The sequence below is a fragment of the Sphingomonas lycopersici genome (assembly GCF_026130605.1).
Lineage (GTDB): Bacteria > Pseudomonadota > Alphaproteobacteria > Sphingomonadales > Sphingomonadaceae > Sphingomonas > Sphingomonas lycopersici.
The window spans coordinates 164,403-219,280 of record NZ_JANFAU010000007.1 but is presented as its reverse complement, the minus strand read 5'-3'; the positions used below and the strand labels follow the sequence as shown (position 1 = coordinate 219,280).

The 54,878-nt window shown below is 68.4% G+C and carries 60 protein-coding genes (2 of these 60 cut by a window edge); 31 read left to right on the top strand and 29 right to left on the bottom strand.

Annotated elements, in window-relative coordinates; genetic code table 11:
• Positions 1 to 304: the 3' portion of a CBS domain-containing protein gene (locus NED98_RS15530; protein ID WP_179513120.1), read on the top strand. 125 nt of this gene lie to the left of the window's left edge; the window shows 304 of its 429 coding nt (coding positions 126–429); its start codon lies off the left edge, out of view; its stop codon occupies positions 302 to 304.
• Positions 305 to 402: 98 nt separating this feature from the next.
• On the opposite strand, the gene NED98_RS15525 is transcribed toward NED98_RS15530, so the two are convergent.
• From NED98_RS15525 to NED98_RS15490, 8 genes are all read right to left on the bottom strand, one after another.
• On the bottom strand, positions 403 to 1,521 hold the full coding sequence (locus NED98_RS15525; protein WP_265313584.1) for a PepSY-associated TM helix domain-containing protein: 1,119 nt from the start codon (positions 1,519 to 1,521) through the stop codon (positions 403 to 405).
• Positions 1,522 to 1,706: 185 nt separating this feature from the next.
• The gene (locus NED98_RS15520) at positions 1,707 to 2,390 is read right to left on the bottom strand and encodes a Fe2+-dependent dioxygenase (protein WP_265268745.1); all 684 of its coding nucleotides are present in this window, start codon (positions 2,388 to 2,390) and stop codon (positions 1,707 to 1,709) included.
• Entirely contained in the window at positions 2,384 to 3,112 is a 729-nt protein-coding gene (locus NED98_RS15515) for a tetratricopeptide repeat protein (RefSeq protein ID WP_265268746.1), read from the bottom strand. The genes NED98_RS15520 and NED98_RS15515 overlap by 7 nt, the downstream gene beginning before the upstream one ends.
• Positions 3,113 to 3,122: 10 nt before the next feature.
• Complete coding sequence (locus tag NED98_RS15510; protein WP_265313583.1) at positions 3,123 to 5,600, bottom strand: TonB-dependent receptor; 2,478 nt, start codon at positions 5,598 to 5,600, stop codon at positions 3,123 to 3,125.
• Positions 5,601 to 5,655: 55 nt separating this feature from the next.
• On the bottom strand, positions 5,656 to 5,922 hold the full coding sequence (locus NED98_RS15505; RefSeq protein ID WP_179513115.1) for a ribbon-helix-helix domain-containing protein: 267 nt from the start codon (positions 5,920 to 5,922) through the stop codon (positions 5,656 to 5,658).
• Positions 5,919 to 7,745: a cobaltochelatase subunit CobT gene (gene cobT / locus NED98_RS15500; RefSeq protein ID WP_265313582.1), complete on the bottom strand. Its 1,827-nt coding sequence runs from the start codon at positions 7,743 to 7,745 to the stop codon at positions 5,919 to 5,921. The genes NED98_RS15505 and cobT overlap by 4 nt, the downstream gene beginning before the upstream one ends.
• Before the next feature lie 12 nt (positions 7,746 to 7,757).
• A complete protein-coding gene (gene cobS, locus NED98_RS15495; RefSeq protein WP_179513113.1) occupies positions 7,758 to 8,762 on the bottom strand; it encodes a cobaltochelatase subunit CobS in 1,005 nt (334 codons plus the stop codon).
• 47 nt (positions 8,763 to 8,809) lie between these two features.
• The gene (locus NED98_RS15490; protein WP_265313581.1) at positions 8,810 to 9,508 is read right to left on the bottom strand and encodes a winged helix-turn-helix transcriptional regulator; all 699 of its coding nucleotides are present in this window, start codon (positions 9,506 to 9,508) and stop codon (positions 8,810 to 8,812) included.
• Positions 9,509 to 9,574: 66 nt separating this feature from the next.
• Here NED98_RS15490 and NED98_RS15485 point away from each other — a divergent pair, with 66 nt between their 5' ends.
• The 7 genes from NED98_RS15485 to NED98_RS15450 are packed head-to-tail and all read left to right on the top strand — an operon-like array spanning position 9,575 to position 13,863.
• Complete coding sequence (locus NED98_RS15485; protein ID WP_179513111.1) at positions 9,575 to 10,015, top strand: VOC family protein; 441 nt, start codon at positions 9,575 to 9,577, stop codon at positions 10,013 to 10,015.
• 28 nt (positions 10,016 to 10,043) lie between these two features.
• Entirely contained in the window at positions 10,044 to 10,697 is a 654-nt protein-coding gene (locus NED98_RS15480) for a glutathione S-transferase family protein (RefSeq protein ID WP_179513110.1), read from the top strand.
• An 11-nt stretch (positions 10,698 to 10,708) separates the two neighbouring features.
• Positions 10,709 to 11,425 carry a DUF1428 domain-containing protein gene (locus NED98_RS23425; protein WP_179513109.1) on the top strand — a complete coding sequence of 239 codons (717 nt, stop codon included), beginning with the start codon at positions 10,709 to 10,711 and terminating at the stop codon, positions 11,423 to 11,425.
• 11 nt (positions 11,426 to 11,436) lie between these two features.
• Positions 11,437 to 12,213, top strand: a complete 777-nt coding sequence (locus NED98_RS15465; protein ID WP_265313580.1) for a VOC family protein — start codon at positions 11,437 to 11,439, stop codon at positions 12,211 to 12,213.
• Positions 12,214 to 12,234: 21 nt separating this feature from the next.
• Positions 12,235 to 12,732: a VOC family protein gene (locus tag NED98_RS15460; protein WP_265313579.1), complete on the top strand. Its 498-nt coding sequence runs from the start codon at positions 12,235 to 12,237 to the stop codon at positions 12,730 to 12,732.
• Complete coding sequence (locus NED98_RS15455) at positions 12,729 to 13,211, top strand: SRPBCC domain-containing protein (RefSeq protein ID WP_265313578.1); 483 nt, start codon at positions 12,729 to 12,731, stop codon at positions 13,209 to 13,211. Before NED98_RS15460 ends, NED98_RS15455 begins: the two co-directional genes overlap by 4 nt.
• On the top strand, positions 13,204 to 13,863 hold the full coding sequence (locus NED98_RS15450; protein ID WP_265313577.1) for a dihydrofolate reductase family protein: 660 nt from the start codon (positions 13,204 to 13,206) through the stop codon (positions 13,861 to 13,863). Before NED98_RS15455 ends, NED98_RS15450 begins: the two co-directional genes overlap by 8 nt.
• 155 nt (positions 13,864 to 14,018) lie before the next feature.
• Here NED98_RS15450 and NED98_RS15445 read toward each other — a convergent pair whose 3' ends face one another.
• Entirely contained in the window at positions 14,019 to 14,618 is a 600-nt protein-coding gene (locus tag NED98_RS15445; RefSeq protein WP_265313576.1) for a J domain-containing protein, read from the bottom strand.
• A gap of 43 nt (positions 14,619 to 14,661) precedes the next feature.
• On the opposite strand from NED98_RS15445, the gene NED98_RS15440 reads away from it, so the two are divergent.
• A complete protein-coding gene (locus tag NED98_RS15440) occupies positions 14,662 to 14,952 on the top strand; it encodes a BolA family protein (protein ID WP_265313575.1) in 291 nt (96 codons plus the stop codon).
• The gene (locus tag NED98_RS15435) at positions 14,949 to 15,395 is read left to right on the top strand and encodes an NUDIX hydrolase (RefSeq protein WP_179513102.1); all 447 of its coding nucleotides are present in this window, start codon (positions 14,949 to 14,951) and stop codon (positions 15,393 to 15,395) included. Before NED98_RS15440 ends, NED98_RS15435 begins: the two co-directional genes overlap by 4 nt.
• A 106-nt stretch (positions 15,396 to 15,501) precedes the next feature.
• On the opposite strand, the gene NED98_RS15430 is transcribed toward NED98_RS15435, so the two are convergent.
• From NED98_RS15430 to gluQRS, 12 genes are all read right to left on the bottom strand, one after another.
• Positions 15,502 to 16,374 carry a class I SAM-dependent methyltransferase gene (locus NED98_RS15430; RefSeq protein ID WP_265313574.1) on the bottom strand — a complete coding sequence of 291 codons (873 nt, stop codon included), beginning with the start codon at positions 16,372 to 16,374 and terminating at the stop codon, positions 15,502 to 15,504.
• A gap of 4 nt (positions 16,375 to 16,378) precedes the next feature.
• A complete protein-coding gene (gene thrC, locus NED98_RS15425; protein ID WP_179513100.1) occupies positions 16,379 to 17,773 on the bottom strand; it encodes a threonine synthase in 1,395 nt (464 codons plus the stop codon).
• A gap of 11 nt (positions 17,774 to 17,784) precedes the next feature.
• Positions 17,785 to 18,402: an SURF1 family cytochrome oxidase biogenesis protein gene (locus NED98_RS15420; RefSeq protein ID WP_265313573.1), complete on the bottom strand. Its 618-nt coding sequence runs from the start codon at positions 18,400 to 18,402 to the stop codon at positions 17,785 to 17,787.
• A complete protein-coding gene (locus NED98_RS15415; protein WP_265268842.1) occupies positions 18,399 to 18,752 on the bottom strand; it encodes a DUF983 domain-containing protein in 354 nt (117 codons plus the stop codon). The genes NED98_RS15420 and NED98_RS15415 overlap by 4 nt, the downstream gene beginning before the upstream one ends.
• Before the next feature lie 91 nt (positions 18,753 to 18,843).
• Positions 18,844 to 19,770 (bottom strand): cytochrome c oxidase subunit 3, encoded by a 927-nt coding sequence (locus tag NED98_RS15410; RefSeq protein ID WP_265313572.1) that lies wholly within the window; start codon positions 19,768 to 19,770, stop codon positions 18,844 to 18,846.
• 33 nt (positions 19,771 to 19,803) lie between these two features.
• On the bottom strand, positions 19,804 to 20,343 hold the full coding sequence (locus NED98_RS15405) for a cytochrome c oxidase assembly protein (RefSeq protein WP_179513096.1): 540 nt from the start codon (positions 20,341 to 20,343) through the stop codon (positions 19,804 to 19,806).
• Positions 20,340 to 20,492 (bottom strand): cytochrome c oxidase system small membrane protein, encoded by a 153-nt coding sequence (locus NED98_RS15400; RefSeq protein ID WP_265313571.1) that lies wholly within the window; start codon positions 20,490 to 20,492, stop codon positions 20,340 to 20,342. The genes NED98_RS15405 and NED98_RS15400 overlap by 4 nt, the downstream gene beginning before the upstream one ends.
• A complete protein-coding gene (locus NED98_RS15395) occupies positions 20,489 to 21,388 on the bottom strand; it encodes a heme o synthase (protein ID WP_265313570.1) in 900 nt (299 codons plus the stop codon). The genes NED98_RS15400 and NED98_RS15395 overlap by 4 nt, the downstream gene beginning before the upstream one ends.
• 110 nt (positions 21,389 to 21,498) lie before the next feature.
• A complete protein-coding gene (locus NED98_RS15390) occupies positions 21,499 to 22,041 on the bottom strand; it encodes a DUF1993 domain-containing protein (protein WP_265313569.1) in 543 nt (180 codons plus the stop codon).
• Positions 22,042 to 22,063: 22 nt separating this feature from the next.
• On the bottom strand, positions 22,064 to 22,633 hold the full coding sequence (locus NED98_RS15385) for a cob(I)yrinic acid a,c-diamide adenosyltransferase (protein ID WP_265313568.1): 570 nt from the start codon (positions 22,631 to 22,633) through the stop codon (positions 22,064 to 22,066).
• Positions 22,634 to 22,772: 139 nt separating this feature from the next.
• Positions 22,773 to 23,009, bottom strand: a complete 237-nt coding sequence (locus NED98_RS15380; RefSeq protein ID WP_179513091.1) for a twin transmembrane helix small protein — start codon at positions 23,007 to 23,009, stop codon at positions 22,773 to 22,775.
• A 10-nt stretch (positions 23,010 to 23,019) separates the two neighbouring features.
• Entirely contained in the window at positions 23,020 to 23,862 is an 843-nt protein-coding gene (gene gluQRS / locus NED98_RS15375; RefSeq protein ID WP_265313567.1) for a tRNA glutamyl-Q(34) synthetase GluQRS, read from the bottom strand.
• A gap of 147 nt (positions 23,863 to 24,009) precedes the next feature.
• Between gluQRS and NED98_RS15370 the strand changes: the two genes are divergently transcribed.
• The 5 genes from NED98_RS15370 to NED98_RS15350 all read left to right on the top strand — a co-directional run bounded on the left by NED98_RS15370 (position 24,010) and on the right by NED98_RS15350 (position 30,025).
• Entirely contained in the window at positions 24,010 to 25,380 is a 1,371-nt protein-coding gene (locus tag NED98_RS15370) for a glycosyl transferase family protein (RefSeq protein WP_265313566.1), read from the top strand.
• Between the two features lie 473 nt (positions 25,381 to 25,853).
• A complete protein-coding gene (locus NED98_RS15365) occupies positions 25,854 to 26,423 on the top strand; it encodes a hypothetical protein (protein WP_265313565.1) in 570 nt (189 codons plus the stop codon).
• A 60-nt stretch (positions 26,424 to 26,483) separates the two neighbouring features.
• Complete coding sequence (locus NED98_RS15360) at positions 26,484 to 27,398, top strand: sulfite exporter TauE/SafE family protein (protein WP_179513088.1); 915 nt, start codon at positions 26,484 to 26,486, stop codon at positions 27,396 to 27,398.
• 64 nt (positions 27,399 to 27,462) lie between these two features.
• The gene (locus NED98_RS15355) at positions 27,463 to 28,278 is read left to right on the top strand and encodes a TIGR02186 family protein (protein ID WP_265268756.1); all 816 of its coding nucleotides are present in this window, start codon (positions 27,463 to 27,465) and stop codon (positions 28,276 to 28,278) included.
• Positions 28,279 to 28,360: 82 nt separating this feature from the next.
• Positions 28,361 to 30,025: an ATP-binding protein gene (locus tag NED98_RS15350; protein ID WP_179513086.1), complete on the top strand. Its 1,665-nt coding sequence runs from the start codon at positions 28,361 to 28,363 to the stop codon at positions 30,023 to 30,025.
• Positions 30,026 to 30,063: 38 nt separating this feature from the next.
• Here the strand turns inward: NED98_RS15350 and NED98_RS15345 are convergent, their stop codons facing one another.
• Positions 30,064 to 31,536 carry a M23 family metallopeptidase gene (locus NED98_RS15345; RefSeq protein ID WP_265313564.1) on the bottom strand — a complete coding sequence of 491 codons (1,473 nt, stop codon included), beginning with the start codon at positions 31,534 to 31,536 and terminating at the stop codon, positions 30,064 to 30,066.
• 304 nt (positions 31,537 to 31,840) lie between these two features.
• Here NED98_RS15345 and NED98_RS15340 point away from each other — a divergent pair, with 304 nt between their 5' ends.
• From NED98_RS15340 to NED98_RS15310, 7 genes are all read left to right on the top strand, one after another.
• Entirely contained in the window at positions 31,841 to 34,309 is a 2,469-nt protein-coding gene (locus NED98_RS15340) for a helicase-related protein (protein ID WP_265313563.1), read from the top strand.
• A 19-nt stretch (positions 34,310 to 34,328) separates the two neighbouring features.
• Entirely contained in the window at positions 34,329 to 34,610 is a 282-nt protein-coding gene (locus NED98_RS15335) for a S4 domain-containing protein (protein WP_179513798.1), read from the top strand.
• A gap of 58 nt (positions 34,611 to 34,668) precedes the next feature.
• On the top strand, positions 34,669 to 35,010 hold the full coding sequence (gene fdxA, locus NED98_RS15330) for a ferredoxin FdxA (RefSeq protein ID WP_179513083.1): 342 nt from the start codon (positions 34,669 to 34,671) through the stop codon (positions 35,008 to 35,010).
• 313 nt (positions 35,011 to 35,323) lie between these two features.
• Entirely contained in the window at positions 35,324 to 35,857 is a 534-nt protein-coding gene (locus NED98_RS15325; protein WP_179513082.1) for a CarD family transcriptional regulator, read from the top strand.
• A gap of 279 nt (positions 35,858 to 36,136) precedes the next feature.
• On the top strand, positions 36,137 to 36,877 hold the full coding sequence (locus NED98_RS15320; protein ID WP_265313562.1) for a head GIN domain-containing protein: 741 nt from the start codon (positions 36,137 to 36,139) through the stop codon (positions 36,875 to 36,877).
• Between the two features lie 129 nt (positions 36,878 to 37,006).
• Positions 37,007 to 37,735: a head GIN domain-containing protein gene (locus tag NED98_RS15315; RefSeq protein ID WP_179513080.1), complete on the top strand. Its 729-nt coding sequence runs from the start codon at positions 37,007 to 37,009 to the stop codon at positions 37,733 to 37,735.
• 41 nt (positions 37,736 to 37,776) lie between these two features.
• Positions 37,777 to 38,496, top strand: coding sequence for a DUF2807 domain-containing protein (locus NED98_RS15310; RefSeq protein ID WP_265313561.1), 720 nt, complete (start codon positions 37,777 to 37,779; stop codon positions 38,494 to 38,496).
• 88 nt (positions 38,497 to 38,584) lie between these two features.
• Here NED98_RS15310 and NED98_RS15305 read toward each other — a convergent pair whose 3' ends face one another.
• On the bottom strand, positions 38,585 to 39,841 hold the full coding sequence (locus NED98_RS15305) for an aspartate kinase (RefSeq protein ID WP_179513078.1): 1,257 nt from the start codon (positions 39,839 to 39,841) through the stop codon (positions 38,585 to 38,587).
• A gap of 57 nt (positions 39,842 to 39,898) precedes the next feature.
• On the opposite strand from NED98_RS15305, the gene ubiG reads away from it, so the two are divergent.
• Positions 39,899 to 40,654: a bifunctional 2-polyprenyl-6-hydroxyphenol methylase/3-demethylubiquinol 3-O-methyltransferase UbiG gene (gene ubiG / locus NED98_RS15300; protein WP_432423332.1), complete on the top strand. Its 756-nt coding sequence runs from the start codon at positions 39,899 to 39,901 to the stop codon at positions 40,652 to 40,654.
• 209 nt (positions 40,655 to 40,863) lie between these two features.
• The gene (locus tag NED98_RS15295; protein ID WP_265268760.1) at positions 40,864 to 42,684 is read left to right on the top strand and encodes an ABCB family ABC transporter ATP-binding protein/permease; all 1,821 of its coding nucleotides are present in this window, start codon (positions 40,864 to 40,866) and stop codon (positions 42,682 to 42,684) included.
• Between the two features lie 135 nt (positions 42,685 to 42,819).
• Here the strand turns inward: NED98_RS15295 and NED98_RS15290 are convergent, their stop codons facing one another.
• Entirely contained in the window at positions 42,820 to 43,092 is a 273-nt protein-coding gene (locus NED98_RS15290) for a GNAT family N-acetyltransferase (RefSeq protein WP_179513075.1), read from the bottom strand.
• A 49-nt stretch (positions 43,093 to 43,141) separates the two neighbouring features.
• On the opposite strand from NED98_RS15290, the gene recQ reads away from it, so the two are divergent.
• The 4 genes from recQ (at position 43,142) to NED98_RS15270 (ending at position 46,820) form a co-directional block, all read left to right on the top strand.
• Complete coding sequence (recQ, locus tag NED98_RS15285; RefSeq protein WP_265313560.1) at positions 43,142 to 44,902, top strand: DNA helicase RecQ; 1,761 nt, start codon at positions 43,142 to 43,144, stop codon at positions 44,900 to 44,902.
• Positions 44,903 to 44,980: 78 nt separating this feature from the next.
• A complete protein-coding gene (locus NED98_RS15280) occupies positions 44,981 to 45,415 on the top strand; it encodes a protein tyrosine phosphatase family protein (protein WP_179513073.1) in 435 nt (144 codons plus the stop codon).
• 5 nt (positions 45,416 to 45,420) lie between these two features.
• Positions 45,421 to 45,825, top strand: coding sequence for a hypothetical protein (locus NED98_RS15275; RefSeq protein ID WP_179513072.1), 405 nt, complete (start codon positions 45,421 to 45,423; stop codon positions 45,823 to 45,825).
• An 80-nt stretch (positions 45,826 to 45,905) separates the two neighbouring features.
• Positions 45,906 to 46,820: a sterol desaturase family protein gene (locus tag NED98_RS15270; protein ID WP_265313608.1), complete on the top strand. Its 915-nt coding sequence runs from the start codon at positions 45,906 to 45,908 to the stop codon at positions 46,818 to 46,820.
• Here NED98_RS15270 and NED98_RS15265 read toward each other — a convergent pair.
• Both NED98_RS15265 and mgtE read right to left on the bottom strand, forming a co-directional pair.
• Positions 46,715 to 47,116: a DUF1489 family protein gene (locus tag NED98_RS15265; protein ID WP_179513071.1), complete on the bottom strand. Its 402-nt coding sequence runs from the start codon at positions 47,114 to 47,116 to the stop codon at positions 46,715 to 46,717. The two genes, NED98_RS15270 and NED98_RS15265, sit on opposite strands and share 106 nt — an antisense overlap.
• Before the next feature lie 14 nt (positions 47,117 to 47,130).
• A complete protein-coding gene (gene mgtE / locus NED98_RS15260) occupies positions 47,131 to 48,528 on the bottom strand; it encodes a magnesium transporter (protein ID WP_179513070.1) in 1,398 nt (465 codons plus the stop codon).
• Positions 48,529 to 48,866: 338 nt separating this feature from the next.
• Here mgtE and NED98_RS15255 point away from each other — a divergent pair, with 338 nt between their 5' ends.
• Positions 48,867 to 49,322 (top strand): peptidylprolyl isomerase, encoded by a 456-nt coding sequence (locus NED98_RS15255; RefSeq protein WP_179513069.1) that lies wholly within the window; start codon positions 48,867 to 48,869, stop codon positions 49,320 to 49,322.
• 66 nt (positions 49,323 to 49,388) lie between these two features.
• Here NED98_RS15255 and NED98_RS15250 read toward each other — a convergent pair whose 3' ends face one another.
• Entirely contained in the window at positions 49,389 to 50,282 is an 894-nt protein-coding gene (locus NED98_RS15250) for a LysR substrate-binding domain-containing protein (RefSeq protein ID WP_265313559.1), read from the bottom strand.
• A gap of 316 nt (positions 50,283 to 50,598) precedes the next feature.
• Between NED98_RS15250 and NED98_RS15245 the strand changes: the two genes are divergently transcribed.
• The gene (locus NED98_RS15245; protein WP_179513067.1) at positions 50,599 to 52,887 is read left to right on the top strand and encodes a CDC48 family AAA ATPase; all 2,289 of its coding nucleotides are present in this window, start codon (positions 50,599 to 50,601) and stop codon (positions 52,885 to 52,887) included.
• Positions 52,888 to 52,919: 32 nt separating this feature from the next.
• Here NED98_RS15245 and NED98_RS15240 read toward each other — a convergent pair whose 3' ends face one another.
• Both NED98_RS15240 and NED98_RS15235 read right to left on the bottom strand, forming a co-directional pair.
• Positions 52,920 to 54,170, bottom strand: coding sequence for an MFS transporter (locus NED98_RS15240; RefSeq protein WP_265268844.1), 1,251 nt, complete (start codon positions 54,168 to 54,170; stop codon positions 52,920 to 52,922).
• Between the two features lie 41 nt (positions 54,171 to 54,211).
• A complete protein-coding gene (locus NED98_RS15235; protein WP_265313558.1) occupies positions 54,212 to 54,550 on the bottom strand; it encodes an antibiotic biosynthesis monooxygenase family protein in 339 nt (112 codons plus the stop codon).
• A 144-nt stretch (positions 54,551 to 54,694) separates the two neighbouring features.
• Between NED98_RS15235 and NED98_RS15230 the strand changes: the two genes are divergently transcribed.
• Positions 54,695 to 54,878, top strand: the start of a protein-coding gene (locus tag NED98_RS15230) for a class I SAM-dependent methyltransferase (protein WP_179513065.1). 437 nt of this gene lie beyond the right edge of the window; the window shows 184 of its 621 coding nt (coding positions 1–184); its start codon is at positions 54,695 to 54,697; its stop codon lies off the right edge, out of view.

Sequence of the window (54,878 nt, the reverse complement as noted above, 5' to 3'; positions counted from 1 at the left end):
AAGCGGCAAGGTGGTCGGCGTGTTCTCCGAACGCGACGTGATCGCCGGGCTCGCCAGCGGCGACACCGCGGCATTGCGACGCGCGGTTTCCGAGGTGATGACCGCGCCGGCGGTGACCGTCGACCCGAGCGATTCGGTGCTCGGCGCGCTCTCGCTGATGACCCGTCGCCGCATCCGCCATCTGCCGGTGGTGCAGGACGGCCGGGTGATCGGGATCGTCTCGATCGGCGATCTGGTGAAATATCGCATCGAGCGGATCGAGGCCGACGCCGCGGCGATGCGGGATTATATCCAGCAGGCGTAGGCCCTTCTCCTTCCGTTCGCCCTGAGCTCGTCGAAGGGCTGCCCTTCTTCCTTGCGAAGAAAAGTGCAGGGCTTCGACAAGCTCAGCCCGAACGGAGATTATTTCGCCGCGAACGCCGTCTCGCGCGCCACCTGCTGGCGGCGCTTGAGCTCGGCCTTCCAGCCGCGGGCGCGCCACCACATGATCACCCCGGTCACCCCAAGCAATGCGGGGGTCACCCCGCCGAGGAAGATGATCACCTGCCACAGCGCGCCCATATCGGTGCCGTCGTGAATCCGTCGCATCCACCGCGCGACATTGTTCTGCGGCCCGCGTTGCGGCGCGGCGGCGGCGATGCCGCTGTCGTCGCCCACCGTCACATTGGCGGTGCGCTCGCCCTGCGCGAAGGCGAGTGTCCAGTCGGCGCGCTTGTTGGTCGGCCAGGTGATGCTTCTCAGCTCGCCCTTGCCGACGCTCACCGCGCGCTCGATCACCGTGCCGAGCGCCAGCGCGGGTGCGGCAAGCGGCTTGGCCGAGCGATCCACCGGCGGACGGCGCGGCGCCTCGCCCACCAGCCCGCCGAAGAACGCCGGGAAGCTGATCCACGCGCCGGTCAGCGACAGCATGAACAGCGGCAGCGCGACCCAGAAGCCGGTGAGATAATGGAGGTTGGTGTCGGTGTTATTGTGCCGCCGCCAGCGCAGGCCGCGCGCCCAGCGCCCGACGGTCGGCCACCACAGCCACAGACCGGTGAAGCACGAGAAGGCCATCGCCACCCCGATCCAGCCGACGATCGTGCGGCCGACCCCGGGGAGCAACAGGCTGCCGTGGAGCACATGCAGCGTGCGGACCAGCCCGTTGCGGCTGTCCGCCACGTCGAGCACGCGCGCAGTCGCCGGATCGAGATAGACCATCGTCCGCGCCGGCGGCCCGGCCTGCGTCTTGCCGGGGCGGGCAGCAGCGACCACCACCGGCATGCCATGTTCCGCCGGCAGGGTGAGCTGCGCGATCGCCTCGCCGGCAGTCAGTCGCGGGCGCGCGGCCGCGACATAAGCTTCGGGGGCAAGCAGATTGTCGCCGCTGACCGCGTAACGCTGCGGATTGACCGCCTGATCGAGCGCATCGTGCCACACCAGCGCCGCGCCGGAGAGCGACAGCGGGATGATCGCCACCGCCAACAGCAGCCCGATCCACTTATGGACCTGGAACCACATGCGCCGCATCGCCAGCTTGTTCACAGAGAATCCCCCGTCCGCATGGACTTGGCGCTGGCAGGTTGGCTATTGCAAGTCAATCGCATATTGCGGTTGGATCGGGGGAACACTCAGTTGAGCGAGCGCTCCAACCGCTCTTCAGCCGTCATGCCGGGCTTGACGGAGTAACAGGTGGGAACCACGTGTTCCGCTAAATCCCGATAGCCGTATCAAGCGTCGGCCCAGCGGCGCAGCAGATTGTGATAGATGCCGGTGAGCCGGATCACCTCGGCATCGTCCTGCCCGCGGTCGGTAGCAAGCGCTTGCACCGAGCGATCGAGATCGAACAGGATGCGCCGCTCCCCCTCGTCGCGCACCATCGACTGGATCCAGAAGAAGGAGGCGACCCGCGCACCGCGCGTCACCGCGGTCACGCGGTGCAGGCTGGAGGCGGGATAGACCACCATATGCCCGGCGGGGAGCTTGACCGTCTGCGCGCCGAACTGCCCCTCGATCACCAGCTCGCCGCCGTCGTAATCGCGCGGATCGGACAGGAACAGGGTCGCGGAAAGATCGCTCCTGAGCCGGAAATCGCTGCCGCGCCTGATGCGCACCGCATTGTCGACATGCAGGCCGAATGCCTCGCCACCCTCGTAGCGGTTGAACAAGGGCGGAAATACCTTGAGCGGCAGCGCGGCGGCGACGAACAGCGGCGAGCGGCCGAGCGCATCGAGCACCAGCGTCCCCGCCTCGCGCGCGGCGGCGCTGTCTTCCGGCAATTGCCGGTTGCGCTTGACGAGCGCCGATTGCGCGCCCGAGGTGGCGTTGCCGTCGATCCATTCGGCCGCGTCGATCAGCCCGCGCAGCCGCGCCACCTCGCCCGCATCGAGCACATCGGGAATCGCGATCAGCACCCTGCCCCCTCCTTCAGCGCCGCGACGCCGCGGTCGCGGAACCCCGGGATGTCGCTCGCGGCGAGCCAGTCGAGCGCCTTGTCGACGAAGCGCGCATTGCCCCATTCGCCCGCGCGGCGCAGCCACAGCAAAGCCTCGTCGATCTCGCCCGCCGCGCCGAGCAGCCGCGCGTGGTTGAAACAACCGCGAAAATCGCCGCCCGCCGCCGCGCGGGCGTAGCAATCGGCGGCCTTGGCCATATCGCGCGGACCGCCCCAGCCGTCTTCGGCGAAGCTCCCGACATGGTTGATCGCCTTGGCATAGCCCGTCGCCGCGGCCTGTTCGAACAAAGCGAGCGCGGCCGCTTTGTCCTCCGCGACGCCCTCGCCCAAAGTCAGCGCGGTCGCATAATTATATTGCGCCTCGGGCAGACCGCGCGCCGCGGCGACGCGGAAGCATGCCGCCGCGCGCGGCTTGTCCACCTGAACACCCCAACCGAGATCGTAGCAGCGCCCGACCATATTGAGCGCCATCACATGCTGCTGCGCGGCGGCGCGGTTGAACCACGCAAAGGCGGCGCGCTCGTCGCGCGCCACGCCATTGCCGTCGAGCAGCAACTGGCCGAGCAGCGCTTGCGCCTCGGGCTCCCCCGCCTCGGCGAGCTCACGCACGAACGCCGCACGCTCCTCCGGTGGGGCGGAGAGGCGCGCGGCGATTTGGTCGCTGGTCGGCGCGGTCGTCACGCCCGCGAGGTTAGTAACGCACCGACAAGGTGGCAAATGCCGTCCGCCCCGGGGCGATCGTCGCATAATGCGAGGCATAGGCCTGGGTGAAATAGGTCTTGTCGGTGAGGTTCTGGACGTTGACGCTGAGGTTCACCCGCTCGGTGATGTCATAGCCGATGCGTGCGTCGAACCTTGTGTAACCGGGCACCGAGCGCGCCAGCACCTTGGTCGCGGGGGTGACGGTGACCTTGCCCGTGGCATCCTGCGTGGCGGCGCGATTGTCGGCATAGCCGCCATAGACCCGGCTGACATAGAATATCCCGCCGCCGATCTGCAGCCGCTTGGTCACCGCGAGGTTGCTCCATAGCGACACGCTGTCGCGCGCGGTCTGCGGCGCCTGCTTGCCGTTGCTGACCGAGGGGACGTAGACCGTCCGTGCGGGCTGGAGAGTATTGCCGGCGTTATCCTTCAGCGCGGGCGCGGTCAGCGCGGAGAAGCCCGCCTCAATGATCTTGGGATCGAGATGGGTATAGCCGCCGAACACCGTCCAGCCCGGCAGGATCTCGCCGTTGATGCCCAGTTCGATGCCGCGGATACGGCGCTTGCCGATAAACTGGACGGTATCGGCATCGATCTGGACGCGGGCGTTGTCGGTGTCGGTCTGGAACGCCGCGAGCGACAGGTTGAGCCGCCCGCCGAACAGCGCCGCCTTGGCGCCGACCTCATAGGATTTGGTCTTTTCCGGCTTGAGCGACGCGAGCAGCCCGCCGGTGGCGACGGTGGTCGGCAGCGCATTGCCCTCCGATCCCTCGCCGAGCAGGCTGTTGGGCGGGGTCGCCGCGGTGGCGTAGCTTGCATAGAGGCTCACGTCGCGCATCGGCTTGAAGACGAGGCCCGCCTGCCAGTTGAACAATTCGTCGGTGCGCTCGAACTGGATCACCTGCGTCGCCGCGACCGGCTGACCGGGGCGCACCCGCGAGTGGAAGCGATCGTAGCGCAAGCCGATGTTGAGGATCAGCGGCTCGGCCAGCTCGATCGAATCGAAGCCGTAGAGACCGATCGTATTGGCGTCGTTCTGCGTCTCGGCGATCGGCAGGTTGCGCGAGATCGCCGCCGGGGTCGACGAGGTATCGCTGGCGTAATTGACCCAGGGATCGTTGGGATTGGGGTTGAACAGGCTGGTGCAATTGTACCGCGACACCGCCGCCGCGGTGCAGCGCGGGGTGATCGTCGAGCCGTTCGACAGCAATTCGTTGCCCGCCGCATTGACGAAGCCGCGCGTAACATAAGTGCCGCGCCGCGCCTTCTCCCACGCGAACTCCGCGCCGATCGCGAAGCTGTGCTTGATGCCGCCGGTCCTGAACTTGCCGTAGAGGTCGGTCTGGTTGACGATCGAATCGGCATAGCCGTAGCGCGTGTTGGACCGGCGCCACACCTGCCCGCTGTTATAGACATTGCCCTGCGAATCGTCCGGCTGGGTCATGATGTACGACTGCCAGTTGTGCGTGAAGCGCGAGGTGTTGCGCAGCGTGATGCCGCCGAAATCATGCTCGGCGCGCAGCGTCGCCTGATCGATCGAGGTATCGCGGAAATCGCGATCCTTGAGGCCGTAGAAGGTCGAGCGATCGACAATGCCCGTCTGCCCGGTGGCGGTGGTGATCCGCCCGATCGCGGGCTGCGACTGGATTGTCCCCGTCCCCGGCGCATTGCCGATCGTATAGAGATAGGGGATGCCGGCATCCGGCAGCTCGTTGCTCTCCATATGATAATAAGAGGCGGTCAGCCGGGTCGGCGAGTCGATGCCGACCGTGATCGACGGCGCGACGCCCCAGCGGCGCTGCCAGATCGCGTCGCGCCCGGCGACGTCCTGATCGTGGAACATCCCCTCGACGCGCACCGCGACCAGATCGGAGACGCGCTGGTTCACATCGGCGGTGACGCGGGTGTAATCGGCATTGCCGTAGCTCACCGCCGCGCTGGCGAAGCTTTCCTTCTGCGGGGTCTTGGAGATGATGTTGATCGTCCCCCCGGCATTGCCGCGCCCGCCGAGCGTCGTATCCGATCCGCGGACGATCTGGATCGAATCGACCGCGAAAACCTCGCGGCTCTGCGCCGCGAAATCGCGCACCCCGTCGACATAGGTCGAGCCCTGGCTGTCGAAGCCGCGGATGAACGGGCGGTCACCGACCGGGTTGCCGCCCTCCGCCGCGCCGAAGGTGATGCCGGGGATCGTGCGCAACGCATCGGCGAGGCTGGCCGATCCGGTCTGCTGGATCGTCTCCGCCGGCAGCACCATGATCGAGCGCGGGGTATCGATCGGCGGGGCGATGAACTTGGGGTTGGCGTCGCGCCGGTCGCGCCCGGTGACGATCACGTCATTGTGGCGCGCGGCATCGCTATCGGCCTCGGGCGCATCGGCGACGGCGGTAGCGGGCGCCTCGGCCAGCGCCGGCGCGCTCGCAATGAACCCGACGCACGACAAGGCAATGAACGAACTGGATGACATGAGAACCCCTTCCCTTGGAGGGGCTCGCTATTGAGACTAGTTCGCAGAGTCAACGCTATTGCGAAATATTCTCAGTTTTGTCGCAAATTGTCGCAAACAGCCAGCTGCGCAGTGCGCTGGCGAGGTTGGGCGGATCGGGCTGGGCGATGCGCAACGCGTCGATCTCCGCGACGAGCGCGCTGAGCGGCAGCCTGCGCGCCGCCGCCGCGGCTTCCAGCGCCTGCCAGAACAGGGGTTCGAGGCTGACCGAAGTCTGATGCCCGGCGATCGTGATCGAGCGCTTGACCGGCCCGACGAAGCCGTCGGCGGGCGCCGCGATCACGGCGTGTCGAACAAGGCGGCGAGCTGCTCGATGATCGTCCCGCCGAGCTGATCGACGTCCATGATCGTCACCGCGCGGCTGTAATAGCGCGTCACGTCATGCCCGATGCCGATCGCCGCCAGCTCGACCGGCGAGCGCTTCTCGATCCAGTCGATCACCTGCCGCAGATGGCGTTCGAGATACGAGCCCGAATTGATGCTGAGCGTCGAATCGTCGACCGGCGCGCCGTCCGAGATGACCATCAGGATGCGCCGCTCCTCGGGTCGCGCGACGAGCCGCGCATGTGCCCAGAGCAACGCCTCGCCGTCGATATTCTCCTTGAGCAGCCCTTCGCGCATCATCAGCCCGAGCGAGGTGCGCGCGCGCCGCCACGGCTCGTCGGCCTTTTTGTAGACGATGTGACGGATGTCGTTGAGCCGCCCCGGCTGCGGCGGGCGCCCCGCGGCGAGCCATGTCTCGCGGCTCTGCCCGCCCTTCCACGCACGGGTGGTGAAGCCGAGGATCTCGGTCTTGACCCCGCACCGCTCGAGCGTCCGTGCGAGGATATCGGCGGAGATCGCCGCGATCGAGATCGGCCGCCCGCGCATCGACCCCGAATTGTCGATCAGCAAGGTCACCACGGTATCGCGGAATTCGGTGTCGCGCTCGATCTTGTAGGAGAGCGACATATCGGGGCTGACCACGACGCGCGCGAGCCGCGCGGCATCGAGCAGCCCTTCTTCCTGATCGAAATCCCACGAGCGCGATTGCTGCGCCATCAGCCGGCGCTGGAGCCGGTTGGCGAGCTTCGACACCACCGATTGCAGATGGACGAGCTGCTGATCGAGATAGGCGCGCAGCCGGACGAGCTCGTCGGCGTCGCACAGATCGGTCGCGGCGATCACCTCGTCGAACTCGGTGGTCCAGACGCGATAGTCGAAATGCGGGGTGAGGTCGGCGAACGGCCGGTTGGGGCGCACCGGCTGCATCCCCTCCTCGCCCTCGTCGCCCGGCTCGCCGTCCATATCCTGGACGTCGTCGCTCATTTCCTGGCCTTCGCCGTCCTGGTCCTCGGCCTCGCGCTGGTCGCCGCGCGCCTCGATCTGCGCCTCGCCCTCGCCGCCCTCGCCCTCTTCCTGGCCTTCGTCGCTATTCTGCTCGTCGTCGGCGCCCTGCTCCTCGCTCTCGCCGTCGTCGGTGTCCTCGGGCAGCTCGTCGCCCTGCACCAGTTCGAGGTCCTCGAGCAATTTGCGCGCGAGGCTCTGGAAGGCGCGCTGGTCGTCGAGCGCGAGCGCGAGCGAATCGAGATCGGCCCCGGCCTTGTCGTCGATCCATTCGCGCACCAGTGCGAGGCCCGGCGCGGCGAGCGCGGGTGATTCGCGCCCGGTCAGCCGCTCGCGCACCATCAGCGCCAAGGCGGTGGAAAGCGGCACTTCCTCGCGGGTACGCGCACGGGTGATCGGATCGGCGCGCAATCTGACGTCGAGCGCGGTCGCGAGATTGTCCGCGATCCCGGCATAGCCGCGGCTTCCCAGCGCCTCGACACGCGCCGTCTCGACCGCGTCGAACACCGCCCGCGCCACCGCCTCGTGCGGCGCGGCGCGCAGGTGAAGCGCGGCGTCGTGGTGCTTGAGCCGAAGCGCGAAGCCGTCGGCGAAACCGCGCGCCTCCGCCACTTGCTCCGCCGGCAATGCGCGCGCCGGCATCGGCACCTTGAGGTGCTTGCCCGACTGGCTCGGCGCATCGGCGGTGAACGCCAGCTCGATCTCCGGCTCGTCGGACAGCGCACGCGCCGCGCCGCCGAGCACGTCCTTGAACAGATCGAGCGGGGTGCGTTCAGCCATCGCCGCCGCCGCTCAGGCTTTCCCCACCACGCTTTCGGGCAGGTCCTTGCCGAACACGCGCTGGTAATATTCCGCCACCAGCGGCCGTTCCGCCTCGTCGCATTTGTTGAGGAACGACAGGCGGAAGGCGAAGCCGACATCGCCGAAGATCAGCGCATTCTGCGCCCAGGTGATCACCGTGCGCGGGCTCATCACGGTGGAGATATCGCCGTTGATGAAGCCCTTGCGGGTCAGATCCGCGACGCGGACCATATCGTCGACCAGCTTCTTGCCGTCAGGCTTGTCATATTCGCCCGATTTGGCGAGCACGATCTGCGCCTCGGTCGCCGCGGGCAGATAGTTCAAGGTCACGACGATGTTCCAGCGGTCCATCTGGCCCTGGTTGATCTGCTGCGTGCCGTGATAGAGCCCGCTCGTATCGCCGAGCCCGACCGTATTGGCGGTCGAGAACAGCCGGAACCACGGGTTGGGGCGAATCACGCGATTCTGGTCGAGCAGGGTCAGCTTGCCCTCGGTCTCCAGCACGCGCTGGATCACGAACATCACGTCGGGGCGCCCGGCGTCATATTCGTCGAACACCAAAGCGGTCGGGGTCTGCAGCGCCCAGGGCAACAGCCCTTCGCGGAATTCGGTGACCTGCTGGCCGTCGCGCAGCACGATCGCGTCGCGCCCGACGAGGTCGATGCGGCTGATATGCGCATCGAGGTTGATGCGGATGCACGGCCATTTCAACCGCGCCGCGACCTGCTCGATATGGCTCGACTTGCCGGTGCCGTGATAGCCCTGCACCATCACGCGGCGGTTGTGCGCAAAGCCCGCGATGATCGCCAGCGTCGTATCGGGATCGAAGACATAAGCCGGATCGAGATCGGGCACCCGCTCGTCCGCCTCGCTGAACGCGGGGCATTCCATGTCGCTGTCGATGCCGAACATCTCGCGCACGCTCACCATCCGGTCGGGCGCGTCGAGAATCGTCGTCTCGCGGCTGTCGGGTTGGGTGTTCGGAATATCGGTCATGCGCGCCTCGCGAAGTAACTCGAACGCCTTAGGCTCGCTTGCCGCGATTATTCAACCTTTGCCTTGGGCGGAAGCGCGAACAGATCGATAAACGCGCGCGCCTTGGCGCGATCGCCGGTGAACACCAGCGCGCCTTCCGCCTCCGCCTCCTCGATCGGCCATTTGCCGTAGACGATATTGGCCATCAACCGCGCGGTGGTCGCGAAATGGACCTCCGCCGCGCCTTCACCGCGCACGATCGGCAGGTCGCCGTCGGCGAGCCGGCCGACGAACGATTCGGGGCCGAAGGTGAAGCCGATCGTCATCGCCGGCAGCGCGCGCGCTTTTTCCCGGTCGATCATCGTGCGCAGCGAGAGCATCATCGACGCCGACGACAGCGGCAGCGTCGGATCGTGATCGGGCGAGCGCGCCGCCCAGGCGCCGAGCGCCTTGATCGCCTCTTCCGCCTCATAGCCCCATGACGTCAGCTCATAGACCTGGACGCTGGCCGGCGGCGGCAATTTGCGGCGCTTGAGGACGTGCGCACGCTCCAGCCCCTCGAGCCGCTGGGTCAGCACATTGGCGCTGATCCCGGTCAGCGAGGCCTTCAATTCCCCGAAACGGCGCGGGCCGAACATCAGCTCGCGCACGATCAGCAGCGCCCAGCGCTCGCCGACCAGCTCCATTGCCAGCGCGGTGCCGCAGGCGTCGTCATACCAGCGTTTCGTCGTGGCCTCGCTCTGGTTAGTCACTTTTTCTAACTTCATGGTTGCTTTTTATAACTCACAGGTGCACGAATCGCAAGCACCGATTCGAGAAAAGGAGCGTTTCCAATGGCCAAGATGATCTTCGTGAACCTCCCCGTCGCCAATGTCGCGAAGGCCACCGCCTTCTACGAAGCGATCGGGATGAAGAAGAATCCGATGTTCTCCAACGAGCAGGCGTCGGCGATGGAATGGTCGGACACGATCATGTTCATGCTGCTCGACCACGCTTTCTACGCCACTTTCACCGACAAGAAGATCATCGACGCCAAGACGACGAGCGGCGTGCTGCTCGCCCTGTCGCGCGACAGCCGGGCAGCGGTGGACGAGATCGTCGAGGCGGCGATCGCCGCCGGTGGACGCGAACCGCGCGAGAAGCAGGACTTGGGCTTCATGTACGGCCGCGCGTTCGAGGATCTCGACGGCCATGTCTTCGAGCCGTCCTACATGGATATGGCCGCCGCCGCGCAGGCGCTGGCGCCGACCCACGGCGACGCGGTCAGCGCCTGAAAACCAACGATAAGAGAGGAATAGAGAGATGCCTGAGACACCCCAGATCGTCACCTTCGGCTGGGTGCCGGAGTTCGCCCGCGGCTTCGTCCGCGATATCCGCCCGCGCTGGGCGTGCGAGGAAGTCGGCCAGCCTTATGAGGCGGTGCTGATCCGCGACGCCAAGACGCCCGAGCACCGCCGGCTCCAGCCGTTCGGCCAGGTCCCGGCGTGGCGCGACGGCGAGGTCGAGATGTTCGAATCCGGCGCGATCGTGCTTCATATCTGCGAGAAAGCGGGGAAACTCATCCCCGCCGACCCCGCCGCGCGGTCGCGCGCGATCCAGTGGCTCGTCGCCGCGCTCAATTCGGTCGAGCCGTTCGTCATGGCGCTCGCGGTCAACGATCTGTTCGAAGCCGATCGCCCGTGGTCGGCGACGCGCCACGACAAGGTGGTCGAGGACCTCAACGGGCGCCTCGCCGATCTCGAGAATGCGCTCGGCGACAAGCAATGGCTCGACGGCGACGAATTCACCGTCGGGGACCTGATGATGGTCTCGGTGCTCGGCGGATTGCGCGGCACCGGCACGCTCGATCGCTTCCCGCGGCTCGCGGCTTATGTCGCGCGCGGCGAAGGACGCCCGGCGCATCGCAAAGCGATGGCCGATCATCTCGCGACGTTCGATACCCCGGTCGCAGCCTGAGGAGAGTGACGATGCGTTATTTTCAAGGGTTCGTCATCCCGGTGAAAAACGGCGACCGCGACGCCTATCGCGAGATGGCGGCCAAGGCCGCGCCGGTCTTCGCCGATCATGGCGCGACGCGGATCGTGGAATGCTGGGGCGACGAGGTGATGAACGGTACGCGCACCGATTTCCGCAAGGCGGTCGCCGCGACCGAGGACGAGAATGTCGTCTTCTCCTGGGTCGAATGGCCCGACAAGGCGACCTGCGACAAGGCCGCCGCGGCGATGATGCAGGATGAGCGGATGAAGCCACCCGAACATGTCCCGTTCGACATGCAGCGGATGATCTACGCCGGCTATGACCTCGATTATCAGGCGGGTCCGGCGGGGCCGATCGGCTATGTCGACGGCATCGTCGCCTCGGTGCCCGACGCCAAGCGCGCCGCCTTCGTCGACAATGCCGCGGCGATCGGCGCGATCTTCCGCGAAAAGGGCGCGACGCGCGTCGTCGACGGCTGGGGCGCCGACGTGCCCGACGGCAAGGTCACCGACTTCCGCCGCGCGGTGCAGGCGCCAGAGGGCGAGACGGTGGTGTTCGGCTGGGTCGAATGGCCCGACAAGCCGACCCGCGACGCCGGGATGGCCGCGATGATGCAGGACGGGCGGATGCGCGAGAACGCCCCGCCGTGGAACGGCCAGCTCGCGATCTTCGGCGGGTTCGCGCCGATCCTCGATACCGCCGAGTGAAGGAGGCAAGGATGAGCAGCGCAGAAGGCACGCCCGTCTGGTTCGAGCTGATCACGCCCGATCAGGACGCAGCGCGGGATTTCTACACCAAGGTCGCCGGCTGGACGATCGCCGAATCGGCGATGCCCGAACATGGCGGCTATCGCCTCGCCAGCGCGCCCGACGGTGCGCAGGTCGCCGGGCTGATGAAGCCGCCGCCCGGCCTCACCACCTTCGGCTGGACGCTCTATTTCGCCACCGCCGATGTCGACGCAGCGGCGGGGCGGGTCAAGGAACTCGGCGGCGCGGTGCTTTTCGGGCCGATGGACATCCCGCATGTCGGGCGCTTCGCGACCGTCGCCGATCCGCAGGGCATCGTCTTCAACCTGCTGACCGGCTCCAGCCCCGAAGGTTCGCAGGCCTTCGCCGCCGCCCCCGGCGCGCTCGGCCACGGCGTGTGGATCGAGCTCGCCACGCCGGACCCCGACGGCGCCTTTGCCTTTTACGGCAAGATGTTCGGCTGGGAGAAGGCCGGCGCGATGCCGATGGGCGAAGCGGGTGATTATGCCTTCATCGGCAAGGGCGCGGATTTCCGCCCCGGCGCGGTGATGTCGAGCACCACCACCGGCGCCCCGGCGCGGTGGAACTGGTACGTCCATGTCGCCGATATCGACGCGGCGATCGCCGCCGCCAAGGCGCATGGCGGCGCGCTGCTGCAGGGGCCGGACCAGATTCCGGGCGGCGATTATTCGGCCAATGTCGCCGATGCGCAGGGATGCCAGCTCGGGCTGGTCGGCCCGCGCAAATGATGCGCGAATGACGGGAGAGCGATGATGATCAAGATGCGTACCTGCCTGTGGTTCGACCACGGCAAAGCCCGCGAGGCGGCCGAATTCTACGCCCGCACCTTCCCCGACAGCCATGTCGAGACGGTCGACAACGCGCCATCGGACTATCCCGGCGGCAGCGCGGGCAACGAGCTGACGGTGCTGTTCACCGTGCTCGGCCAGCCCTTCATGGGGCTCAACGGCGGCCCCAATTTCACGCCCAATGAGGCGGTCAGCTTCCAGGTCTATACCGAGACGCAGGAGGAGACCGATCGCTATTGGAATGCGATCGTCGCCAACGGCGGCGCGGAGAGCGCATGCGGCTGGTGCAGGGATCGCTGGGGCTTTTCGTGGCAGATCACCCCGCGCGCGCTGATGGAGGCGATGAGCAGCCCCGATCCGGCGACGTCGAAGCGCGTGTTCGAGGCGATGATGACGATGAAGAAGATCGACATCGCCACGATCGAACGCGCCCGCGACGGCGCGACGGTGACGGCATGAGCGCGGTCGACAGCGAGCTGGCGATCGAGCGCACCCTCGATGCGCCGCGCGACGCGGTATGGCGCGCGATGACCGATCATATCGCCGAATGGTGGTGCCCGCGCCCGTGGACGACCGAGGTCATCGCGCTCGACTGGCGCTCGGGCGGCCGCTTCAACCTCGCGATGCACGGCCCCGACGGCGAGGTCCACGGCGGCGACGGGATGCTGCTGGAGGTGGCGCCGGGCGAGCGGATCGTCTTCACCAATGCGCTGGGCAAGGACTGGCAGCCGCAGGCCGCGCAGCCGATGGCGATCGTCGGGATGTTCACGCTCGCCGACGCGCCGGGCGGACGCACGCTCTATCGCGCCAGCGCACGACATTGGAACGAGGCCGACGCCATGAAGCATGACGAGATGGGGTTCGCCCAAGGCTGGGGGATCTGCGCCGATCAGCTCGAACAGGTCGCGCGCCGGCTGAAGGAGACCGCCGATGCGTAAGATCACCGGCGGCGTCTTCCAGTCGCTCGACGGCGTGATTCAGGCGCCGGGCGGCCCGACCGAGGACTGGACCGGCGGGTTCACGCTCGGCGGCTGGTCCGCGACCTTCTGGGACGATGCGATGGGCGCGGCGATGGGCGGGCTGTTCAGCGGCGCGTTCGATCTGCTGCTGGGGCGCAAGACATGGGAAATCTTCGCCGCGCATTGGCCCTATGTCGGCGCCGACAACCCGATGGGCGCGCTGTTCGACGGCGTGAACAAATATGTCGTGACCCGCGGCAACGATCCGCTCGAATGGCAGAACAGCCACCGTGTCGGCAGCATCGACGAGATCGCACGGCTCAAGCAGGGCGACGGCCCCGAATTGCTCATCCAGGGCAGCAGCACGCTCTATCCTGCGCTGTTCGCCGCCGGGCTGGTCGACCGGCTGTTCGTGATGACCTTCCCGGTGGTGCTGGGATCGGGCAAAAAATTGTTCGGCGCGGGCACCCCGCCCTTCGCGCTCAAGCTGATCGGGCAAAGCGTCTCGACCACCGGGGTGACGATCGCCACCTATGAGCCCGACGGCGCGGTGCCGATCGGCGACTTCCAGCTCGACGCGCCGAGCCCGCGCGAAAAGGCGCGGCAGGAGCGGATGAAGCGGGAGGGATAGGGTTCCCCCCATTGGATCGGGCAGGCAAAGTTCACGAAGTTCACACGAGCGAACGACAGGGCAATAGCGTCGCACAAGCAAGATTGCCCTGATATCGCAAGATGTTACCCTAGCCCCGTCACCCCGGCTCAGGCCAGGTGACGGGAAGGATCCACTCAGGCAAACGCCGGCGCGAGGCGCAGCTGCTGATAGGCCGCGATCACCTTCGCCAGCGTGCCTTCGTGGCTGCGGTCGCCGCCGTTGCGATCGGGGTGATAGCGGCGCACCAGCTCCGAATAGCGCCGCCGCAACGCCGAGCGATCGGCATCCGGCTCCAGCCCCAGCACCTTGAGGCTGGCGCGATCCTGCCCCGACAAGGGCTTGCCGTCCTTGCGCTCCGACGCCGCCCCCGGCGCGCGCGCATAACGCGCACCGATCGCATCGAGCGGGTCGGCGAAATCGGCCCAGCGCGGCCCCGGATCGGTGCCGCCACGCGCAAAGGGTCGCGATTCGCGTTCCCACCCCGCGGTCGGGCGCTGCGCGGCGTGGATTTCGTCGGCGGTCATCCCGTCGAAATAATTATAGCCCGCGTTGAACGCGCGGACGTGATCGAGGCAGAACCAGCGAAACGCCGGCGGCCCCTCGCCGCGGTCGCCTGGCCCCTCGAGCGGCGGCGCGCGAAATTCTCCCGCCTCGCCGCAGCCCGGCGCCGCGCACGGGCGGTCGCCGGCAATACGCCCGTGGAAGCGCGTGTTCGGCCGATCCTTTCGCTCCACCCTTTCCACCACCTTTCCGGCAAAAGCCCGTTATATAGGCGCGATGAACCAGATCGCCACCGGCTCCGTCGAACGGGAAATCACCACTCGCCTGACCGAAACGCTCAGCCCGACGCGGCTCGAGGTGATCAACGAGAGCGCGCAGCATCGCGGGCATCTCGGCGATGACGGATCAGGCGAAAGCCACTTCCGCGTCGTGGTGGAAAGCGCCGCTTTCGCGGGCAAGTCGCGGGTCGAGCGGCAGCGGCTGGTCAATCGCGCGCTTGACGAATTGCTGCGCGAGAAGATCCACGCGCTTGCGATCCGCGCCACGGCGCCCGGCGAGCCGGCGTGAGGGCACAGCGCCCCGCCGCGCGCATACTGCTGGTCGATGCCGCAGGGCGCGCCTTGCTGTTCCGATTCGACACCGGCGACGAGCGCCCGCCCTTCTGGTGCACGCCCGGCGGGGCGGTCGATCCCGGCGAAAGCTATGCCGCGGCGGCGCGCCGCGAATTGCTTGAGGAAACCGGGATCGATCGCGATCCGGGGCCCGAAGTCGCGCAACGCACCGTCGAATTCCTCACGATCGAGCGGGTCGAGGTGGTGGCGGACGAACGCTGGTTCCGCATCGATATCGCCGGTGCCGAGGTCGATTCGTCGCGCCACACCGCGCTCGAACGCCGGGTGATGACCGAGTGGCGCTGGTTCGCGCGCGACGAAATCGCCGGCTGGCCGGAGAAAATATATCCCGAGGATCTGGTCGCGATGCTCGACGCGACCGATCCGGTCACCTCGTAAACCCCCGTCATCCCCGCGAAGGCGGGGATCCATTCGCGCAGGTCGGGGAAAGAGCCGCACCGCCAGCCAGAGTGGATTCCCGCCTGCGCGGGAATGACGAGGGACTCTACCCCCGCGACCAGCGTGCCCAGATCGCGGTCGGCAAGGTGAGCCCCCGCGCTTCCTCGCGCACGCCGAGCTCGCCCGCCTCGACCACCCCGGGCAGGTCGACGAACGCCTGGCGCAGCATCTCGCCGATCGCCAGCGCCGACATGCGCACCGCGTAAACCGTGAGGAACAGATAGCGCGAATCGGCATCGAGCAACTGCCGGCAATCGGCGATCAGCCCGGGAAGCTGCTCTTCCAGCCGCCACACCTCGCCCGCCGGGCCGCGGCCATATTTGGGCGGATCGAGCAGGATGCCGTCATAGCGCCGCCCGCGCCGCACCTCGCGCGCGACGAACTTCGCCGCATCGTCGACGATCCAGCGCACCGGCGCATCGGCCAATCCCGACAGCATCGCATTGCCGCGCGCCGCCTCGACCGATTTCTTCGAGGCATCGACATGCACCATCCGCGCGCCGATCGAGGACAGGGCCAAAGTGCCGACGCCGGTGTAGCCGAACAGGTTAAGGCACTCCGGGTCCTTCGCCCCGGCGAGCTGCTCGCGCATCCAGCCCCATACCGGGGCCATATCGGGGAAGAAGCCGAGGTGGCGGAACGGGGTGGTTTGCGCGGTGAAGCGCACCTGCTGCCAGCTTAGCGGCCAGCCGTCATGCGGCACCGGCTCGGCGAAGCGCCACTGGCCGCCGCCGTCCTCGTCGCTGCCGGGGACGAATTCGCCGTGCGCGCGCCAGTCCGCCGTCGCCGGCGCCCATAATGCCTGCGGCTCGGGGCGGATGAAGCGGAAGCGGCCGTAGCGCTCGAGCTTGCGGCCATTGCCCGAATCGACCAGCCCGTAATCGGCCCAGGGCTCTCCGATCAGCGTATCGAGCTTCACGCCGTCACCCGCGCGGGGTCGCCAGCCCGGCGATATAGTCGCTCACCGCGGCGAAGGTCGCATCGAGCGTGACGTAGCGCTCCTCGCGCTCGAACAGATCGCCGACCCGCGCGGGGAGCGCCGGGCGCACGCCAGTCGCGCGCTCCACGGCGTCGCGGAACTTGGCGGGATGCGCGGTCGCCAGCGTGACCATCGGGACATGATCGGCCTGGCGCCGCGCGGCGCACAGGCCGATCGCGCTGTGCGGATCGATCACCTGCCCAGCATGCTCGCTCGCCCAACGCATCGCCAGCGCCATATCGTCGACATCGACCCGCTCGCTGGCGAACAGCCCCGCCGCGCCCTCGCGTTGCGCGTTGCTGAGCTGCATCGCCCGCGCGCGCTCGAAGCCGTGCATCTGCGCCGCCAGCGCGGCGCCGTCGCGCCCGCCGAGATCGAACAGCAATCGCTCGAAATTGGACGAGACCTGGATATCCATCGACGGCGTCGGGGTGGGGACGACGGTGCCGGTCGAATAATCGCCGCTGGAAAGCGCGCGGTGGAGGATATCGTTGACGTTGGTCGCGACGACCAATTTGGCGACCGGCAGCCCCATCTTCGCCGCGACATAGCCCGCGAAGACGTCGCCGAAATTGCCGGTCGGCACGCTGAACGCCACCGCGCGGCCCGGCGCGCCGAGCCGCACCGCGGCGTAGAAATAATAGACCACCTGCGCCATCAGCCGCGCCCAGTTGATCGAATTGACCGCGGAGAGGTTGAAGCGCCCGGCGAAGGCAGGGTCGTTGAACATCGCCTTGACCAGCGCTTGCGCCTGATCGAAATCGCCGCGGATCGCGATGTTATGGACGTTGGGCGCGCCGACCGTGGTCATCTGGCGGCGCTGGACGTCGCTCACCCGCCCTTCGGGGTGGAGCATGAAGATATCGATCCCGGCGCGCCCGGCGACCGCATCGATCGCCGCCGACCCGGTATCGCCCGAGGTCGCGCCGACGATCGTGACATGCTTGTCGGACCCGGAGAGAAATTTCTCGAACAGCAATCCGAGCAATTGCAGCGCGACATCCTTGAACGCGAGCGTCGGGCCGTGGAACAGTTCGAGCAGCCACTGATCGTGATCGAGCTGGACCAACGGCGTCACCGCGGCATGCGCGAACCGGCCGTAAGCGGCGGTGCACAAGGCCTTGAGCTCGTCCGGCGTCAGGCTGTCGCCGACGAACGGGGTCATCACCGCGACCGCGGTATCGACATAGCTCAGCCCGGCGAGCGCGGCGATCTCGTCGCGCGAGAAGCTCGGCCAGGTCTCGGGAACGTAAAGGCCGCCGTCGGCCGCGAGGCCGGCGAGCGTCACGTCGCGGAAATCGAGCGCGGGCGCGGCGCCGCGGGTGGAGATATAGCGCATGAAGCGCGCGCCTAACGCCCCTCGCCCGCGCGGGCAATCCTTCGCCGAACCGCGAGGACATAGATCACCGCCGCGACCGCGGCGAAGAAGAACCATTGCATCGCATAAGCGAAGTGATTGTTGGGGACGATGCCGATGTCGGGCCGGCTGTTCGCCGCGAGCCCCGGCGCGGGCGTATCGGCGACGAGCACCAATTCGCGCGGGACATGGTTGAACAGCCCGGCGATCAGCGGGCGCGAATCGGGGGCGTGGCTGATCCAGCCCGAAACCCTGCCTCCGGTCCATTGCACTTTGGCATCGGGATCGTGGCTGGTGCCGAGCTGGACCTTCATCCCCGGCCCTTCCGCCCCGGTGCGGCAATTGGCGATCAGGCGATAGCCGGCATTGCCCGCCCCCGCGCGTTCGATCGACGCGACCGACAGACAGAAACCGCTCGTGCGGCGGAACAGCAGCGAATCATCGGGAAAGCGCGGGAAGGTGATCGCCGGCCGCGTCGGATTGGCGGCAAGCTGCGCGAGCTGCGCCTCTTTTTCAGGCAGCCGGATCAGCAATTGCCATAGCCCGAGCGCGATCATCGCCGCCACCGCGAGCGCGACGACGATCGTCGGGACGACCGGCCAGCGCTTCATTGCTTCAACCGGCCTTCGCGCGCGGCGTTGCGATATTCGAGCGCGATCAGCCAGCCCTTGGCGAGCCTGAGGCTCAGCACCACCCCGGCGAGCGTCACCGGCGCCCAGATCAGCAATTGCACCCAGAGCGGCGGGCCGAGCGTCAGCTCCAGCGTCACCGCGCCGACCACCACCAGCGCGCCGAGGATCAGGGTGAGGAATGCCGCCGGCCCGTCGCCGACGTTGAACGCGGCATAATCGAGCCCGCAGGCGTGGCAGCGCTCGGCGAATCGCGTCCAGCCGGCGAACAGGGTTTTCGCGCCGCAGCGCGGGCACAATCCCTTGAGCCCACAATCGAGCGGGCGCGGCAGGCCGGCTTCGGCCCCCGCGCCCGTCGCAACCTTATCGGTCGGGGCGTCGGGGCCGGCGGACGTGTCCGCCCGGCCCGAACCCCGATCCGGCTCAGCCACCGTGGACCGGCGCGCCCCAGCCGCCCCACACATAGATGGCGACGAACAGGAACAGCCACACCACGTCGACGAAATGCCAGTACCACGCCGCCGCTTCGAAGCCGAAATGCTGCCGCGGGGTGAAATCGCCCTTATAGGCGCGGATCAGGCAGACGATCAGGAAGATCGTGCCGATGATCACGTGGAAACCGTGGAAACCGGTCGCCATGAAGAAGGCCGCGCCATAGTTCAGCCCCTTGAAGGGGAAAGGCGCATGAATGTATTCATAGACCTGGATCGAGGTGAAGATCATGCCGAGCACGATCGTCAGCCACAGCCCCTTGAGCACGCTGTCGCGGTTGCCGACGCCGATCAGCCCCCACAGCCCGGTCTTCTCGCCGCCGCGCTGATTGTGGATCAGCGCGTGGTGCGCCCAGGTCACCGTGGTGCCGCTGGTGAGCAGGATGAGGGTGTTGAGCAGCGGGAATTCGAAGGCGTCGATCACCTCGAGCCCCTTGGGCGGCCATTGCGCCGCGATCGCCGCGCCGCCCTCGACCGCATGTTCGACCTGCCCGTTGACGAAGCTGATCGCCGCCGGGAAGAGCGCGAAATCGAAATAGGCCCAGAACCAGCCGACGAAGAACATCACCTCCGAGGCGATGAACAGGATCATCCCGTAGCGGAAATGGAGCTGCACCACCGGGGTGTGATCGCCGGCATGCGCTTCCTTGATCACGTTGCGCCACCAGCAGAACATCGTGAACAGCACCGCCACGAGCCCGGCGAAGAACAGGAAGCCGCCACCGTTCGGCTTGCCGACATGCCCGCCGTGCATCCACATGATGCCGCCGGCCGCCATCGCGAGCGCCGAGAACGATCCGATCAACGGCCACGGATCGGGGGGCAGGATATGATAATCGTGGTTCTTGGCGCCGGCCATTCGTCGCTTCCCTGTTCCTAAATTGGCTTTGCTCTAGCTCGTGGGCTTGTCGGAATCCACCGGGTAAAATGTGTAGCTCAGCGTGATCGTCTCGACATCCTTGGTATCGGGATCGTCGAGGATCTTCGGATCGACGAAGAAGATCACCGGCATACGCACCGTCTCGCCCGGCTTCAGCGTCTGCTGGGTGAAGCAGAAGCACTGGATCTTGGTGAAATATTTGCCCGCCTGCGCCGGGGTGACATTATAGGTCGCGGTGCCGGTGACCGGCACGGCGGCGCGGTTGGTGGCGGTGAAGAAGGCCATGTCGCGCGCGCCGACGTCGACCGTCTCGTCCTCCTTTTCCGGCGTGAAGCGCCACGGCAGCTTCGGGCTGGTATTGGCGTCGAAATTGATGCGGATCGCATGATGCACCCCGCCGGGCGCCGCCGTCCCGCGATTGGTGGTGCCGTTGAGCCCGGTCGCCTGGCAGAACAATCGGTAAAGCGGCACGCTGGCGAAGGCGAGCCCGGTCATGAAGCAGATACCGAGCACCGCGAACAGCGCCGTGCGCGTGGTGCGGGTGACCTTCATCGCGCGGCGATCCCCGCCTTGATCTTGACGATGGTGATCGCGAACACGAGCAGCACGAAGGCGCCCAGCAGCACCGCCATCACGATCGCGCGGCCCTTCTGCCGCTGGCGGATCAGGTTTTCCCCCTGCTTGTTATCGTCTCGCTTCATGCCACCCACCGGTCGATCACCAGCGCGCCGAACACGACGAACAGGTAGAGGATCGAATATTTGAACAACGCCTTTTCGGGCTTCATCGCATCGTCTGGCTGGCTCGTGCGGGTCGCGACGCGCAGCGCGAGCAATGCGAACCACGCCGTCGTCACCAGCGACACCACGCCATAGATCGTGCCGGTCAGCCCGAGCGGCCAGGGCAGCACCGCCGCCGCCGCCATCGGGATCGTATAGAGCCCGATCTGGTGGCGCGTGGTGCGCTCGCCCGCGACCACCGGCAGCATCGGGATGCCGGCATTGGCGTAATCGGTCTTAACGAACAGCGCGAGCGCCCAGAAATGCGGCGGGGTCCACAGGAACACCAGCATGAACAGCAGCAAGGGCAGCAGCGCGACCTGCCCGGTCGCGGCGGCCCAGCCGATCAGCGGCGGAAACGCCCCGGCGGCGCCGCCAATGACGATATTCTGCGGGGTGCGCGGCTTGAGCCACACGGTGTAGACGAGGACATAGAACAGGATCGAGATCGCCAGGATCGCCGCCGCCGCGAGATTGAGCGCCAGCCCCATCAGGATCACCGAGAAGGCGGCGAGCCCGACGCCGAAATGCAGCGCCGCCTGCCGCTCCATCCGCCCCGCGGGGAGCGGGCGTTCGGCGGTGCGTCGCATCACCGCGTCGATATCAGCCTCATACCATTGGTTGAGCGCCCCCGCCGCACCCGCGCCGAGCGCGATGCACAGGATCGCGGTGAACCCCAGCACCGGGTTGATATGCCCCGGCGCGGCGAGCATCCCGCACAATCCGGTGAACACGACGAGCGTCATCACCCGGGGCTTGGTCAGCGCCAGGAAATCGCGCCAGTGGGCTGGCGGCAGAAGAGGGGATGCAGTGCTCATGGCCGGCTCGCGTCGCGCCATAGCCCGTCGCGTCGGCCGGGGAAAGGGGTGGGTTGCGCCCGAAACGCGCGGTGGCCGCCTGGCATCACCGCCGGGCGTTTACGCCCCCGCTATGCCGGCACGCTTTGCCGCACATAGCTGCGCATATGCGGCACATAATCGGGCTTGCCGAGATCGACGCCGTTGTTCCGCAAAATGGCGTAGGCGGTCATCAGGTGGAAATAGAATTGGGGGACCGACCAGTCGCGCGCATAATCCGCGCCGGTCAGATCGAACGCCATGCCGTTGGGCATTGCGAGCGCCAGCGGCTGCTGCGCGGCGCCGTCCAGCGCGTCTGCGGGCACCGCGTCGAGCGCCGCGATCGCCGCGGCGATCTGCGCCTTGGCCTCGGCGATCGTGCCGGGAAAAGCCTCGGCATCGCGCGCGTCGAGCGTCGCCGGGACCGGCTCGCCGCGCAACCGGAAGATCGGCTCCTGCGCCTGGACGCAAACGAACCGTATCTGCACCGCGAGCGGAAACATGTCGGGCGCCAGCCGCGCGGCGAGCAACGCCTCGGCCGCCGCGCCGGGCTTCTGCGCCTCGGCCTTGTCGAGCCAGCCGGAAAGCGCCCGCAGCATCTGCGCATAAGCCGGCACGATAAAGGACGTCAGCATGTTCGTTGCTCCCAACCGGTGGTCAGCGTGCCCCGCCGGGCACCCACAAGACATCGCCGCCGGCACGCAGATTGACCAGCCGACAAGCGACGAACAGGAAATCCGACAGGCGATTGAGATAGATCAACGCCTGCGGGTTGACCCCGCCGGCGCCGCCCTGCGCTGTCGCCACCGCCGAGCGCTCCGCCCGCCGCGCGATCGCGCGGGCGAGGTGGAGCGAGGCCGCCGCGCCGCCCGGCAGAATGAAGCTCCGCAGCGGCGGCACCCCCGCGTTCATCGCGTCGATCTCCGCCTCGAGCCGCGCCACCTGCGCGGGGATGATGCGCAGGGTCATCTCGGTCGGGGTGAAATCCTCCCCCGGCGTGGCGAGATCGGCGCCGAGATCGAACAGATCGTTCTGGATCCGCGCCAGCGCTGCGCCGAGCTCGGCATCGTCGAGCGCCGCGATCGCCACCCCGATCGCCGAATTGGTTTCGTCGACATCGCCGATCGCCTGCATCCGCGCATCGGTCTTCGACACGCGGCTGCCGTCGACCAGCCCGGTCGTCCCGTCGTCCCCGGTGCGGGTGTAGATCTTGTTGAGCTTGACCATTTTTCGATCCTAGCGGGCGGGGCGTGGCGGAAGAAGGCACGTGTCCCCACAAAGGCGGGAGGGCCAGCGCCCCCGGTCACCGACGTTGACGCTTTTGGCCCTGGATCCCCGCCTTCGCGGGGACACATTGGATCTGGGTTTACGTCCGCCCCATCGCGAACAGCAGCACGACGCAGATCAGGATCGCCAGCGCCTGAAACAGGATGCGCTGCTGCATCATGCGATTCGACTTGAGCTGGCTCTCGCTCGGCCCGTCGCGGGTCTCGCCGCGCGCCTCGGCGCTCGCGCCCTGCAGGAAGGTGACGATGCCGCGCACCAGCGCGACCACCGTGGCGATCATCGCTGCCACCAGCAGGATGACGAGGAAGATCTTCATGCCCGTCCCCCTACGCGCTTGCACCGATATTGGGAAGCCGCCCGGCCCTTAACATCGCCGCCACCGCGCGCCCGTCCTCGCCCGCTGCGCGCATCGCCGCGAGCGTCGGGCTGTCATGCCGCTTGGCGAGCCGCTCGCCGTCCGCCCCGATGAGCAGATCGTGATGATGATAAGCCGGCACCGGCAGCCCGAGCAGCGCCTGGAGCAGCCGGTGGACGTGCGTCGCGGCGAACAGATCGCGCCCGCGCACCACATCGGTGACGCCCTGCGCGGCATCGTCGATCGTCACCGCGAGATGATAGCTCGCCGGCGCATCCTTGCGCGCGAGCACGACATCCCCGGCGGCAAGCGGATCGGCGGCGACCTCGACGCCGTGATCGGTCCAGACGAGCGGTCCGGCGAGTGCCGCCGCCTTCGCCATGTCGATCCGCCAGCAATGCGGCTCATCGATTCGCCCGGCCGCGTCGATCCCGCGGCAGGTGCCGGGATAGACCGGCTCGGCGCCGTGCGGCGCGGCGAGGCTGGCGGCGGCGATCTCGGCGCGGGTGCAGAAACAGCGATAGAGCAGCCCCATCGCGCGCAGCCGGTCGAGCGCGGCGGCATAATGATCGAGCCGGCGCGACTGGAACATAATTTCCCCGTCCCATTCGAGCCCGAGCCATTCGAGATCCTCGAGGATCGTCGCGACATGCTCGGGGCGGCTGCGCGTGCCGTCGATATCCTCGATCCGCACGATGAATTGCCCGCCGCGCGATCGCGCGAAATCATGCGACAGGATCGCCGACCACGCATGGCCGAGATGCAGCCGCCCGGTCGGCGAAGGGGCGAAACGGGTGACGGTCACCCGCGCCATGTGGGGCAGGCGCGAGCAGCGGGCAATAATCCGCCGGCATGGCGGCGGCGGGTCGGTGAAAAAACCGGGTTCTGCCGCGCGCCGATCCGTCCTAGCCATGACCGACGCCACCCCCCGATTCGGCGCACAGGATCGGGGAGGGAAGGCTTGGGACGCATTCTGCTCGAATGGCTCGGTGCGGCGACGCGCGAGGCGACGTTGTTCGCCGCGATCGGCTTTCTGATCGGCGGGATCGACGATTTGCTGGTCGACGTCATCTGGCTCACCCGCCGGCTGCGGCAGCGCGGCGACGGCGTGACCCTCGCCGATCTCTCCCCGCCGGCCCGGCCGCGGCGCTTCGCGATCCTCGTCCCCGCGTGGGACGAAAGCGCGGTGATCGGCGCGATGCTGCGCACCACGCTGGCGCGGCTCGATCATCCCGATTTCATCATCATCGTCGGCTGCTATCCCAATGATCGCGCGACGATCGCGGTGGTCACCGATATCGCCGCGCACGACCGCCGCGTCCGGCTGACGATCGGCCGGCGCCACGGGCCGACCACCAAGGCCGATTGCCTCAACACGCTGTGGCGCGCGGTCGCCGCCGCCGACGCACGCGACCGCCGGCGCAGCGACGCGATCGTGCTCCACGATGCCGAGGATGTGGTGCATCCGGCGGAACTGCGCATCTTCGACGCGCTGCTCGATCGGCATGCCGTGGTGCAGATTCCCGTGCTGCCGCTGGCGCGGCGCGACTCGCGGCTGGTTTCGGGCCATTATCTCGACGAATTCGCCGAGGCGCACAGCAAGCAACTGCCGGTGCGCACCTTGCTTCGCGCCGCGGTACCGCTCGCCGGCGTGGGATGCGCGATCCGGGTCGAGGCGCTGGCGCGGGTCGCGGCGGATCACCACGCGCCGTTCGACCCGACGAGCCTGACCGAGGATTACGAACTCGGCCTGCGCCTCGCCTCGGTCGGCGCGGCGGCGCATTTCGCGCGGGTCCGCGAAACGCGCGGCGGCACGCTGATCGCGGTGCGCGAATATTTCCCCGCCACCATCGCCGAGGCGGTGCGGCAGAAGGCGCGGTGGATGACCGGGATCGCGCTCGCCGGCTGGGACCGGCTCGGCTGGGGGCGGCTGCGCGACATCGGCGATCATTGGATGCGACTGCACGATCGCCGCGCGCCGCTGGCGGTGATCACGCTCGCGACCGGCTATGTCGCGATCGTCGGCTGGGCGGGGTCGGCGGCCGGGCATCTGATCCTCGGCAGTGCGGTGACACCGCCGGGGCCGACGACGGCGCTGCTGCTGCTCGCCAATGCCGCGCTGCTGGCGTGGCGCGCGGCGGTCCGTGCCGGTTTTACCGCCGCGGCCTATGGCTGGCGCGAGGCATTATGGTCGCCGCCGCGGATGATCGTCGGCAATATCATCGCCTTGCTCGCCGCGCGCCGGGCCGCGGCACGCTATGCCGCGATCCTCGCCGGGCGCACGCCGCAATGGGACAAGACCGCGCACGCCTTTCCGACGGACATCGGATGATCCGCGCCAGCCGGCCGCTGCGCTTCATCGTCATCGTCGTCGGCGGGTGGATCGCGATGCGCGTCTTCATGCTGTGGCCTGTTGAAGGACAACCGGACCGCCGGGCGCCGGCGCGAGATGTTCCTTCCCCCGCCCGGCCCGAGACTGATCGTCATACCGGGCTTGACCCGGCATCCAGAGCCTCGGACGCTGTCGCTTGCCGCTCTGAACGCCGGGTCGAGCCCGGCATGACGGGGAAGCATAACGAGGAGAGAAAGCCGAGCCGCGTGGACGGAAGCACATCCGTCGCCAAGCAGCCGGAGACGAGATTTGCAGTTACCCCGGACACGCCGGCTTTTAGCGACTCACCGCGCCACACCGAATCACGCCCTCTCGTCGCATCGGCGGCGCCGCCGAAATCCGTCGCCTCGCACCGCTCCTCGCGCTGGGGCGGGAGCGCGTGGCTGATCGCGCGGGGCGGGGGCGGTGCGGCGGTGCCGTTCGCGCCACAGCTCGGCGGAAGCCAGGCCGGCGCGCGGGTGACTTATACGCTGGGCGAGGCACGCCGCGTCGCGATCGCGGCGCGCGTCTCCACCGCGCTGACGATGAGGCAAAGCGAAGCCGCGATCGGCCTCGACTGGCGGCCGACGCGGCACCCGATCCACCTCTTCGCCGAACAGCGCATCGCGATCGCCAACGCGCGCGACGGCACGACGATCGGGGTGATCGCCGGGCTACCCCAGACGCGGCTCGCCGCCGGCTTCGCGCTCGAAGGCTATGGGCAGGCCGGCGTGATCGCGCGCGGCGGCGGCGAAGGCTTCGTCGACGCCGCAGCCCGCGCGATGCGCCCCGTCGCCCGCGTCGGCGGCGCGCGGGTCGAGCTCGGCGCCGGGCTGTGGGGCGGCGCGCAGCGTGGGGCGGCGCGGCTCGATATCGGCCCGGCGGCCGGCGTGATCCTCCCCACCCCGCGCCCGCTGCGCATCACGCTCGAATGGCGCCAGCGCATCGCGGGTGCGGCGCGCCCCGGCGCCGGCGTCGCGCTGTCGCTCGGCGCGGATTTCTAACGCGCAATTTACCGCGCATGCGTCTTTCGTCGCGAGCGCGAAACGCCTACCGCTGGCGGCATGGACCTCTATCTGCCGATCGCCAATCTGTCGGTGAACGCGCTCGTCATCGTCGCGCTCGGCGCCGGCGTCGGGCTGCTCTCCGGCATGTTCGGGGTCGGCGGCGGCTTCCTCACCACGCCCTTGCTGATCGTCTACGGTATCCCGCCGACCGTCGCCGCCGCCAGCGCGGCGAGCCAGGTGACCGGCGCCAGCGTGTCGGGCGTCTTCGCCTATTTCCGACGCGACGGGGTCGACGTGAAGATGGGCGGGGTGCTCGTCGCGGGGGGGATCATCGGGTCGTTCCTCGGGGCGTGGCTGTTCCGTTTGCTCCAGGCGCTGGGGCAGATCGATACGACGATCGCGGTCACCTATGTCCTGCTGCTCGGCTCGATCGGCGGGCTGATGCTCAAGGAATCGATTGAGGCGATCCGCGTCACCCGCGGCGCGATCCCCGCCCCGCCGCGCCGTCGGCGGCATCATCCGCTCGTCGCCAGCCTGCCGTTCCGCATGCGTTTCTATCGCTCGGGCCTCTATATCTCGCCGCTCGCGCCGCTGCTGCTCGGGGTCGCGACCGGGGTGCTGACGATCCTGCTCGGGATCGGCGGCGGGTTCGTGCTGGTGCCGGCGATGATCTACCTCCTCGGCATGGCGACGCAGGTGGTGGTCGGCACTTCCCTGTTCCAGATCCTGTTCGTCACCGCGGCCGCGACGATGGTCCACGCCACCACCACCAAGGCGGTGGATATCGTGCTCGCCGGGCTGCTGCTGCTCGGCTCGGTCGCCGGGGCGCAGATCGGCGCGCGCTTCGCGGCCAAGGCGAGGCCCGAATATCTCCGCCTCGCGCTGGCGATCATGGTGCTGCTCGTCGCGATAAGGATCGGTCTCGGTCTCGGCTGGCGCCCCGACGAAATCTACACCGTTGAGCTTTCATGAGAGTCCGTTTCGACAAGGCGGTACCGGCCCGCTCCCCCACCCGATCTCCCATGAGCATATCCTGATGGGAGGCCGGGTGGGGGAGCGGGCCGGTACCGCAACGAAGCGCTGGCGCATTGCCGTTGCCTTTGCGGCACCGTTGGCGATCGCCGCGAGCAATCCCGGCAGCAAGCCGGTGCTGGTGCCCGACGTGTCGCAGCGCGAGATCGAGATCGCCTATAGCTTCACCGGCGCCGAGCTCTTGCTATTCGGCGCGATCCTGCTCCCGCCGGGCGAGCCGCGCGCCGATGCGCGCCACCCGATCGACGTCGTGGTGGTGGTCAAGGGGCCGGTCCAGTCGATCACGATCCGCGAGAAGGAGAAGATCGCCGGGATCTGGGTCAATGCCGAGCGGCTCGGCTATCGCTCCGCGCCGAGCTTCTACGCGATCGCCTCGTCGCGCCCGATCCGCCAGCTGGTCGACGATCGCACCCGCGCGATCTACGAGCTGGGGCTCGACAGCCTCCAGCTTTCCCCCGCCTCCTCCGCCCCGGCCAATGTGCAGGACCGCTTCACCCGCGGGCTGGTCGACCTGCGCGCGCGCAGCGGGCTCTATTACGAGGCGCCGCACGCGGTGGAGATCACCGACGGCGTGCTCTATCGCGCACGCGTCAACATCCCGGCGCGCGTGCCCGTCGGGCGCTTCACCGCGGAGACCTTCCTGATCCGCGACGGCAAGGTGCTCGGCGCCGCGGTGCGCGATATCGATGTGCGCAAATCGGGGTTCGAGCGCTTCGTCGCGCGCGCCGCGCAGCGCTCGTCGTTCCTCTACGGGCTCACCGCGGTTGCGCTGTCGGTATTGCTCGGTTGGGGCGCGGGGCAAATCGCACGGCGGATCTGATAGCTTCGCCAACAAACCCTTACGCTAAATTTACCGCATCCCGCGCATGATCCGCCCCAATCCAAAAGGGTGGACCGACCAGATGACCGAAATGCCTGCCCCCGACAGCTTCACGGGGACGACGCCCGCCGCAGCCTATGACCTGGAGCGCCATACCGATCCGATCGGGATCGTCACCGAGATCGCCGGCGCCTCGGGGCGGGTGATGTTCGACATGGCGACGCTGGCCGCGCTCGCCGGCAACGACGATCCGGTCGCCGCGGCGAGCGGCCAGGTCGGCGGCCAGATCAAGGTCCAGGTCGAATCGCGCTGGCTGGTGGCGAGCGTCCGCGCGCTGCGGCTGCAGGATCTCGCCAGCGGGCAGGTCGAGGCGCAGATCGACTTTCTCGGCGAAGGCGACGAGGAGAAGCTGACCGGCAAGCTCTATCGCTTCCGCCGCGGCGTGACGCGTTACCCGGTGCCCGGGGCGGAGGTCTATCCGGTGTCGCGCAGCGATCTCCGGCAGGTCTATTCGGCCGACGATCGCGCGCATATCGAGGTCGGCGCGATCTATCCTACCAACGACGTGCGCGGCGCGCTCTATATCGATGCGATGCTCGGCAAGCATTTCGCGCTGCTCGGCTCCACCGGCACCGGCAAATCGACCGCCGCCGCGCTGATCCTCCATCGCATCTGCGCCTATGCGCCGCACGGCCATGTCGTGATGATCGACCCGCACGGCGAATATGCCGCCGCGTTCCGCGACAATGGCGCGCTCTACGACGTGTCGAACCTGCAGATGCCCTATTGGCTGATGAATTTCGAGGAACATTGCGAGGTGTTTCTCACCTCCGAGGGCGCCGACCGTCAGATGGATGCGGACATCCTCGCCAAATGCCTGCTCGCCGCGCGCGGCAAGAGCCGCGTCGGGCAGAATATCCCCAAGCTGACGGTCGATGCCCCGGTGCCCTATCTGCTGAGCGACCTCACCGCGCAATTGCAGGTCGAGATGGGCAAGATGGACAAAGCGAGCAACAGCGCGCCCTATCTGCGCATCAAATCCAAGATCGAGGAGATCAAGGCCGATCCGCGTTACGGCTTCATGTTCTCCGGGATGCTGGTCGGCGACACGATGGCGAATTTCATCTCGCGCGTGTTCCGCCTGCCCGGCGACGGCAAGCCGATCTCGATCATCGACGTTTCGGGGGTGCCGAGCGACATCACCTCGGTCGTCGTCGCGGTGCTGAGCCGGATGGTGTTCGATTTCGCGATCTGGTCGCGCAACGAGCCCAAGCGCCCGGTGCTTCTCGTCTGCGAGGAGGCGCATCGCTATATCCCGTCGGATCGCGACGATGCCACCTCGGTCTCGCGCATCCTCGGGCGGATCGCCAAGGAAGGCCGTAAGTACGGCGTCGCGCTTGGGCTGATCACCCAGCGCCCGTCGGACCTCGCCGAGGGCGTGCTGTCGCAATGCGGCACGATCATCTCGATGCGGCTCAACAACGATCGCGACCAGGCGTTCGTCCGCGCCGCGATGCCCGAGGGCGCGCGCGGCTTCCTCGATTCGATCCCGGCGCTCAGCAACCGCGAGTGCATCATCTGCGGCGAGGGCGTCGGGATCCCGATCCGCGTCGCGTTCGATACGCTGGAGGAGGAGCACCGCCCGGCCTCCGGCGATCCGCTCTTCTCCGAATTGTGGTCCGATGTCGGCCAGGAGGAGGAGATTATCGAGCGCACCGTCCAGAAATGGCGGATGCAGGGGAAGTAAGCCGAAAGCCCCTCCCCTGAAGGGGAGGGGAGCGAGATCTACTTCTTCGGCGTGGCCAGCAGGTTCGCCACCTTGGCCTTGAATTCGCGCAGCGCCTTACCCGAAAGCACCGCGACGCTCGATAGCGAGACCGAACGCGGATTGACCGACACGCCGTTCTTCCACACTTCCCAATGGAGGTGCGGGCCGGTCGACAGCCCGGTCGACCCGACATAACCGATCACCTCGCCGCGCGTGACGCGCTGGCCGCGGCGCACCGCGATGCGGCTCATATGGCCATAGCCGGTGGCGATCCCGCCGGGGTGCGAGAGTTTGACGAAATTGCCGTAACCGCCCGCGCGCCCCGCCTGCGCCACCACCCCGTCGCTCGCGGCATAGATCGGCGAGCCGTAGCGCGCGCCGATATCCATCCCGGCGTGCATCCGCCGGAAGCCGAGCAGCGGGTGCATGCGCATCCCGAAGGTCGAGGTGACATGCCCCGCCACCGGCATCCCCATCGTGCCGCGCCGCCGGCTTTCGGCCTCCTTGGCGTCCCACCATTGCCCGCCCTCGCCCCAGCGCACCAGCTCGACGCGGCGGCGGCCCTGATCGAGCCCGGCAAGCTGGAGCTGGCCGACCTGCACCTCGCCGGTCGCGGCGCGCGCCTGATCGGCGATGATGTCGAACCGGTCGTCGGCGCGCACGTCGCGGCCGATCGACATGCGCGAGGCGAGCGCCTTGATATAGGCCTCGACCAGCCGCGCCGGCGCCCCCGCGGCGCGCGCCGAGCGATAGAGGCTCGATCCGACGCGGCCGGTGATGCGCAACGGGGTGTGATCGATCGCGATCGGGTGGCGTTCGAGCGTCAGCGTGTCGCCGGCGCGGTTGACCGCGAGGTTGAGATCGAATTTGGCGCGGAAGGCGAGCCGCTCGAGCGGGCGCGCGACGCGCTTGTCGGCGCGGCGGCCGAGCGTCAGATCGAGCATCGTCCCCGACGGGATATCGCCCAGCGCCACCGCCTGCGAGACGAGCGAAGCGGCCTTGGCGGCATCGTCGCGGCCGACCCCGGCGCGTTGCAGCGCCGACCCCAGCCGATCGCCGTCGCCCAGCGTCGCGGTCAGCTCGATGATCGGGCGTTCGGGGGTCTCGGCGAGCGGGCGGACCATATCGTTGGCCGCCAGCCGCTTGCCCGTGGTGCCGCCGAGCCCGAGCGGGGCGATCGCCAGCGGACGCGCCTCATCCCACGCCGCTCCGCGCAGCGGGGGCGCGACATAGCCGGGGATCGGGGCGAAGCGCGGGCCGGAAAGCACCGCGGCGGCGCACAGCAGGGTGCAGGTCGCCAGACCGCGCCACCAGGTGAGCGAACCGATCTCCGCCCCCAGATCGGGCACCCAATCGATATGCGACAGATCGATCCGCCGGCCGCGCGGCGCTACCGCGGCGGGGATCGCGGCGCCCGCGCCGAGACTCCCGGCCGAGCCGGCACCGGCGGCGCCGGCCAGCTCGAGCCCAGGTGCTTCACGCAGAAACATGGCGAGGACGCCCCCCCAAAAAACCGTCAAGAAACCGAGTCGTCGGTCCAATCGCGTCGCCGACCCCCCGGCACAGCTACGAATCGTTGTGACCGACGGATGCTAAAGTCAAATTAACCGGCGGAAACCGCAGCTTGTGTTGCGGCGGGGCGTTCGGGCATCGCGGTGAAGCGGCACGCACGCCCGCAACCGCATTTCCCGTCCACCCCGGCCTGCGCCGGAATGGTCATAAAATTCCGCACTGATGTCGATGAAGCGGCGGGCGGTTGCATCTGCCGGCGCCTGCGCCGATGTAGGGTCCGTCATGCGCGTAACCGACCCCGCCCGCGTCACCGCGGTGCTCGGCCCGACCAACACCGGCAAGACCCATCTCGCTGTCGAGCGGATGGCCGCGCATTCCAGCGGGATGATCGGCTTTCCGCTGCGGTTGCTGGCGCGCGAGGTCTATGACCGCGTCGTCGCGATGAAGGGCGCCGACCGCGTCGCGCTGATCACCGGCGAGGAACGCATCGTGCCCAAGGATGCGCGCTGGTTCCTGTGCACCGCCGAAAGCATGCCGACCGATCGCGAGGTCGCCTTCGTCGCGCTCGATGAGGCGCAGCTCGGCGCGGATATGGAGCGCGGCCATGTCTTCACCGACCGGCTGCTCCACGCCCGCGGCCGTGACGAGACGATGATCCTCGGCGCGGACAGCCTGCGCCCGGTGATCCGTCACCTCGTGCCGCACGCCGAGATCGTCGAGCGGCCACGTTTCTCGACGCTGAGCTATGCCGGCGCGAAGAAGATCAGCCGGCTGCCGCGCCGCTCGGCGATCGTTGCCTTCTCCGCCGAGGAGGTTTACGCGGTGGCGGAAATGCTGCGCCGGCTGCGCGGCGGCGCGGCGGTGGTGATGGGATCGCTTTCGCCGCGCACCCGCAACGCGCAGGTCGCGATGTTCCAGGCGGGCGAGGTCGATTATCTCGTCGCGACCGATGCGATCGGCATGGGGCTCAACATGGACGTGGCGCATGTCGCCTTCGCCGGGCTGCACAAGTTCGACGGGCGGCGGCGGCGCCGGCTGACGATCGCCGAGATGGCGCAGATCGCCGGCCGCGCCGGGCGCCACCAGCGCGACGGCACCTTCGGCGCGCTGGTCGAGGAAGGCCCCGACGCCTTTCTTCCCGAGGAAGTGCTGGCGATCGAGGAGCATCGCTTCCCCGCGCTCGACTGGCTCTATTGGCGCGACGGGCGCCCCGACATGTCGACGCTCCCCGCGCTGATCGCCTCGCTCTCCGCTCCGCCCGACGACGAAATGCTGCGCGCCGCGCCAGAGGCGATCGATCTCGCGGTGCTGCGCCGGCTCGCCGACGATCCCGCGATCGCCGCGCGCGCGAAGGGGCAGGTCGCGCGGCTGTGGGCGGCCTGCGGCATCCCCGATTTCCAGAAGCTCGGCGCCGATCTCCACGCGCGCTTCGTCGCGCGCGTCTTCGGCTATCTCGCCGCCGGCCACATCCCGCACCAATGGTTCGCCGACGAGGTCGCGCGGCTCGATCGCGCCGATGGCGATGTCGAGACGCTCGCCGGGCGGCTCGCCGCGATCCGCACCTGGGCCTATATCGCGCAGCGGCCCGACTGGCTGGCCAATCCGGCGCATTGGGCGGCGCGCACGCAGGAAGTCGAGGAGCGGCTGTCCGACGCGCTCCACGCCGGGCTGACCCAGCGCTTCGTCGACAAGCGCACCAGCGCGCTCGTCCGCAGGATCGGCGGCGCCGCCGCCCTCCCCGCGACGATCGATCCGTCGGGCGAAGTGACGATCGACGGCCATTCGATCGGCCGGCTCGAGGGTTTTCGCTTCGTCGTCGCGCCCGAGGCGCGCGCGGCGGACAAGCGCCTGCTGCTCGCCACCGCCGAGAAGCGGCTGGCGACCGAACGCGCGCGGCGCGCGACGGCGCTGGTCGCCGCGGCGGACGGCGATCTGTCGATGCACGACGGCGCGATCCGCTGGCAGGGGCATGTCGTCGCGCGGCTCAAGCCAGGGCGCTCGCTCGCCCGGCCCGACGCGATGCTCGACGATGCGCTCGATTGCCTCGATCCGCCGCAGCGCAATGCGATCCTCGCGCGCATCCGGCGCTGGATCGACGAGGCGATCGCGCATGCCCTGCCCTCGCTCGCGCGGCTTGCGGCGCTGGCACGCGACGAGGCGGCGGGGCCGGCGTTGCGCAGCATCGCCGGTGCGTTGGAAGCCGGCGGGGGGTTCGCCGCGCGGCTGCCGCTGCGCGACAGCGTCGAGGCGCTGGCCCCCGCCGATCGCCAGCGGCTGCGCAAGGCGGGGGTGACGATCGGCGCGCTCGATCTGTTCGACGCGCGATTGCTCAAGCCGCGCGCGCAGCCGTGGCGCATCGCCTTGCTCGGCGCGCGCGGTGAGCCGCCGCTCCCCCCGCCGCCGGGCGCGACCGCGGTGCCGCGCGACACGCCGGGCGCGACCGCGGTGATGGGCTATCGCGCGCTGGCGATGCAGGCGGTGCGGGTCGATCTGGTCGAGCGCGTCGCGCGCGCCGCGCATGAGGCGCGCGAGGGGCGCAAGCCCTTCGCCCCCGATCCCGCGCTCGCCACCTCGATGGGGCTGCTCCCCGCGACGATCGCGCGGCTGATGGCCGAACTCGGCTTCCGTCCGGTGCGCGGGGTGGAAGGCCCGCCGGCGTGGCGCTGGCACGGCCGCCCGCGTGCCGAGGTGCCCCCGCCGCCGCGCGACAATGCCTTCGCCGCCGCCTTCGCCGGGTTGCGCCGTGGCTGACGCCCCCGCGCGCGCCACGATGCGGCTCGATCGCTTCCTGTGGTTCGCGCGGATCGTCAAGACGCGGGTGCTGGCGCAGGAACTGGCCGGCGACGGGCATTTGCGGATCGACGGCCGCGCGGTCGACCGCGCCGCGGCGGCGGTGCGCGTCGGCAATATCCTGACCTTCGCGCACCACGGCCGCGTCCGCGCGCTGCGCGTCGAGAAACTGCCCGCGCGGCGCGGCCCCCCGGCCGAGGGGCGCGCCTGCTACGAGGAACTGATTACTGATAACAACTCGCAGCAAGCCGGGAACGATTGACGATGCGGATCGCGCGGCATAGCAGCGCGTTAGTCCGTCCGAGGGGAGTTATCCGGCAATGACCTATGTCGTCACCGACGCCTGCATCCGCTGCAAGTACATGGATTGCGTCGAGGTGTGTCCGGTCGACTGTTTCTACGAGGGCGAGAACATGCTCGTCATCAACCCCAGCGAGTGCATCGACTGCGGGGTGTGCGAGCCCGAATGCCCGGCCGAGGCGATCCTGCCCGATACCGAGAGCGGGCTCGAAAAGTGGCTCGAGCTCAACACGACTTTCTCGGCGCAATGGCCCAACGTCACCCGCAAGGGCGACCAGACCCCGGCCGATGCCGACGAGCACAAGGGCGAGACGGGCAAGTACGACAAATATTTCTCGGCCGAGCCCGGCGCCGGCGACTGAGATCATCTGTTTGGGCGGCACCGGCCCGCGCCCCGACCCCGCCTCCCATCGACATCATGATCGGGGAGGCGAGGCGGGGGAGCGGGCCGGTGCCGTTCCACGGCCACACGCCGCCATGACACCACCGGGCAAAGCAGGCCAGCATCACTGACGTTGTGATGCTGGCAATTTTGTTACAGGCGTGCTATATAGGCCCAAGACGGCCAGTTCGAACCCGCGGCCGTGGAGATGTCCAACCCTTACCCTCCCGTCCGAAACGCTACGTGGCTTACACCGCGCTGGTGGCGGGACTGTCCTGACGAAAGGCCCCTAAATGGCTGCCAAGGCTCTGCATTTCGATGTCGGTGATTATGTCGTGTACCCCAAGCACGGGGTCGGCAGGGTCATCGAACTGCAGAAACAGGAAATCGCCGGCATGCAGCTCGAGCTCTACGTGCTGCGCTTCGAGAAGGAGAAGATGACGCTTCGCGTCCCCACCAACAAGGCCGAGTCGGTCGGCATGCGCAAGCTCTCGTCGGACAAGACGATGCGCGAGGCGATGGAGACGCTGAAGGGCAAGCCCAAGATCAAGCGCACCATGTGGTCGCGCCGGGCGCAGGAATATGAAGCGAAGATCAACTCGGGCGACCTCGTGTCGATCGCCGAGGTGGTCCGCGACCTGTTCCGCGCCGACGACCAGCCCGAGCAGAGCTATTCCGAGCGCCAGATCTTCGAAGGCGCGACCAGCCGTCTCGCCCGCGAACTGGCCGCGATGGAGCAGATCGACGAAGGCGCCGCGCAGGAGAAGATCCTCGAGATCCTGCGCAAGGCTGCGGCGATCTACAACAAGGACAAGGTGCCGGCCTGATCGCCGCCACCGATCCGGTGAATTGAGGGGCTGCCCGGCGACGGGCGGCCCCTTTTTCGTGGGAGCACGCGCGTTTCGCGGGCGCACCTCTCCCCGTTCGGGCCGAGTTTGTCGAAGCCCTGCCCTTTTCTGGCCAGGAAGTACGGCCCCTCCCCCGGACCCTGATTCGGGGTCAGGACGAACGGCTCGCGTTTGCGCCAATCTCTGGCGCCTCATTTCGCCGTTTACGTCTGTAATCCCTTAGTGTATTGGCGCGTCAACACACCTAGGAGAGTCATGATGCGCCGCCATTTTCTCGCCCTGCCGCTTGCCCTCGTCATCGCCGGCACCGCCACCGCGCAATGGGGCGACGATCGCGGGCCGGGGGTCGCGCCGCGCAATGCCGGCGGGGCGCTGGTCTATCCGATCGACGGCTTCACCGCGGTCAGCCTCGCGCTGCCGGCCAATGTCGACGTCCGCGTCGGCCCCGGCTTTTCGGTGCGCGCAACCGGCCCGGCGCGGGCGTTCAACGACATCCGCGTCACCCGCAACGGATCGTCGCTGCAGATCGAACGCCGCTATCGCGGGCGGGTACGCGACGAAGACGCCGCGCGCGGGGTACGCTTCGTCGTGACGATGCCGCGGATCGACGGCGCCAATATCGGCGGCAGCGGCGGGATCCGGGTCGATCGCGTCAACGGCCGGCGCTTCGACGCCGCGATCGGCGGGTCGGGATCGCTCACGCTCGATAGCGTCGCGGTCGATCGGCTGAGCGGGGAAATCGGCGGCAGCGGGTCGATCGTCGCCGGAGGCACCACCGGCGATCTCAAGGTCAATGTCGGCGGCTCGGGGCGCTTCGCCGGCGAGCGGCTGCGCGCGCGCGCCGCGACGGTCGCGATCGCCGGCTCGGGCGGGGTCCGCGCGCAGGTCGACGGCAATGCCACCGTCTCGATCGCGGGCAGCGGCGACGCCGATCTCGGCCCGCGCGCGCGGTGCGCGGTCAACCGCGTCGGCAGCGGCCGGGCACGCTGCGGGAGCTGAGCTTTTCCCTGCCCCGCCGTCGTTTCCGGTTCGGGACGACGGCGGGCAGCGCCGCGCGTTAACCAACGCGGCTTGCCTCATGCGGCTAAAGGAGTATTATCTAAGTAACACACAGGAGACTAGCCCCCCATGCGTATCCTCGCCCTTTCGCTCTTGCTGCCGCTCGCCGCGTGCAACAGCGGCGACAGCATCGACACGCGCAACGCAATCCCCGCGAGCGGATCGGGGTCGGCGCGCACTTATGCCGCGGCCGACTTCACCGCGGTCGACCTGCGCGGGCCGGATGATGTCGACGTACGCGTCGGCTCGGCCTTCTCGGTCCGCGCGGAGGGCGATTCCGCGACGCTCGACCGGCTGGTGATCGCGCGCGACGGCGGCAAGCTGCGCATCGGCCGCAAGACGGGCTTCTTCCATTGGGGAAGCAGCGGCAAGGTCAAGGTGTTCGTGACGATGCCGCGGATCACCGCCGGCGCGCTCGCCGGATCGGGCGACCTGACGATCGATCGCGTCGACGGCAGCGATTTCCACGGCTCGCTCGCCGGATCGGGCAATATGAAGATCGGCCGCCTCGCCGCCGAGACCAGCGCGCTCTCGATCGCCGGATCGGGCAGCATCACCGTCGACGGCGGCGACGCCGCGCGCTTCAAGGCGTCGATCGCCGGATCGGGCGACATCACCGCCGCGAAGCTCGCCGCGCGCGAGGCGTCGGTCGATATCGCCGGATCGGGCAGCGTGAAGGCGACGGTCGACGGGCCGGCGCAGGTCTCGATCATGGGATCGGGCGACGTCGATCTTGGCGCCAAGGCGAAATGCGACGTCCATAAGGTCGGATCGGGCGAGGTGCGCTGCGGCGGGTGAAGGCTTGCGCGCGGCGCCGCTTCGCGCGACGCTGCCGCGCGATGAGACTTTCCCTCGCGCTCGCCGCCGCCGCCTCCACTTTGCTCGCCGCCCCTGCTGATGCCGCGGAGCGCAGCTATAGCGTCGGCAGCTATGAGCGGGTGCGGGTCGAGGGGCCGTTCGAGGTGCATATCGTCGCCGGCGCGTCGCCGCGCGCCAGCGCCAAGGGCAGCGACGCGATGCTGGCGCGGCTCGACCTCGCGGTGAACGGCAATACGCTGGCGGTGCGGCTCGGCCCCGGCGGCTGGGGCGAGACCCCCAAGCGCGCGGGCGGCACCAGCCCGGTGGTCGTCACCTTGTCGAGCCCGCGCATCACCTCGATCCTGCTCACCGCGGGTGCAACGGTCACCGCAAGCAGGATTGCCGCCCAGCGCATCGACCTCGGCGTCACCGGCGCCGGCGCGCTGACCGTCGACGGCGCCGCGGCCGATCAGCTCAACGCGATGCTGATCGGCACCGGCAAGCTGCGCCTCGCGGGCAAGGCGGCGCGCGCGCGGCTGACGACCAACGGCCCCGGCACAATCGACGCCGCCGATCTTGCCGTCAACGACCTCACCGTCAGCGTCGAAGGCACCGGCGAGACCCGCGCGACGGCGCATTATACCGCCCAGGTGTCGACCACCGGGCTCGGCAAGGTGACCGTGCTCGGCACCGCCAAATGCACCGTCAAGGCGGTGGCCGACGGCCCGGTGGTGTGCGGCGTGGCCGCGAAGCGACAGTAAAAGTCAGGAATCACGGGCGAATGATCTCGGTGAGACACCGCCCCACCCCCGATCCCTCCCCTGAAGGGGAGGGGTGAGCCCTCACCCCTTATGCCGCTTCTTCGGCGTCCAGCCCGTAAGCGGTATGGAGCACGCGCACCGCGAGTTCGGTCTCGTCCTCGTGGATCAGCACCGAGACCTTGATCTCGCTGGTGGTGATCGCCTGGATGTTGATCCCGCGCGCGCCGAGCGTGGTGAACATCGTCGAGGCGACGCCGGCGTGGCTGCGCATCCCGACCCCGACCACCGAGACCTTGGCGACCCGCGTATCGTGGACCAGCTCGGCAAAGCCGATCACCGCGCGCGCCTGGTTGAGCGTCTCGATCGAGCGCGCCAGATCCGCCGCCGGCACCGTGAAGGTCACGTCGGTCGACCCCGAGCCGTGCGCGATATTCTGGATGATCATATCGACGTTGATATTGGCCTCGGCCAGCGGCTCGAAGATGCTCGCCACCGCGCCGGGCTTGTCGGGCACGCTGGTCAGCGTGATCTTGGCCTCGTTCTTGTCGTGCGCGATGCCGGTGATGAGCTGGCGTTCCACGTCGTCGATCTCCTCTTCGCCCACGATCATCGTACCGGGCAATGTGTCCGCCATCGGGGCGTCTTCGCCGGTGAACGACGAGAGCACCTGGACGCGGACCTTTTCCTTCATCGCCAGCCCCACCGACCGCGTCTGGAGCACCTTGGCCCCGACGCTGGCGAGCTCCAGCATCTCCTCATACGTCACCTTGGCGAGCTTGCGCGCGCGCGGAACGATGCGCGGATCGGTGGTATAGACGCCGTCGACATCGGTGTAGATGTCGCAGCGATCAGCCTTCATCGCCGCCGCCACCGCGACCGCCGAGGTATCCGATCCGCCGCGGCCGAGCGTCGTCACGCGGCCTTCGTTGACCCCCTGGAAACCGGGGATCACCGCCACCTCGCCCGAGGCGAGGCTCGCGTCGAGCGCCTCGGTGTCGATCGTCCCGATCCGCGCCTTGGCAAAGGCGTCGGAGGTGTTGATCGGCAATTGCCAGCCGAGCCACGAGCGCGCTTTGACCCCGAGCGCCTGGAGCGCGATCGCGAGCAGCCCGCTCGTCACCTGCTCGCCGGCGGAGACCACCACGTCATATTCGCGCGGATCGTAGAGCGGGGAGGCTTCGCGGCAGAAGCCGACCAGCCGGTCGGTCTCCCCCGCCATTGCGGAGACGACCACCGCGACCTGGTTGCCGGCGTCGACCTCGCGTTTGACGCGCGCGGCGACACTCCGGATGCGCTCGATCCCGGCCATCGACGTGCCGCCGAACTTCATCACGATGCGCGCCATTATCGCTCCCGTCCAACCTCCCTTGGGTGAAAACGGCGGCCCTGATAGGTAGGGCGCATGACAGACGCAACCGTAACAAAAGCGACGGTCCCCCCAAGCGCACCTTCATCGGTGCGCGCGGACGAGGCGGCGCATTTCGGCGCGATGGCCGGCGATTGGTGGAATCCGCACGGCTCCTCGGCGATGCTCCACCGGCTCAACCCGGCGCGACTCGGCTATATCCGCGAGCGGATCGACATGCATTGGGACGGCGACGGCGAGACGTTCACCCCGCTCGCCGGGCGCCGCGTGCTCGATGTCGGGTGCGGCGCGGGGCTGCTTGCCGAGCCGCTGGCGCGCCTCGGCGGCACCGTCACCGCGATCGACGCCGCGGCCGAGAATATCGCCGCGGCGCGCGCGCATGCCGGTGCGCTCGCGATCGACTATCGCGTCGGCGGGGTCGAGGCGGCGGCGGGCGAGACGTTCGATCTCGTCACCTGTCTCGAGGTGATCGAGCATGTCGCCGATGCCGCGGCGTTCGTCGCCGGGCTGGCGCAAGCGGTGGCGCCGGGCGGTCTGTTGATCCTTTCCACCCCCAATCGCACCGCGCTCTCGCGGCTCGCGCTGATCACGCTGGCGGAGGGATCGGGGCAGATCCCGCGCGGGACGCACGACTGGGCGCGGTTCATCACCCCCGATGAACTGCGCGAGATGCTGGCGGCGGCGGGGATGAAGGTGGTCGATGTGCAGGGGCTGAGTTTTTCCCCGACGCGCGGGTTCACGCTAAGCGAATCGACCACGCTCGATTATTTCGTGACCGCGGTGGCGGCGTAAACCTTTTACCGTCCCGGCGCAGGCCGGGACCCACTATCGAGCCGCTCGTAACTGGACCCCGGCCTTCGCCGGGGTGGTTACGCAACAACTTTGTGCTCCCGCGAAGGCGGGAGCACAGTCTGGGTTCCCGCCTTCGCGGGGACACAATTGTCTCGCGCAATGCGTAGCTATTGACGCCGGCCCCCCGCGTTCTGACATGCGCGTTGCCCATGCCGCCCCTCGCCCCCTCTTCCGCCAAGGCCGCCGACCGCCCGATGTGGCCGACGCTGCGCCGTTTTCTCCCCTATCTCTGGCCGTCGGATTCGCCGGGGATGCGGCTGCGCGTCGCGGCTGCGCTCGCGCTCGTCGTCTGTTCGAAGCTGGTGCAGGTCTATGGCGCGCCCTTCGCGTTGCAGGGCGTGGTCGACGGGATGGTGCCGGGGTCGCGCTCCCCGGTGACGCTGATCGTGCTGCTCGCGATCGGCTATGCCGCGGCGCGGTTCGGCTCGACCTTGTTCGACAACCTCCGCAACGCGGTGTTCGAAAGCGTCGGGCAGGAGGCGACGCGGCGGCTTGCGGTGCGCGTGTTCCGCCACCTCCACCAGCTTTCGCTGCGCTTCCACCTCGAACGCCGTACCGGAGCGGTGACCAAGGTGGTCGAGCGCGGCACCAAGAGCATCGATACGATGCTCTATTTCATGCTGTTTAACATCGCCCCGACGGTGCTCGAACTGACGCTCGTCATCGGCATCTTCTGGACCAAATTCGGCTGGCCGCTGGTTGTCGCGACGCTGGTGATGGTCGCGGTCTATATCTGGTTCACCCGCGTGGTGACCGACTGGCGCGCGGCGCTACGCGAGCGGATGAACGATCTCGATACCGGCGCGGTGGCGCACGCGGTCGATTCCTTGCTCAATTTCGAGACGGTGAAATATTTCGGCGCCGAGGATCGCGAAGGGCGTCGCTACGAGGGCGCGATGACCGCTTATGCCAAGGCCGCGGTCACCTCCGAGAACAGCCTCGCCTGGCTCAATATCGGGCAGGCGCTGATCACCAATCTGATGATGGCCGCGGGCATGGCCTGGGTGGTGATCGGCTGGGGCCAGGGCAAGTTCACCGCGGGCAATGTCGTGCTCGTCTCGACCTTGCTGTCGCAATTGTTTCGTCCGCTCGATCTGCTCGGGATGGTCTATCGCACGATCCGCCAGGGGGTGATCGACATGGGGGCGATGTTCGATCTGGTCGACACCGCCGCCGAGGTGGTCGATGCGCCCGGCGCGCAACCGCTCCACGTCACCGCCGGCCATCTGCGCTTCGAGAACGTCCGCTTCGGCTACGACCCCGGGCGCGATATCCTCAAGGGCATCGATCTCGACGTGCCGCCCGGCGCGACCGTGGCGGTGGTCGGGCCGTCGGGCGCGGGCAAGTCGACCTTGGCGCGATTGCTCTATCGTTTCTACGACCTCACCGGCGGGCGGCTGACGATCGACGGGCAGGATATCGCCGAGGTGACACAGGCCTCGCTGCGCGCCGCGATCGGCATCGTCCCGCAGGATACGGTGCTGTTCAACGACACGATCGGCTACAATATCGCCTACGGCCGCGAGGGCGCCACCGAGGCGGAGATCGAGGCGGCGGCGCGGGGGGCGGCGATCGCGGGCTTCATCGAGCATCAGCCCGAGCGCTATGCGACGCGGGTCGGCGAGCGCGGGCTCAAGCTGTCGGGCGGCGAGAAGCAGCGCGTCGCGATCGCGCGCACCTTGCTCAAGAACCCGCCGATCCTGATCCTCGACGAAGCGACCAGCGCGCTCGACAGCCGCACCGAGGCGGAGATCATGGCGACGCTGGAGGCGATCGAGCGCGGGCGGACGACGATCATCATCGCGCACCGCCTCTCCACCGTGGTCCACGCCGACAAGATCGTCGTGCTCGAAGCGGGGCAGATCGTCGAACAGGGGAGCCACGCGCAACTGCTCGCGCGCAACGGGCTCTATGCGGAGATGTGGGCGCGCCAGGCCAAGGAACGCGAAGAAGCGCTGGCGGCGGAGTAACTGCCCGCTCTCGTCAAAGCGACGCACCTATCCCCGTTCGGGCTGAGCCTGTCGAAGCCCTGCACTTTTCTTCCGCGGGAGAAGAAGTACAGCCCTTCGACAAGCTCAGGGCGAACGGAGTGGTTTAGGCACCTCTCATGCCAGCAGATCGCGATATTCGGGATGCCGCGCGATATAGGCGCGGACGAACGAGCATTGCGGGATCACCTTGAGCTTCTGGTCGCGCGCGCTGTCGAGCGCGCCGCGGATCAGCTTCGACCCCACGCCCTTCCCCTCGATCGCATGCGGCACGAGCGTGTGCGTGAACACGATGCGGTCGCCCTCGCGCTGATAGGCCGCCACCGCGCGATGCCCCGCCACATCCAGCTCGAATTCCTGCTCCGCCCGATTGTCCCGCACGATTTCCATCGAAAGTCCTTTCCCGATCGCTGTCGCGTGCCGCTATAGCGATTGGATCATGGCTGCCGATCCCGTTTCCGTTCTCCAGCGTATCTTTGGCTTTCCCGATTTCCGCGGCGTCCAGCGCGACGTGGTGAGCCGCGTATTGGCGGGCGAGAATACGCTCGCGGTGATGCCGACCGGGGCGGGCAAGTCGCTGTGCTACCAGCTTCCCGCGGTGATGCTGGAGGGGACGTGCGTCGTCGTCTCGCCGCTGATCGCGCTGATGCACGATCAGCTGCGCGCCGCCGAGGCGGTCGGCATCCGCGCCGCGACCTTGACCAGCGTCGACGAGAATCGCGCCGAGACCCGCGGGCGTTTTCTCGATGGCGCGCTCGATCTGCTCTACGTCGCACCCGAACGTGCCTCGACCGCCGATTTCCGCGATCTGCTCGACCGCGGCAAGGTCGCGCTGTTCGCGATCGACGAGGCGCATTGCGTCAGCGAATGGGGGCATGATTTCCGCCCCGATTACCGGCTGCTGCGCCCGCTGCTCGACAGTTTCGCCGGCGTTCCGCGGCTCGCGCTGACCGCCACCGCCGATGCGCATACCCGCGCCGATATCCTCGAACAGCTCGGCATCCCCCACGAGGGGATGATCGTCGCCGGGTTCGACCGCCCCAATATCCGCTACGCGATCACCCCGCGCGACGGAACGACGCGGCAGATCGTCGATCTTGTCCGCGCGACTCCCGGCCCCGGCATCGTCTATGCCCAGACCCGCGCCGGCACCGAGCGGCTGGCCGAGGCGCTCGCCGTCACCGGGCGCCCGGTGCGCGCCTATCATGCCGGGCTCGACCCCGCGGTGCGCGCCGCCAATCAGGCCGCCTTCGTCGCCTCGGAGGATATGGTGATCTGCGCCACGGTCGCGTTCGGGATGGGGATCGACAAGCCCGACGTGCGCTTCGTCGCGCACGCCGGGCTGCCCAAGTCGATCGAGGCTTATTATCAGGAAACCGGCCGCGCCGGGCGCGACGGCGATCCGGCGGTCGCGCATCTCTTCTGGGGCGCCGAGGATTTCGCGCGCGCGCGCCAGCGGATCGGCGAGGTCGAGGCGCACCGCCAGCCCGGCGAGCGCGCGCGGCTCAACGCGCTTGGCGCGCTGGTCGAGACCGCGGGGTGCCGCCGCCGCATCCTGCTCGCGCATTTCGGCGAGGAGGCGCCCGCCGCCTGCGGCAATTGCGACAATTGCCTCGCCCCGCCCAAGGCGATCGACGCGACCGAGACCGCGCGCAAATATCTTTCGGCGGTGTTCCGCACCGGGCAGATGTTCGGCTCGACCTATGTCGAGCAGGTGCTGACCGGCAAATCGACCGAGCGCAGCCTGATCAACGGGCATGAATCGCTCTCGGTCTGGGGGATCGTCGACGGCGAGGAGACGATCCTGCTCAAGCCGGTCGGCCGCGCGCTGCAGCTGCGCGACGCGCTCCGCGCCAACCCGCACGGCGGGCTTGAATTCGGCCCCGCGGCACGCGCGATCCTCAAGGGCGAGGAGCCGGTCGCGCTCGTCCTGCCGCCCAAGCGCGAGCGCCGCCGCAAGGGCGAGGCCGCCGCCAATCCGGTCGGCGATCCCTTGTTCGAGGCGCTGCGCGCCAAGCGCCGCGATCTTGCGCGCGAGGCGCAGGTGCCGCCCTATGTCATCTTCCACGATTCGGTGCTGCGCGAGATGGCCGCCTCGCGCCCCACGTCGATCGCGCAAATGGCGGGAATCGCCGGGGTGGGTCAGCGCAAGCTCGATGCCTATGGCGAGGCGTTTCTCCGGGTTATCCACGAAAACTGACGGGTGACCCGGTTCAAACCGGCGACGAGCTGCGTTAGAGGCGGGACACGCCGTTCCTTGCCAGCCAGGTTTTCGATCATGCTCGACATCCGTCCTATCGACGCCACCATCTCCGTCGCGCCGCAGATCGCGCCCGAGGATATCGCCGCGATCAAGGCCGCGGGTTTCGTCGCGATCGTCAACAACCGCCCCGACGACGAGGAAGGCGGCCAGCCGAGCGGCGACGCGATCCGCACCGCGGCGGAGGATGCCGGGCTCGCCTATACCGCGATCCCGATCACCCATGCCGGCTTCTCGCAGGCGCAGGTCGTCGCGATGAGCGAGGCGCTGGCCAATGCCAACGGCCCGGTGCTCGCCTTCTGCCGCTCGGGGACGCGCTCGTGCAACCTCTGGGCGCTGGCGCAGGCGAGCCTGGGTGCCGACCGCGACGAGCTGACCGCCAAGGGCGCCGGCGCGGGCTACAACCTCACCAACCTCCGCCCGCTGATGGATGCGGTGGCGCAGCAGGGCTGACGCATTTGACCGCGATGAACTGGATGACGCTCGGCGGGTCGCTCGCCGCGGTGCTCGCGCTGGGCGGGGTCGCGGCGGCGCTCAAGCTCGGCCGGTCGGAGCGGATTCTGGTCGAGGAAGCCGATGCGTTGCGCGAGGCCGATCAGGCGGTCGCGGGGTTCGCCGGCATCTCCGCGGTGATCGGCAGCGACGGGCGCGGCGCTCTGGTGTTCGGCGCGGATCGCCGCGTCGTCGTGCTCAAGGCGCATGGCGCGCATATCGCCGCGCGGGTGATCGCCTGGGATGCGGTGCGCGCCACGCCGGGCGGGATGCTGGTCGAAACGGGCGAGCGACGCTTCGGCGCGGTCGCGCTGCCGGGGGTCGACGCGCTCGACGTGCGCAGGCTGGCGCCGCAACTGACACAGGTGTAAGCCCTGCGGCCGTGGAGCCGCAGCTGCCCGATCCCGTGACCATCGCCGTTCCCGGCTTCGTCCTGCTCGTGCTGGCGGAAATGCTCGTCGCGCGGGTGCGCGATCGTCGCCGCTACGAGCCGCGCGATACGCTGACCAGCCTGATGCTCGGCTTCGGCAGCACGATCGCCGGGGCGCTTTCGGCCGGCGCGGTCTATGCCTTGGCCTTATGGGTGTGGCGCTTCCGATTGTTCGATATCGGCTGGCAATGGTATTGGTTCGTCGTCGCCTTTGTGCTCGACGATCTCGCTTATTACGTCTTCCACCGCTCGGCGCATCGCGTCCGCTGGTTCTGGGCGAGCCACGTCATCCACCACAGCTCGCAGCATTATAACCTGTCGACCGCGCTCAGGCAGACCTGGACCGGCTTCTTCAGCCTCGCTTTCCTGTTCCGCCTGCCGCTGTTCCTGATCGGCTTCCCGCCGGCGATGGTCTTCTTCGTCGCGGGGGTGAACCTCGTCTATCAATTCTGGATCCACACCGAGGTGATCGGGCGGATGCCGCGCTGGTTCGAGGCGGTGATGAACACCCCCTCGCACCACCGCGTCCACCACGCGACCAACCCGCGCTATCTCGATCGCAATTATGCCGGGGTGTTCATCGTCTGGGACCGGCTGTTCGGCACCTTCACCCCCGAGCTCGACGAGGATCGCCCGCGCTACGGCATCGTCCACCAATTGGGCTCGTTCAACCTCGGCTGGGCGGCGTTCCACGAATGGATCGGGATTGCGCGCGATCTGCGCGCCGCGCCGTGGCGGGCGAAGCCGGGCTATCTGCTCGGCCCACCCGGCTGGAGCCACGACGGCAGCCGCGACACCAGCGAGACATTACGCGCCGCGTGGCGCGCGCGTCATAACAGCCCGAGCTCGGCGAGCCGCCCCGCGAGCGACGCGGGCAGTACCGCCTCGGCCTCGCCGCCCGCGAGGTCGATCGGCGCATCCGCCGCCTCGAGATAGCGCCAGCCCTGATGCGCGCGCTTCGGCCGCGGGTGGACCAGCCGCAGCAGCGGATCGATATGGATCGCGACGCGGCCGCCTTCCGCCTCGCCGAACGACAGGATCGGCGAGCGCGCGACCAGCGCATGCTTGATGATCCAGAACAGCGAACCCTGCCCGGCGATCTCCTCATGGCGCTTGGGCAGATAGCGCGTGGTGAGGAACACCGGCCCCTGCTCGCCCCGGATGCGCAGACGCTCGGCGAGATCCTCGACGCCGGCGGCGCCGAACGCGACCTTGGTAAGATGAAGCGGCATCAGCGAAATGTGGTCTAGTGCCCGAGGCCCCACAAGGTGGCGAGGCCAAGGAAAGAGAAGAATCCCATCACATCGGTGATCGTGGTGACGAACACCGCCGAGGATACCGCCGGATCGACATTGGCCTTGTCGAGCGCCACCGGCACGACCACCCCGACCAGCCCCGCGACGATCGAGTTGAAGATCATCGACAGCGCGAACACTGTCGACAGCCCGGCGTTGCCGAGGATGACATAGCTGCCCAACGCGCCGACCGTGCCGAGCGCGGCGCCGTTGAAGATCGCGACGCGGAACTCGCGGAACAGCATCCGCGCGGTATTCGAGCTGGTGAGCTGGTTGGTCGCGAGCGCGCGCACCACCACCGCGAGCGTCTGCGTCCCGGCATTGCCGCCGAGCGCCGAGACGATCGGCATCAGCGCGGCGAGCAGCGCGAAGCGCGCGATCTCCCCCTGGAACAGCCCGACCACCGAGGCCGACAGCATCGTCGCGCCGAGATTGACCACCAGCCACGCGACGCGGGTGCGCACGGTGACTGCGATCGGCTCGTTGATGTCGCCGTCGCCTGCGCCGGCGAGCTTCAACGTATCCTCGCCCGCCTCCTCCTGGATGATATGGACCACGTCGTCGACGGTGATCATCCCGACCAACCGCCCGCTGGCATCGACCACGGCGGCCGAGATCAACGCATATTTCTGGAAGCGCAGCGCGACCTCTTCCTGATCCATATCGACCGGGATCAAGGTCTGTTCGCGCTGCATCACATCGGCGATCGCGACCGAGCGCGGGGTGCGCAGGATCCAGGAGAGCGCGACGGTGCCGACCGGGCGATGCGCCGGATCGACGACGAACACTTCCCAGAAATCGGTGGTCAGCTCCTCCGATCCGCGCAGGAAATCGATCGTGTCGCCGATCGTCCAATGTTCCGGCACCGCGATCAACTCGCGCTGCATCAGGCGGCCGGCGGATTCCTCGGGGTAGCTCAGCGCCTCCTCGATCGCGGCGCGATCGTCGGGCTCCATCGCGCGGAGCACCTCGCGCTGCTCGTCGGCGTCGAGATCCTCGATGATCGCGACCGCATCGTCGGTATCGAGTTCGGACGCGATATCCGCGACCTGCCGCGCGTCGAGCGTGTCGATCACGTCCTCACGGACATAATCGTTCATCTCGGCGAAGACGTCGGCATCGAGCAGATCGGCGAGCGCCGCGGCGAGCGCCGCGCGGCGATCCTCCGGGGTCAGCTCGAACAGATCGGCGATATCGGCCGGGTGCAGCGGCTCGACCAGCGCGCGCGCCTCCTCGGCATGCCCCGCCTCGACCGCATCGAGCACCGCATCGACGAATTCGGGCCGGAGCCGATCGTCGGCGTCGAGCTGGCTATCGTCGTCGGCCACGCGGAGTTCGGTTTCGCTCATCGCTTGGCCCCTTCCGACATGACATAACGTGACGCAACGACCTGATATGGCGAAGCGCGCGGATCGACAACCCATGGCTCGGGCGCCACCGGGCCGCGTTATTCCTCCCCTGGAAGGGGAGGGGGACCAGCCGAAGGCTGGTGGAGGGGTATCAGCCGCAGGCGATACCGCCCGCTGCGGCTACCCCTCCACCGTTGCTGCGCAACGGTCCCCCTCCCCCTCCGGGGGAGGAACAGGCGAATGGGGGCAACCCGCATTTTCCACAGAGCCTCCCCCGATTGCCTTGCCGCCGCGGCAAAGCTAGGGCTCAGGCCTTCCGCGGAATTCAGGAGCCGATGATGGCCGATACCTTTCACACGCTGACCATGACGCTCGCCGACGGCGACGTGACGATCAAGCTGCGTCCCGATCTCGCCCCCAATCATGTCGAGCGCATCGCGACGCTCGCCAATGACGGCTTTTACGACGGCGTGGTGTTCCACCGCGTGATCCCCGGCTTCATGGCGCAGGGCGGCGATCCGACCGGCACCGGGATGCACGGCTCCGACCTGCCCGACCTCAAGCAGGAATTCAGCCGCGAGCCGCACGTCCGCGGCGTCTGCTCGATGGCGCGGACCAGCAACCCGGACAGCGCCAATTCGCAATTCTTCATCTGCTTCGACGACGCGCGCTTCCTCGACGGCCAATATACCGTGTGGGGCGAAGTGACCGGCGGGATGGAGCTGATCGACGCGCTCCCCAAGGGCGAGCCGCCGCGCGAGCCGGGCAAGATCGTGACGATGCGCGCCGAGTGATCGGCTCTTCTCCCCTCCCTTCACCAGGGAGGGGAGTAAGAAGGGGAAGGCGAAGGCGAAGGCCCCTTAAACCCCTTCCTGCCGCAAGGTGGCGAGCAGCCAGTCGCGGAACAGCCGGACCGGCTTGAGCTGCAGCGCGCGCGGGCGGCAGACGAACCAATAGCTGTACGGGCTCTCCACCTCGATATTGCCGAACAGCCGCGCGAGCCGCGGATCGTTGGCGTCCTCGAAATGGCTTTCGAGCATGAACGCCACCCCGAGCCCCTGCGCCGCCGCCTCGAGCATCAGCCCGCCCGAATCGAAATGGTCGATCGCCACCGGCTCGATATCGGGCAGCCCGGCGGCGTGGCGCCACGCGGCATAGGTATCGGGCATGTCGCGGTGGATCAGCACCGAGAGATCGGCGAGCTGCTCGGGCCGGACGATCGGATTGGGCCCCTCGAGCAATTCGCGCGCGCCGATCGCATAGACCAGGTTGCGATCGAGCCGCCGCGCGAACAATGTCGGATCGACCTCACGCGCCAGCGCGATCACCGCGTCGAGCCCTTCGCCGAGCCGCGACAGCGCATGGCCGGCGGTGTCGATATCGAGGTGCAATTCGGGATGGGTCGCGCGCAATTCGCCGAGCCGCGGGAACAGCCGCTGCGAGGCGAACAACGGCATCACCCCGAGCCGCAGCCGCACCACCTCGACCGTGCTGGTCAGCCCGGCCAGCGCATCGGAAAGCTGATCGAGCACCGGGGCGATCTGCGCGAGCAGCCGCTCGCCGTCGCCATTGGGCACCATCGCCTGATGCCGGCGATCGAACAGCGGGCGCGCGATGAAACGTTCCAGCGTCTGCACGCGGCGGCTGAGCGCAGGCGCGGACAGCGCCAGTTCCTGCGCGGCGGCCTTCACCGAGCCGAGCCGCGCGACGGCGACGAACGCCTCAATCGCTGTCAGTGGGGGGAGCCGACGCATGGATTTCCAGTCATCTTGTGCAATGCATCATGCACGTTCTGCACGCAGCCGCCAAGCTCGTCACGTCGCAATTGCAGAAAATGCACGCACGATTATTACTTTTCGCACTTGCACAATGGACCGCGCGGACGCACATGAGCCGTGCCTTTCAGGCATCCTCTCCTAAAAACTTTCAAAGGCCGGTCCTCGCGACCGGCCCTTTTTTTTGCCCGATTTCCCGCCCGGATTTTTGTTCGTAACTTACCCGCAACGACGCATCTCGAAACCGCGCCCAAGTGTTTCTATCTTCGCATATCAAGCGAGACGGAGAGCAAGTGTGGCAGACAGTGACGACGCGAAGCGCAAGCTGCAGGTGGCGAATGCGCGGCCGGAGGATTCGGGGCGCGGCGTCGCGCACCTCCCGCGCGCGTTCATGGCCGCGGCGGGCATCGCGGACGGCGACGTCGTGGAGATCGTCGGCAAGAAGGCGACCCCTGCCCGCGCGGTCGGCCCCTATGCCGACGACGAGGGGCTGGAGATCGTCCGCATCGACGGGCTGCAGCGCGCCAATGCCGGGGTCGGGTCGGGCGATTTTGTCGAGGTGCGCCGCACCGAATCGAAGCCCGCGACCCGCGTCGTCTTCGCCCCGGCGCAGCACAATCTGCGGCTGCAGGGCTCGACCAACGCGCTGAAGCGCACCTTCTTCCACCGCCCCTTGTGCCAGGGCGATGTGGTGGCGACCGCGGGGCACCAGCGGGTGCAGAACATGCCCCCCAATATGGCGCAGTTCGTCAACGCCCCGGCCTATGCGCTGCAGGAAATCCGCCTCGTCGTGGTCTCCGCCGCGCCCAAGGGGATCGTCCATATCGACGAGAATACCGAGGTCGAGCTGCGCCCCGAATATGAGGAGCCGGGCGACGCGCGCCGCGCCGACGTCACTTATGACGATATCGGCGGCATGGCGGCAACGATCGACCAGTTGCGCGAGATGGTCGAGCTGCCGCTGCGCTACCCCGAATTGTTCGAACGACTGGGGGTCGAGCCGCCCAAGGGCGTGCTGCTCCACGGCCCGCCCGGCACCGGCAAGACCCGCCTCGCGCGCGCGGTCGCCAATGAGAGCGACGCGCAATTCTTCCTCATCAACGGGCCTGAGATCATGGGCTCCGCCTATGGCGAGAGCGAGCAACGGCTGCGCAGCGTGTTCGAGGAAGCGGCCAAGAACGCGCCCTCGATCGTGTTCATCGACGAGATCGATTCGATCGCGCCGAAGCGCGGCCAGGTATCGGGCGAGGCGGAGAAGCGCGTCGTCGCGCAATTGCTGACGCTGATGGACGGGCTCGAGGCGCGCGCCAATCTCGTCGTGATCGCCGCGACCAACCGCCCCGAGGCAATCGACGAGGCGCTGCGCCGCCCCGGCCGGTTCGACCGCGAGATCGTCGTTGGCGTTCCCGACGAGCGCGGGCGGCGCGAGATCCTCGGCATCCACACCCGCGGGATGCCGCTCGATCACAATGTCAGCCTCGACGAGCTGGCGCGCACCACCTTCGGCTTCGTCGGCGCTGATATCGCCGCGCTGAGCCGCGAGGCGGCGATCGAGGCAGTGCGGCGGATCATGCCCCGGCTCAACCTCGAGGAACGCACGATCCCGCCCGAGGTGCTCGATACGCTGGCGGTGACGCGCGACGACTTCATGGAGGCGCTGAAGCGCGTTCAGCCGTCGGCGATGCGCGAGGTGATGGTTCAGGCGCCGACGGTGCGCTGGAGCGATGTCGGCGGGCTCGACGATGCGCAGATGCGGCTGAAGGAAGGGGTCGAGCTGCCGCTCAAGGACCCCAATGCCTTCCGCCGGCTCGGCATCCGCCCGGCCAAGGGCTTCCTGCTCTATGGCCCGCCGGGCACCGGCAAGACCCTGCTCGCCAAGGCGGTGGCGCGCGAGGCGGAGGCGAATTTCATCGCCACCAAATCGTCCGACCTGCTGAGCAAATGGTATGGCGAGAGCGAGCAGCAGATCGCGCGGCTGTTCCAGCGCGCGCGGCAGGTGGCGCCGACGGTGATCTTCATCGACGAGCTCGACAGTCTCGTCCCCGCGCGCGGCGGCGGGCTGGGCGAGCCGCAGGTCACCGAGCGCGTGGTCAACACGATCCTCGCCGAGATGGACGGGCTCGAGGAACTGCAATCGGTGGTGGTGATCGGCGCGACCAATCGCCCCAATCTGATCGATCCGGCGCTGCTGCGCCCGGGGCGGTTCGACGAGCTGATCTATGTCGGCGTGCCCGATTCGGCGGGGCGGCGGCGCATCCTCGCGATCCAGACGCAGAAGATGCCGCTGGCGAGCGATGTCGATCTCGACGCGATCGCGGCCGAGACCGATCGTTTCACCGGCGCGGACCTGGAGGATGTGGTGCGCCGCGCCGGCTTGATCGCGCTACGCGCATCGCTCGACGCCAAGGATGTGACGATGGCCAATTTCCGCGCCGCGCTGCGCGAATCGCGCGCCAGCGTGACCCCGGAAGTCGAACGCGAATATGAGCAGATCGCCGCCAAGCTGAAGCAGGAAGCGAATGCGCCGCAGTCGATCGGCTTCGTCATGCCCGGCCAGCTCAACCCGCACGGGTCGAAGGGCTGATCGAAGGAGGGGGCGGCGTCGCGGCCGCCCCTTTATTCCGCCTCGACCGGGCGCTCGACCAGCGCGCGCCAGCAATAGACCAGCAGCAGCAGGCACGCCGCCCCCGCCACCAGATAGGGCACGGGGTGGCTCAGTTCGTACAGCCCGACCCCGATCGACGGGCCGAGGATGAAGCTCGCGCCGTTGACGCTGGTCACCTTGCCCGCGACCGAGCCTTGCGCATCGGGGCCGACCGCGAGGCTCGACCCGGCGGTGAAACCGGGGCGGATGAAGCCGAAACCGAGGCTCGCCAGCGCATAGGCCATCGCGATGCTGTAGAGCGACGGCGCGACGCCGGTCAGCGCCGTCCCCGCCGCCGCCAGCACCAGCCCGACGAGCAGCAGCGCGCGCGGGGCGAGGTTGAGCAGCGGGATCAGCCCCCATTGCGCCAGCAGAGAGGAGCCCGCGCCCATCATCAGCACGATTCCGGTCGGCTCCAGCGCCTGCGCGGGGGGCAGGTGCAGCCGGTCGATCACGAGGAAGCCGATCGTCTGCCCGGTCATCGCCTGCGCGTGGCCCGCGACCAGCCCGGCGATCATCCAGCCGCGGATGCGCGGATCGGTGAACTTGACCTCCTCGCCGTGCGGCTCGGTCGCTGCGCGGACGCTCGCGCCGGTCGCCTGCCCGCCGATCGAGGGATAAGCGGTCGCCGCGCCATGGACCCCGGGGGCGATCCCGCGATCGTCCTCAAGCATCCGCCGGACGGTGAAGAACATCAAAAGCCCGAAGGCGGCGAAGATGAACGCCGGCCCGGCCAGCCCGACCCGCACGCGCCCGATATCGCCGAGGATCAGATAGGGCGCGATCGCCGGGCCGAGGATCGTCCCCAGCCCGAAGGCGGAGGCGAGCAACGTCAGCGCGCGGGTGCGCTCCTCACGCGTCGTATTCCCGGCGACCATCGCCTGCACCGCGGGCGGCGCGGCCGAGCCGAAGGTGCCGTAGATCAGCCGCCCGAGGATGAACAGGCCGAACGCCGCGGTGCCGCCGATCCAGCCGTTGATCCCCGCGGCGAGGAACAGGCCGCACAGGCTGAGGCTGACGGTGAATCCCCCGACCCCGAGCAGCACCATCGCACGCCGCCCCTGCCGGTCCGAACGATCGGCCCAATAAGGCGCCGCGATCACCCACAGCAGCGCCGAAACCGAAAAGGCCGCCGCCACCGCGCTGTCCATCACGCCGAGCGAGCGGCCGAGCGCGGGCAGCACCGATTGCAGCGCGGTATTGCCCGCGGCGATCGTGAGCATGACGACGAACAGCAGGACGAAACGGCGGTCGAACCCGCGCGTCACGCCGGCAGCGTCCAGCCATAACCGCGTTCGACGCGCGCCACGATCACCTGATAATTTTCATACCAATGCGCCCGCCCCCGATCGCGGATCGCGGCATGATCGGGGTTGGCGCGCCACGCCAGCGCCTCCGCCTCGGTCGCCCAATAGGAAACGGTGATGCCCCGCCCCTCGGCGTCGCGCACGCTTTCCACCCCGCGATAGCCGGGCTGCGCCGCGGCGAGCGCATCCATCGCCGCCGCCGCAGCGGCATAACCCTCTCCGTCCTGAGCGGTGCGTTGCGAGATGAAGATCACCGCCACCTGCCCCGCCCGATCGACGCTCGTTCCGTCGTGCATGACACCCGATTAGGCGCTTGGCCGGCGGACGCAACCCCGCATCGGCAACCGATAGCGCTTGCCCAGCGTTCGCGAGATGTGCGACGGGGGCATTGTTCTTGCGCCAATCCACCCGCCCATATGTTCGGGAGTGACATAGCTTCGATGCCCAGTTCGACCAGTGCCGTGCGCCGCGCGCAATCTCGCCCCGCCGGCGTGCCCGGCCCGTGGCAGATGTTTTTCCGGGGATTTCTGAAGCATCCGGTGATGGTGGGATCGATCATTCCCTCGTCGGACAAGCTGATCGAAAAGATGCTCGGCCCCGTGGACTGGCAGCGCTGCAAGCTGT

Coding starts and splice junctions, on each gene's coding strand:
- NED98_RS15510 (WP_265313583.1), bottom strand. CDS start 5,600: ATGTCATCCAGTTCGTTCATTGCCTTGTCGTGCGTCGGGTTCATTGCG.
- cobT (WP_265313582.1), bottom strand. CDS start 7,745: ATGGCTGAACGCACCCCGCTCGATCTGTTCAAGGACGTGCTCGGCGGC.
- cobS (WP_179513113.1), bottom strand. CDS start 8,762: ATGACCGATATTCCGAACACCCAACCCGACAGCCGCGAGACGACGATT.
- NED98_RS15490 (WP_265313581.1), bottom strand. CDS start 9,508: ATGAAGTTAGAAAAAGTGACTAACCAGAGCGAGGCCACGACGAAACGC.
- NED98_RS15485 (WP_179513111.1), top strand. CDS start 9,575: ATGGCCAAGATGATCTTCGTGAACCTCCCCGTCGCCAATGTCGCGAAG.
- NED98_RS15480 (WP_179513110.1), top strand. CDS start 10,044: ATGCCTGAGACACCCCAGATCGTCACCTTCGGCTGGGTGCCGGAGTTC.
- NED98_RS23425 (WP_179513109.1), top strand. CDS start 10,709: ATGCGTTATTTTCAAGGGTTCGTCATCCCGGTGAAAAACGGCGACCGC.
- NED98_RS15465 (WP_265313580.1), top strand. CDS start 11,437: ATGAGCAGCGCAGAAGGCACGCCCGTCTGGTTCGAGCTGATCACGCCC.
- NED98_RS15460 (WP_265313579.1), top strand. CDS start 12,235: ATGATGATCAAGATGCGTACCTGCCTGTGGTTCGACCACGGCAAAGCC.
- NED98_RS15455 (WP_265313578.1), top strand. CDS start 12,729: ATGAGCGCGGTCGACAGCGAGCTGGCGATCGAGCGCACCCTCGATGCG.
- NED98_RS15450 (WP_265313577.1), top strand. CDS start 13,204: ATGCGTAAGATCACCGGCGGCGTCTTCCAGTCGCTCGACGGCGTGATT.
- NED98_RS15440 (WP_265313575.1), top strand. CDS start 14,662: ATGAACCAGATCGCCACCGGCTCCGTCGAACGGGAAATCACCACTCGC.
- thrC (WP_179513100.1), bottom strand. CDS start 17,773: ATGCGCTATATCTCCACCCGCGGCGCCGCGCCCGCGCTCGATTTCCGC.
- NED98_RS15420 (WP_265313573.1), bottom strand. CDS start 18,402: ATGAAGCGCTGGCCGGTCGTCCCGACGATCGTCGTCGCGCTCGCGGTG.
- NED98_RS15410 (WP_265313572.1), bottom strand. CDS start 19,770: ATGGCCGGCGCCAAGAACCACGATTATCATATCCTGCCCCCCGATCCG.
- NED98_RS15405 (WP_179513096.1), bottom strand. CDS start 20,343: ATGAAGGTCACCCGCACCACGCGCACGGCGCTGTTCGCGGTGCTCGGT.
- NED98_RS15400 (WP_265313571.1), bottom strand. CDS start 20,492: ATGAAGCGAGACGATAACAAGCAGGGGGAAAACCTGATCCGCCAGCGG.
- NED98_RS15395 (WP_265313570.1), bottom strand. CDS start 21,388: ATGAGCACTGCATCCCCTCTTCTGCCGCCAGCCCACTGGCGCGATTTC.
- NED98_RS15390 (WP_265313569.1), bottom strand. CDS start 22,041: ATGCTGACGTCCTTTATCGTGCCGGCTTATGCGCAGATGCTGCGGGCG.
- NED98_RS15385 (WP_265313568.1), bottom strand. CDS start 22,633: ATGGTCAAGCTCAACAAGATCTACACCCGCACCGGGGACGACGGGACG.
- NED98_RS15380 (WP_179513091.1), bottom strand. CDS start 23,009: ATGAAGATCTTCCTCGTCATCCTGCTGGTGGCAGCGATGATCGCCACG.
- gluQRS (WP_265313567.1), bottom strand. CDS start 23,862: ATGGCGCGGGTGACCGTCACCCGTTTCGCCCCTTCGCCGACCGGGCGG.
- NED98_RS15360 (WP_179513088.1), top strand. CDS start 26,484: ATGGACCTCTATCTGCCGATCGCCAATCTGTCGGTGAACGCGCTCGTC.
- NED98_RS15355 (WP_265268756.1), top strand. CDS start 27,463: ATGGGAGGCCGGGTGGGGGAGCGGGCCGGTACCGCAACGAAGCGCTGG.
- NED98_RS15350 (WP_179513086.1), top strand. CDS start 28,361: ATGACCGAAATGCCTGCCCCCGACAGCTTCACGGGGACGACGCCCGCC.
- NED98_RS15345 (WP_265313564.1), bottom strand. CDS start 31,536: ATGTTTCTGCGTGAAGCACCTGGGCTCGAGCTGGCCGGCGCCGCCGGT.
- NED98_RS15340 (WP_265313563.1), top strand. CDS start 31,841: ATGCGCGTAACCGACCCCGCCCGCGTCACCGCGGTGCTCGGCCCGACC.
- NED98_RS15335 (WP_179513798.1), top strand. CDS start 34,329: ATGCGGCTCGATCGCTTCCTGTGGTTCGCGCGGATCGTCAAGACGCGG.
- fdxA (WP_179513083.1), top strand. CDS start 34,669: ATGACCTATGTCGTCACCGACGCCTGCATCCGCTGCAAGTACATGGAT.
- NED98_RS15325 (WP_179513082.1), top strand. CDS start 35,324: ATGGCTGCCAAGGCTCTGCATTTCGATGTCGGTGATTATGTCGTGTAC.
- NED98_RS15320 (WP_265313562.1), top strand. CDS start 36,137: ATGCGCCGCCATTTTCTCGCCCTGCCGCTTGCCCTCGTCATCGCCGGC.
- NED98_RS15315 (WP_179513080.1), top strand. CDS start 37,007: ATGCGTATCCTCGCCCTTTCGCTCTTGCTGCCGCTCGCCGCGTGCAAC.
- NED98_RS15310 (WP_265313561.1), top strand. CDS start 37,777: ATGAGACTTTCCCTCGCGCTCGCCGCCGCCGCCTCCACTTTGCTCGCC.
- NED98_RS15305 (WP_179513078.1), bottom strand. CDS start 39,841: ATGGCGCGCATCGTGATGAAGTTCGGCGGCACGTCGATGGCCGGGATC.
- ubiG (WP_432423332.1), top strand. CDS start 39,899: ATGACAGACGCAACCGTAACAAAAGCGACGGTCCCCCCAAGCGCACCT.
- NED98_RS15295 (WP_265268760.1), top strand. CDS start 40,864: ATGCCGCCCCTCGCCCCCTCTTCCGCCAAGGCCGCCGACCGCCCGATG.
- NED98_RS15290 (WP_179513075.1), bottom strand. CDS start 43,092: ATGGAAATCGTGCGGGACAATCGGGCGGAGCAGGAATTCGAGCTGGAT.
- recQ (WP_265313560.1), top strand. CDS start 43,142: ATGGCTGCCGATCCCGTTTCCGTTCTCCAGCGTATCTTTGGCTTTCCC.
- NED98_RS15280 (WP_179513073.1), top strand. CDS start 44,981: ATGCTCGACATCCGTCCTATCGACGCCACCATCTCCGTCGCGCCGCAG.
- NED98_RS15270 (WP_265313608.1), top strand. CDS start 45,906: ATGCTCGTCGCGCGGGTGCGCGATCGTCGCCGCTACGAGCCGCGCGAT.
- NED98_RS15265 (WP_179513071.1), bottom strand. CDS start 47,116: ATGCCGCTTCATCTTACCAAGGTCGCGTTCGGCGCCGCCGGCGTCGAG.
- mgtE (WP_179513070.1), bottom strand. CDS start 48,528: ATGAGCGAAACCGAACTCCGCGTGGCCGACGACGATAGCCAGCTCGAC.
- NED98_RS15255 (WP_179513069.1), top strand. CDS start 48,867: ATGGCCGATACCTTTCACACGCTGACCATGACGCTCGCCGACGGCGAC.
- NED98_RS15250 (WP_265313559.1), bottom strand. CDS start 50,282: ATGCGTCGGCTCCCCCCACTGACAGCGATTGAGGCGTTCGTCGCCGTC.
- NED98_RS15240 (WP_265268844.1), bottom strand. CDS start 54,170: ATGCTCACGATCGCCGCGGGCAATACCGCGCTGCAATCGGTGCTGCCC.
- NED98_RS15235 (WP_265313558.1), bottom strand. CDS start 54,550: ATGCACGACGGAACGAGCGTCGATCGGGCGGGGCAGGTGGCGGTGATC.